Origin of the sequence: Rufibacter sediminis, assembly GCF_014269285.1 — a bacterium.
In the GTDB taxonomy this organism is placed as follows: Bacteria; Bacteroidota; Bacteroidia; order Cytophagales; family Hymenobacteraceae; genus Nibribacter; species Nibribacter sediminis.
The window spans coordinates 288,358-344,333 of sequence record NZ_JACOAF010000030.1; the positions used below are offsets into that span (position 1 = coordinate 288,358).

The 55,976-nt window shown below is 50.4% G+C and carries 65 protein-coding genes, 1 tRNA gene and 1 pseudogene (2 of these 67 only partly in view); 52 read left to right on the plus strand and 15 right to left on the minus strand.

Going from position 1 to position 55,976, the window contains the following annotated elements; genetic code table 11:
• A protein-coding gene (locus H7U12_RS13180; protein WP_186638660.1) for a toprim domain-containing protein crosses the window boundary here: on the minus strand, positions 1-520 show its beginning. Its footprint begins 1,724 nt before the window's first position; only the first 520 of its 2,244 coding nucleotides appear in the window; the start codon lies at positions 518-520; its stop codon lies off the left edge, out of view.
• Between the two features lie 383 nt (positions 521-903).
• On the opposite strand from H7U12_RS13180, the gene dut reads away from it, so the two are divergent.
• From dut to H7U12_RS13345, 33 genes are all read left to right on the plus strand, one after another.
• Positions 904-1,353, plus strand: a complete 450-nt coding sequence (dut, locus tag H7U12_RS13185; protein ID WP_186638662.1) for a dUTP diphosphatase — start codon at positions 904-906, stop codon at positions 1,351-1,353.
• A gap of 231 nt (positions 1,354-1,584) precedes the next feature.
• A complete protein-coding gene (locus H7U12_RS13190) occupies positions 1,585-2,298 on the plus strand; it encodes a hypothetical protein (protein ID WP_186638664.1) in 714 nt (237 codons plus the stop codon).
• 244 nt (positions 2,299-2,542) lie between these two features.
• Entirely contained in the window at positions 2,543-2,839 is a 297-nt protein-coding gene (locus H7U12_RS13195) for a hypothetical protein (RefSeq protein ID WP_186638666.1), read from the plus strand.
• Positions 2,840-2,931: 92 nt separating this feature from the next.
• Positions 2,932-4,455 (plus strand): hypothetical protein, encoded by a 1,524-nt coding sequence (locus tag H7U12_RS13200; RefSeq protein WP_206683925.1) that lies wholly within the window; start codon positions 2,932-2,934, stop codon positions 4,453-4,455.
• Between the two features lie 3 nt (positions 4,456-4,458).
• Positions 4,459-5,802 carry a DUF1073 domain-containing protein gene (locus tag H7U12_RS13205; protein ID WP_186638670.1) on the plus strand — a complete coding sequence of 448 codons (1,344 nt, stop codon included), beginning with the start codon at positions 4,459-4,461 and terminating at the stop codon, positions 5,800-5,802.
• Positions 5,789-6,676, plus strand: coding sequence for a phage head morphogenesis protein (locus H7U12_RS13210; RefSeq protein WP_186638672.1), 888 nt, complete (start codon positions 5,789-5,791; stop codon positions 6,674-6,676). The genes H7U12_RS13205 and H7U12_RS13210 overlap by 14 nt, the downstream gene beginning before the upstream one ends.
• Before the next feature lie 228 nt (positions 6,677-6,904).
• The gene (locus H7U12_RS13215) at positions 6,905-7,096 is read left to right on the plus strand and encodes a hypothetical protein (protein ID WP_186638674.1); all 192 of its coding nucleotides are present in this window, start codon (positions 6,905-6,907) and stop codon (positions 7,094-7,096) included.
• A gap of 102 nt (positions 7,097-7,198) precedes the next feature.
• The gene (locus tag H7U12_RS13220) at positions 7,199-8,308 is read left to right on the plus strand and encodes a DUF2213 domain-containing protein (RefSeq protein WP_186638676.1); all 1,110 of its coding nucleotides are present in this window, start codon (positions 7,199-7,201) and stop codon (positions 8,306-8,308) included.
• Positions 8,308-8,757 carry a structural cement protein Gp24 gene (locus H7U12_RS13225; protein ID WP_186638678.1) on the plus strand — a complete coding sequence of 150 codons (450 nt, stop codon included), beginning with the start codon at positions 8,308-8,310 and terminating at the stop codon, positions 8,755-8,757. Before H7U12_RS13220 ends, H7U12_RS13225 begins: the two co-directional genes overlap by 1 nt.
• A 13-nt stretch (positions 8,758-8,770) precedes the next feature.
• Positions 8,771-9,712, plus strand: a complete 942-nt coding sequence (locus H7U12_RS13230) for a DUF2184 domain-containing protein (RefSeq protein ID WP_186638680.1) — start codon at positions 8,771-8,773, stop codon at positions 9,710-9,712.
• Between the two features lie 10 nt (positions 9,713-9,722).
• Positions 9,723-10,112 carry a hypothetical protein gene (locus H7U12_RS13235; protein WP_186638682.1) on the plus strand — a complete coding sequence of 130 codons (390 nt, stop codon included), beginning with the start codon at positions 9,723-9,725 and terminating at the stop codon, positions 10,110-10,112.
• A gap of 2 nt (positions 10,113-10,114) precedes the next feature.
• Positions 10,115-10,447 carry a DUF4054 domain-containing protein gene (locus H7U12_RS13240; protein ID WP_186638684.1) on the plus strand — a complete coding sequence of 111 codons (333 nt, stop codon included), beginning with the start codon at positions 10,115-10,117 and terminating at the stop codon, positions 10,445-10,447.
• Positions 10,444-10,887: a hypothetical protein gene (locus H7U12_RS13245; protein WP_186638686.1), complete on the plus strand. Its 444-nt coding sequence runs from the start codon at positions 10,444-10,446 to the stop codon at positions 10,885-10,887. Before H7U12_RS13240 ends, H7U12_RS13245 begins: the two co-directional genes overlap by 4 nt.
• A gap of 26 nt (positions 10,888-10,913) precedes the next feature.
• Positions 10,914-11,228, plus strand: a complete 315-nt coding sequence (locus H7U12_RS13250) for a hypothetical protein (protein ID WP_186638688.1) — start codon at positions 10,914-10,916, stop codon at positions 11,226-11,228.
• Positions 11,225-11,752 (plus strand): phage neck terminator protein, encoded by a 528-nt coding sequence (locus H7U12_RS13255; RefSeq protein ID WP_186638690.1) that lies wholly within the window; start codon positions 11,225-11,227, stop codon positions 11,750-11,752. The genes H7U12_RS13250 and H7U12_RS13255 overlap by 4 nt, the downstream gene beginning before the upstream one ends.
• 3 nt (positions 11,753-11,755) lie before the next feature.
• The gene (locus H7U12_RS13260) at positions 11,756-12,781 is read left to right on the plus strand and encodes a DUF3383 family protein (protein WP_186638692.1); all 1,026 of its coding nucleotides are present in this window, start codon (positions 11,756-11,758) and stop codon (positions 12,779-12,781) included.
• A gap of 16 nt (positions 12,782-12,797) precedes the next feature.
• Positions 12,798-13,247, plus strand: a complete 450-nt coding sequence (locus H7U12_RS13265) for a phage structural protein (protein ID WP_186638693.1) — start codon at positions 12,798-12,800, stop codon at positions 13,245-13,247.
• On the plus strand, positions 13,247-13,663 hold the full coding sequence (locus H7U12_RS13270) for a phage tail assembly chaperone (protein ID WP_186638695.1): 417 nt from the start codon (positions 13,247-13,249) through the stop codon (positions 13,661-13,663). Before H7U12_RS13265 ends, H7U12_RS13270 begins: the two co-directional genes overlap by 1 nt.
• 174 nt (positions 13,664-13,837) lie before the next feature.
• Positions 13,838-15,415: a tape measure protein gene (locus tag H7U12_RS13275; protein WP_186638697.1), complete on the plus strand. Its 1,578-nt coding sequence runs from the start codon at positions 13,838-13,840 to the stop codon at positions 15,413-15,415.
• Positions 15,415-16,005, plus strand: coding sequence for a phage baseplate protein (locus tag H7U12_RS13280; protein ID WP_186638699.1), 591 nt, complete (start codon positions 15,415-15,417; stop codon positions 16,003-16,005). Before H7U12_RS13275 ends, H7U12_RS13280 begins: the two co-directional genes overlap by 1 nt.
• Positions 16,002-16,310 (plus strand): phage baseplate plug family protein, encoded by a 309-nt coding sequence (locus H7U12_RS13285; protein WP_186638701.1) that lies wholly within the window; start codon positions 16,002-16,004, stop codon positions 16,308-16,310. The genes H7U12_RS13280 and H7U12_RS13285 overlap by 4 nt, the downstream gene beginning before the upstream one ends.
• Entirely contained in the window at positions 16,307-17,143 is an 837-nt protein-coding gene (locus H7U12_RS13290) for a phage protein (protein WP_186638703.1), read from the plus strand. The genes H7U12_RS13285 and H7U12_RS13290 overlap by 4 nt, the downstream gene beginning before the upstream one ends.
• Positions 17,140-17,826, plus strand: coding sequence for a Gp138 family membrane-puncturing spike protein (locus H7U12_RS13295; protein WP_186638705.1), 687 nt, complete (start codon positions 17,140-17,142; stop codon positions 17,824-17,826). Before H7U12_RS13290 ends, H7U12_RS13295 begins: the two co-directional genes overlap by 4 nt.
• 8 nt (positions 17,827-17,834) lie before the next feature.
• On the plus strand, positions 17,835-18,179 hold the full coding sequence (locus H7U12_RS13300; RefSeq protein WP_186638707.1) for a hypothetical protein: 345 nt from the start codon (positions 17,835-17,837) through the stop codon (positions 18,177-18,179).
• Positions 18,179-19,579 (plus strand): baseplate J/gp47 family protein, encoded by a 1,401-nt coding sequence (locus H7U12_RS13305; protein ID WP_186638709.1) that lies wholly within the window; start codon positions 18,179-18,181, stop codon positions 19,577-19,579. The genes H7U12_RS13300 and H7U12_RS13305 overlap by 1 nt, the downstream gene beginning before the upstream one ends.
• On the plus strand, positions 19,579-20,268 hold the full coding sequence (locus H7U12_RS13310) for a DUF2612 domain-containing protein (protein WP_186638711.1): 690 nt from the start codon (positions 19,579-19,581) through the stop codon (positions 20,266-20,268). Before H7U12_RS13305 ends, H7U12_RS13310 begins: the two co-directional genes overlap by 1 nt.
• Before the next feature lie 54 nt (positions 20,269-20,322).
• The gene (locus tag H7U12_RS13315; RefSeq protein WP_186638713.1) at positions 20,323-21,357 is read left to right on the plus strand and encodes a hypothetical protein; all 1,035 of its coding nucleotides are present in this window, start codon (positions 20,323-20,325) and stop codon (positions 21,355-21,357) included.
• The gene (locus H7U12_RS13320; protein WP_186638715.1) at positions 21,354-22,319 is read left to right on the plus strand and encodes a hypothetical protein; all 966 of its coding nucleotides are present in this window, start codon (positions 21,354-21,356) and stop codon (positions 22,317-22,319) included. The genes H7U12_RS13315 and H7U12_RS13320 overlap by 4 nt, the downstream gene beginning before the upstream one ends.
• Entirely contained in the window at positions 22,316-22,579 is a 264-nt protein-coding gene (locus H7U12_RS13325; protein WP_186638718.1) for a hypothetical protein, read from the plus strand. Before H7U12_RS13320 ends, H7U12_RS13325 begins: the two co-directional genes overlap by 4 nt.
• Before the next feature lie 11 nt (positions 22,580-22,590).
• Positions 22,591-22,848, plus strand: coding sequence for a hypothetical protein (locus H7U12_RS13330; protein ID WP_186638720.1), 258 nt, complete (start codon positions 22,591-22,593; stop codon positions 22,846-22,848).
• The gene (locus H7U12_RS13335; protein WP_186638722.1) at positions 22,845-23,273 is read left to right on the plus strand and encodes a M15 family metallopeptidase; all 429 of its coding nucleotides are present in this window, start codon (positions 22,845-22,847) and stop codon (positions 23,271-23,273) included. The genes H7U12_RS13330 and H7U12_RS13335 overlap by 4 nt, the downstream gene beginning before the upstream one ends.
• Positions 23,273-23,587, plus strand: a complete 315-nt coding sequence (locus H7U12_RS13340) for a hypothetical protein (protein WP_186638724.1) — start codon at positions 23,273-23,275, stop codon at positions 23,585-23,587. The genes H7U12_RS13335 and H7U12_RS13340 overlap by 1 nt, the downstream gene beginning before the upstream one ends.
• Positions 23,574-23,882 (plus strand): hypothetical protein, encoded by a 309-nt coding sequence (locus H7U12_RS13345; RefSeq protein WP_186638726.1) that lies wholly within the window; start codon positions 23,574-23,576, stop codon positions 23,880-23,882. Before H7U12_RS13340 ends, H7U12_RS13345 begins: the two co-directional genes overlap by 14 nt.
• 412 nt (positions 23,883-24,294) lie before the next feature.
• On the opposite strand, the gene H7U12_RS13350 is transcribed toward H7U12_RS13345, so the two are convergent.
• The 7 genes from H7U12_RS13350 to H7U12_RS13380 all read right to left on the minus strand — a co-directional run bounded on the left by H7U12_RS13350 (position 24,295) and on the right by H7U12_RS13380 (position 30,863).
• On the minus strand, positions 24,295-24,516 hold the full coding sequence (locus tag H7U12_RS13350; RefSeq protein WP_186638728.1) for a hypothetical protein: 222 nt from the start codon (positions 24,514-24,516) through the stop codon (positions 24,295-24,297).
• Positions 24,516-24,788 carry a helix-turn-helix domain-containing protein gene (locus tag H7U12_RS13355; RefSeq protein ID WP_186638730.1) on the minus strand — a complete coding sequence of 91 codons (273 nt, stop codon included), beginning with the start codon at positions 24,786-24,788 and terminating at the stop codon, positions 24,516-24,518. Before H7U12_RS13355 ends, H7U12_RS13350 begins: the two co-directional genes overlap by 1 nt.
• Positions 24,785-26,809 (minus strand): ATP-dependent helicase, encoded by a 2,025-nt coding sequence (locus H7U12_RS13360; protein WP_186638732.1) that lies wholly within the window; start codon positions 26,807-26,809, stop codon positions 24,785-24,787. Before H7U12_RS13360 ends, H7U12_RS13355 begins: the two co-directional genes overlap by 4 nt.
• Before the next feature lie 198 nt (positions 26,810-27,007).
• Complete coding sequence (locus tag H7U12_RS13365; RefSeq protein ID WP_206683926.1) at positions 27,008-27,889, minus strand: DNA adenine methylase; 882 nt, start codon at positions 27,887-27,889, stop codon at positions 27,008-27,010.
• A gap of 9 nt (positions 27,890-27,898) precedes the next feature.
• Positions 27,899-28,795 carry a NotI family restriction endonuclease gene (locus tag H7U12_RS13370; protein ID WP_186638734.1) on the minus strand — a complete coding sequence of 299 codons (897 nt, stop codon included), beginning with the start codon at positions 28,793-28,795 and terminating at the stop codon, positions 27,899-27,901.
• A 136-nt stretch (positions 28,796-28,931) separates the two neighbouring features.
• Positions 28,932-29,004: transfer RNA gene (locus H7U12_RS13375), tRNA-Met, on the minus strand.
• 62 nt (positions 29,005-29,066) lie between these two features.
• Complete coding sequence (locus H7U12_RS13380; RefSeq protein WP_186638736.1) at positions 29,067-30,863, minus strand: BamA/TamA family outer membrane protein; 1,797 nt, start codon at positions 30,861-30,863, stop codon at positions 29,067-29,069.
• An 86-nt stretch (positions 30,864-30,949) separates the two neighbouring features.
• Between H7U12_RS13380 and hemW the strand changes: the two genes are divergently transcribed.
• The 11 genes and pseudogenes from hemW to H7U12_RS13435 all read left to right on the plus strand — a co-directional run bounded on the left by hemW (position 30,950) and on the right by H7U12_RS13435 (position 41,712).
• Entirely contained in the window at positions 30,950-32,089 is a 1,140-nt protein-coding gene (gene hemW, locus H7U12_RS13385) for a radical SAM family heme chaperone HemW (RefSeq protein WP_186638743.1), read from the plus strand.
• Positions 32,090-32,305: 216 nt separating this feature from the next.
• A complete protein-coding gene (locus tag H7U12_RS13390; RefSeq protein ID WP_186638744.1) occupies positions 32,306-32,962 on the plus strand; it encodes a hypothetical protein in 657 nt (218 codons plus the stop codon).
• 263 nt (positions 32,963-33,225) lie between these two features.
• Positions 33,226-34,350, plus strand: a complete 1,125-nt coding sequence (locus H7U12_RS13395; RefSeq protein WP_186638745.1) for an MBL fold metallo-hydrolase — start codon at positions 33,226-33,228, stop codon at positions 34,348-34,350.
• 325 nt (positions 34,351-34,675) lie between these two features.
• Entirely contained in the window at positions 34,676-35,077 is a 402-nt protein-coding gene (locus tag H7U12_RS13400) for a hypothetical protein (protein ID WP_186638746.1), read from the plus strand.
• Positions 35,078-35,194: 117 nt separating this feature from the next.
• Complete coding sequence (locus H7U12_RS13405; protein ID WP_186638747.1) at positions 35,195-36,289, plus strand: SGNH/GDSL hydrolase family protein; 1,095 nt, start codon at positions 35,195-35,197, stop codon at positions 36,287-36,289.
• Between the two features lie 34 nt (positions 36,290-36,323).
• Positions 36,324-37,043 (plus strand): annotated as a pseudogene (locus H7U12_RS22670) (SIMPL domain-containing protein).
• 10 nt (positions 37,044-37,053) lie between these two features.
• Positions 37,054-37,626: a pentapeptide repeat-containing protein gene (locus H7U12_RS13415; protein ID WP_186638751.1), complete on the plus strand. Its 573-nt coding sequence runs from the start codon at positions 37,054-37,056 to the stop codon at positions 37,624-37,626.
• 93 nt (positions 37,627-37,719) lie between these two features.
• Entirely contained in the window at positions 37,720-38,583 is an 864-nt protein-coding gene (locus H7U12_RS13420) for a LytR/AlgR family response regulator transcription factor (RefSeq protein WP_186638753.1), read from the plus strand.
• Between the two features lie 132 nt (positions 38,584-38,715).
• Positions 38,716-40,044 (plus strand): TraB/GumN family protein, encoded by a 1,329-nt coding sequence (locus tag H7U12_RS13425; protein ID WP_186638755.1) that lies wholly within the window; start codon positions 38,716-38,718, stop codon positions 40,042-40,044.
• Positions 40,045-40,151: 107 nt separating this feature from the next.
• Positions 40,152-40,835 carry a 2'-5' RNA ligase family protein gene (locus tag H7U12_RS13430; RefSeq protein WP_186638757.1) on the plus strand — a complete coding sequence of 228 codons (684 nt, stop codon included), beginning with the start codon at positions 40,152-40,154 and terminating at the stop codon, positions 40,833-40,835.
• A gap of 64 nt (positions 40,836-40,899) precedes the next feature.
• Entirely contained in the window at positions 40,900-41,712 is an 813-nt protein-coding gene (locus H7U12_RS13435; protein ID WP_186638759.1) for a cyclase family protein, read from the plus strand.
• A 570-nt stretch (positions 41,713-42,282) separates the two neighbouring features.
• On the opposite strand, the gene rpmA is transcribed toward H7U12_RS13435, so the two are convergent.
• Positions 42,283-42,579, minus strand: a complete 297-nt coding sequence (gene rpmA, locus H7U12_RS13440) for a 50S ribosomal protein L27 (RefSeq protein WP_186638760.1) — start codon at positions 42,577-42,579, stop codon at positions 42,283-42,285.
• A gap of 71 nt (positions 42,580-42,650) precedes the next feature.
• On the minus strand, positions 42,651-42,959 hold the full coding sequence (gene rplU / locus H7U12_RS13445; protein WP_186638763.1) for a 50S ribosomal protein L21: 309 nt from the start codon (positions 42,957-42,959) through the stop codon (positions 42,651-42,653).
• A gap of 1,111 nt (positions 42,960-44,070) precedes the next feature.
• On the opposite strand from rplU, the gene H7U12_RS13450 reads away from it, so the two are divergent.
• From H7U12_RS13450 to H7U12_RS13470, 5 genes are all read left to right on the plus strand, one after another.
• Entirely contained in the window at positions 44,071-45,030 is a 960-nt protein-coding gene (locus H7U12_RS13450; protein WP_186638765.1) for a ribonucleoside-diphosphate reductase small subunit, read from the plus strand.
• 196 nt (positions 45,031-45,226) lie between these two features.
• Entirely contained in the window at positions 45,227-47,608 is a 2,382-nt protein-coding gene (locus tag H7U12_RS13455) for a ribonucleoside-diphosphate reductase subunit alpha (RefSeq protein WP_186638767.1), read from the plus strand.
• A 166-nt stretch (positions 47,609-47,774) separates the two neighbouring features.
• Positions 47,775-48,773, plus strand: coding sequence for a hypothetical protein (locus H7U12_RS13460; RefSeq protein ID WP_186638769.1), 999 nt, complete (start codon positions 47,775-47,777; stop codon positions 48,771-48,773).
• Between the two features lie 347 nt (positions 48,774-49,120).
• Positions 49,121-49,267, plus strand: coding sequence for a hypothetical protein (locus H7U12_RS13465; protein ID WP_186638770.1), 147 nt, complete (start codon positions 49,121-49,123; stop codon positions 49,265-49,267).
• Positions 49,268-49,595: 328 nt separating this feature from the next.
• Entirely contained in the window at positions 49,596-50,438 is an 843-nt protein-coding gene (locus tag H7U12_RS13470; protein ID WP_186638772.1) for a DUF3298 and DUF4163 domain-containing protein, read from the plus strand.
• 124 nt (positions 50,439-50,562) lie between these two features.
• Here the strand turns inward: H7U12_RS13470 and H7U12_RS13475 are convergent, their stop codons facing one another.
• The 4 genes from H7U12_RS13475 to H7U12_RS13490 form a co-directional block, all read right to left on the minus strand.
• Positions 50,563-51,363 (minus strand): hypothetical protein, encoded by an 801-nt coding sequence (locus tag H7U12_RS13475; protein ID WP_186638774.1) that lies wholly within the window; start codon positions 51,361-51,363, stop codon positions 50,563-50,565.
• A 464-nt stretch (positions 51,364-51,827) separates the two neighbouring features.
• Positions 51,828-52,334 (minus strand): DUF421 domain-containing protein, encoded by a 507-nt coding sequence (locus tag H7U12_RS13480; protein WP_241749352.1) that lies wholly within the window; start codon positions 52,332-52,334, stop codon positions 51,828-51,830.
• Between the two features lie 234 nt (positions 52,335-52,568).
• Positions 52,569-52,985 carry a SpoIIAA family protein gene (locus H7U12_RS13485; RefSeq protein WP_186638776.1) on the minus strand — a complete coding sequence of 139 codons (417 nt, stop codon included), beginning with the start codon at positions 52,983-52,985 and terminating at the stop codon, positions 52,569-52,571.
• Positions 52,986-53,276: 291 nt separating this feature from the next.
• The gene (locus H7U12_RS13490; RefSeq protein WP_186638778.1) at positions 53,277-53,657 is read right to left on the minus strand and encodes a hypothetical protein; all 381 of its coding nucleotides are present in this window, start codon (positions 53,655-53,657) and stop codon (positions 53,277-53,279) included.
• Positions 53,658-54,247: 590 nt separating this feature from the next.
• On the opposite strand from H7U12_RS13490, the gene H7U12_RS13495 reads away from it, so the two are divergent.
• Both H7U12_RS13495 and H7U12_RS13500 read left to right on the plus strand, forming a co-directional pair.
• Positions 54,248-54,628: an Hsp20/alpha crystallin family protein gene (locus tag H7U12_RS13495; protein WP_186638780.1), complete on the plus strand. Its 381-nt coding sequence runs from the start codon at positions 54,248-54,250 to the stop codon at positions 54,626-54,628.
• A 135-nt stretch (positions 54,629-54,763) separates the two neighbouring features.
• Entirely contained in the window at positions 54,764-55,321 is a 558-nt protein-coding gene (locus H7U12_RS13500; protein WP_186638782.1) for an Hsp20/alpha crystallin family protein, read from the plus strand.
• Positions 55,322-55,403: 82 nt separating this feature from the next.
• On the opposite strand, the gene H7U12_RS13505 is transcribed toward H7U12_RS13500, so the two are convergent.
• The gene (locus H7U12_RS13505; RefSeq protein ID WP_186638784.1) at positions 55,404-55,637 is read right to left on the minus strand and encodes a hypothetical protein; all 234 of its coding nucleotides are present in this window, start codon (positions 55,635-55,637) and stop codon (positions 55,404-55,406) included.
• A gap of 158 nt (positions 55,638-55,795) precedes the next feature.
• Here H7U12_RS13505 and H7U12_RS13510 point away from each other — a divergent pair, with 158 nt between their 5' ends.
• On the plus strand, positions 55,796-55,976 hold the beginning of the coding sequence (locus H7U12_RS13510; protein WP_186638912.1) for a hypothetical protein. 584 nt of this gene lie beyond the right edge of the window; 181 of the gene's 765 nt are visible here — the first part of the coding sequence; it begins with the start codon at positions 55,796-55,798; the stop codon falls past the right edge of the window.

Below are 55,976 nucleotides of genomic sequence, written 5' to 3' on the forward strand. Positions count from 1 at the left end.
GGCGGGTGATTGGAATGATCAGGGTGCTGCCGTTCTGACGGACATGCTTATAGGGAATGACCTGCTTGCGCTCAAGATAGGGGTTGTTGTCGGCGTACCCGGCCGCTTTCCAGATCAGGCTGGCCTTTGCCGCTGCCTTCTCCTGCCGCTTGCGCGTTTCTTCTTCGTGGGCAAGCCTGCTGGCTTCCAGGTGCGCTGTGAATTGCTGGCGCTCTTCCAAGGTCATGGTGCTGGAGTCTTTACTGCACCATGTTACTTTTTCCGGGCCATAGGCAGGATTGAAAGAACCGTATGCGCCAAAGCCGATTTCCTGGCTCTCATTGTACCATGCCCAGCCGATAAGGTTCTTTTTCGGGCTTTGGGCAAGCGGGAAACGCATCACCTTTCCCGGAACCAGTTCCTTGATGTTGACCGCACCGAACTGGCGCAAAAGGTCAAGAAATGTTTTTTCGGCTGATTCGGCGGTGGGCCGGGATGATTCGTACTGGATACGATTGGTATAGAGTGACAGATTTGCCATCAGATTTCCTTACACGAAAAGGACACGGGGGCGGAGAAATCGGAGTGGCAGGCTATCCGTGTAAATAACCACCCTTGCAATGGGCTTGCCACTCCTTAAGCGCCATTCTGCATTTATAGGGATTTTGGGTCAATACATTTTTTTTTACAACTCCATAAAATTTTATCAATCTTCATAATCCCCCATAATCCCCTATAATTATTTGGTGTCAAGTCATTGAAAAAATCTCTCTTTTTAATTAATACAATTAAATACTATATATATACCCCTATTTAGAATTTAGCCCTTTTTAGCCTTATTTTCGGAATGTGTGTACGCGTGCGCGCGCGTGAGGCAGATTTTTCCGCTTGCCCTGCCTTGGCTCCCTGGGTTAGGGTTGACCCATGACACGCACCCCGATTCTCCTGACCGCCCTTCCGCATTACGATGGCCTGCCATTGCCGACCTACGCCACGCCTGGCAGCGCCGGACTGGATTTGCTTGCCGCCATACCCGAACGCGTAATCATCTACCCAGGCGAACGTCTGCTGGTTCCCTGTGGTATCGCCATTGGCCTGCCTGATGGCATGGAAGCGCAGATCCGCCCCCGATCAGGATTGGCGAACAAGCACGGCGTTACTGTCCTGAACAGCCCCGGTACCGTGGATGCCGATTACCGCGGCGAAATTCACGCCCTGCTGATCAATCATGGATCAACGCACTTCGTCATCAGTCGCGGTGACCGCATTGCCCAGATGGTCATTGCCCAGGTGGCACAGGTCGAATGGGATCATGTCGAAGCGTTGCCGGAAACCGTGCGCGGTGCTGGCGGCTTTGGCTCTACCGGCCGATGACGCTTTGTTCATCCTGCGGAAGCCCTCACAACCGCAAGAGCCAGCGAACCTGTGGCCCTTGCCATACCGAATACATGCGCAATTACCGTAAGAAGCAGAAACGTGCAGTTCACAAATACCGCGCCCTTGCCGCGCTGGTTCCGCCTCTGCTCAAGCACGTTACTTCACGTGGAACCTAAATATATTTGGTAATTATAAGTCTAAGAACGATGAAGTTTTTAATTTTATCGCATGGGAAGACTTGGATTAGATATTAGAAAAGATGTTTTGGCTCATGCACTCATAGTAGAAAGCATGACTTCATTGTTTTTGGCAAAGCTGATTGGCATTGATGATGTAGCAAACTCAAAAGTATTGGGCAATAAAGGAGGCGGCTTATCCTTCAATCAAAAGGTAGATATGCTAATCGAAATCCGTGCCCTGTCAGCAGCAGACAAAAAGAAGTTCCAAGCATTCATGGAAATACGAAACCAATTTATGCATAATATGGAAGCTAGCACTTATGAGAAGTGCTTTTCATATTTGGATGGAAAAGAAGCTTTCCTAGTAAAGCTGTATCCTCAATATGCTGGACAAACCAGAGAGCAAAAGCTGAAATCGATTACTGATGCGTTAAGTAAAGATGTTGTTGATTTGACAATGGCCTTAACAGAAAGGTTTAAGGACAAAATAAGAAAAGACGTCGAAAACGACATGGCAGCCAAGTCTCAACAAGCTTTTATTAACGCCATAGAGGAAATGAAAACCGTTCTTGATACGGTGTTTAACAAAGAAATAGAAAAGAGCGATAAATTCAGTTCAAAACGCCTTAAAGATTTAGGCACACAGGTGAGTAAAATAATATACCGTCTCTGGAAAAAGCATTTTGCTGAACTGAACAATTTAAATAAAACTCTCCCTGAAGTTAGCGAACCAGACAAGAGCCCTTCGCCTGCCGCTGAATAACCAACGCTAAGCCCCACCTTCCTAGTGGGGCTTTTTTATTGACCGTCCCCCTATTTCTGTTAAGCTATCCATATGCCATGCCGCCGTTCCAGGGTGGTGCGCTTATCATCGCGGCAAACAAAGTTTCCATCGGGTGCGGCCTCTGGCGGAGTTCATTGCGAGTAATGGGAACGAATAAGCAATATATCTTGACTGGCTCTGCCTCATTGGCATATTATTCTAAAGTAGAGGTTTTTAGATAATTATGGCAAAGGGTAAAAAAACAGGCGGACGCAAGGCTGGCACGGTCAATAAAACGACTGCATCTGTCAAGCAGGCGCTTTCCGAGGCATTTGAAAAACTGGGCGGCATCACTAGTCTGGTACAATGGGGCAAAGAAGAGCCCGGAGAATTTTACAAACTGTGGGTAAAAACATTGCCGACCGAAGTTAAGGCGGAGGTCAGTGGCCCCAACGGTCAGGCTATTCAAACCCAAACAGTACCGGCTACCGTGGAAGAGGCGCAACGCGCTTACCAAGAATTGCTGAATAGAACCAAGTGACCTCGTGGCCTCCTGATTACAAAGCCGAGATCCAACGCCGTACCCGGTTATTGACCGAGCTTACGAATGATCCAACATTGCGCGCCGGCGTCATGGAATTTTACCGTGAAAATCCCGTGCAATGGATCAATGACTGGGCCATCACCTATAACCCTCGAAATAAAAAACCATTGCCCAAAATCATGCCGTTCCTGCTTTTCAAGCGGCAGGAAGAATTCGTGCAATTCCTGATGGAATGCCTGCATGAAGGCGAAAACGGACTGGTTGAGAAATGCCGCGATATTGGCGCAACCTGGTTATGCGCCGCCATAAGCGCCTGGCTCTGGCTATTTATTCCCGGCGCAAGCATCGGCTGGGGTAGCCGCAAGGAGCAGCTGGTGGACCGTAGCGGTGACCCTGATAGCATTTTTCAGAAAATCCGCATGATTATAAATAATCTACCCGGATGGATGCTGCCTGCTGGCTTCAATGACCAGAAGAACATGACGCACATGAAAATCATCAATCCTACGGGTGCGACGATTACGGGCGAAGCAGGTGACAATATTGGGCGTGGCGGCCGTAAGCTGATTTATTTCAAGGATGAATCCGCGCACTATGAACGGCCTGAACTGATTGAAGCGGCACTTGGCGACAATACCGATGTGCAGATTGATATTTCTTCCGTCTATGGTACCGGGAACGTTTTTTACAGGCGCCGCATGGCCGGTGAGGTGTGGCTGCCAGGCAAGAAAATAGCCAAAGGCAAAACCCGTGTGTTCGTTTTTGACTGGCGGGACCATCCGGGAAAAAATCAGGAATGGTATGACCAGCGCCGCGCCAAGGCCGAAAGCGAGGGCCTGCTTCACCTGTTCGCCCAAGAGGTTGACCGGGACTATTCCGCTTCTCTGGAAGGTGTCATTATCCCGGCCAAATGGGTCGAAGCTGCCGTTGATGCCCATATCAAGCTTAAGTTTGTGGCAACCGGTGAGAAGGTCGCAGCCCTCGATGTTGCTGATGAAGGCGGGGACAAGAACGCTTTGGCCATGCGCTATGGGGTAGTGTTGCAATATGGTGAGCATTGGGGTGAAGGTGATGCCGGTGAATCCGCCCGCCGCGCCGTGATGGAAAGCCTGAATGCGGGTATGGGCGAGCTTTATTATGATGCCGTCGGTGTTGGCGCAGCTGTGAAGTCAGAGACAAACCGCATGAAAAAAGATGGTCAGATCCCGCGAACACTGAGTATCCTGCCTTGGCTGGCTGGCGCATCCCCCTTAAATCCGGAAGGGCGAATGATACCGGATGACCTCAATACGCCCATGAACAAGGACTTCTTTGCCAATCTCAAGGCGCAGGCATGGTGGAATTTACGCACTCGATTTGAAAAAACATACAAGGCCGTTACCCAGGGCGTCACCTATAATCCCGATGAATTGATCAGCTTGCCTTCAAACCTGCCAAACCTTCATGAGATAAAAATGGAGCTTAGCCAGGCACAGAAAAAAGCCACGGATGTCGGGAAATTCTCGGTTGACAAGAAGCCGGACGGCACCCGTTCACCGAACTTGGCAGATGCCATAGTGATGTGCTACACTCCTGTTCGAACAGGTGTTGATTATTCTAAACTGGTATGGTGATAAATGACGGTAGCAAGGCGGCGCAGGGCAAGAGCGGATAGTTCCGTTCGATCGGATGGTTACCTGAATGTGCTGGCCGGCATGGGTGGCGGTCTGGATAAACGCAGCCGCACCAAGTTTGTCGGCGGTACCGAACTGGACCATATTACGCTTGAAAGCATGTACCGCTTTTCCGGGTTTGCCCGCAAGGTTATCGACATCCCGGCCCATGAAATGACCCGTGAATGGATATGGATTGAAAACGACAAAAACAGTATCGGGCTGAATAAACTTGCGGCTCTGGATGCCAAGAACATGTTCCGTGATGTGCTGAAATGGGGCAACCTGTTCGGCGGTGCGATTATGGTCATGGGCATTGACGATAACGGAACCCTTGATATGCCCCTGGATGAAAAGAACATCCGGGATATTGCCTTTCTGCGCGTGTATGACCGCCATCAGATAAGCTGGATGCCGAGCGACATCAACGACAATCCCAATTCCCCCAATTTCGGCCAGCCCGAATGGTACACCATTAGTTCCTACACCACTGTCAACACCTTCCGCGTCCATGCCAGCCGGGTTCTGCGGTTTAATGGGGCCGATGCTTCCGAGCGTACCAAGGCCAGCAATCAGGGATGGGGCGATAGTGCCTTGCAAGCGGTTTATGAGGAATTGCGCGATTACGGTATTATCAAGGCTTCCTCTGTCAGTATCGTACAGGATTTCGTGCAGGTCATCTTGAAGATTCAGGGCCTGATGGCATTGATTGCCGCTGGCCGCGAAGAAGAAGTAAAAACCAGAATGGCCATGCTGGACCTTACACGCTCGGTCAACAATACGATCCTGCTGGATGGCGGCGCGGATGGCAAGGGCGAGGACTACGAAAAGAAAAGCTCGTCTGTTACCGGCTTGCCGGATCTGATCGACCGCTTCGCCCTGGCATTATCCGGCGTAACGGGCATTCCGGTAACAAAGCTGTTCGGTCAGTCGCCTGCCGGATTGAGCGCGACCGGTGAAAGCGACATCCGAAATTTTTACGATGACATCAAATCCAAGCAGGAAGATATTCTGTTGCCGATGCTGCACCGCCTGGCCCGGTTGATGATGCTTTCCAAGAACGGGCCCTACAAGGGCAGGGAGCCGGCCAACTGGAACATTCAGTTTAACCCGCTCTGGCAGATGACGGATCTTGAGGAAGTTGATTGGAAATATAAAATTGGCCAGACTGACGCCCTCTACGTCAGCAATGGTATTTTAAGCCCGGATGAAGTGGCAATCTCCCGCTTTGGAAACGGCTTCAATACCGACACCATCATAGACCCGAAAACAGTACGCGGCCAGACTGAGCCGGATGATGAAGAATAGATTTACCGCGATGGTCGCTGCCAGGCGCGCCTTCATGGGGCGAAAAGGTTTGCGGCGCCGCGCACCACGCTGGCTGCATCCGTCAGGCATTGAGCGCGATTATGTCCGAGCGATTACGGCGATGGTCGGGCTGCTGGAACAGGAGATTAAAAACCGGCTTATTTCCCGCCTTCCCCATTTCAAGAAACAATCGGATTTATACCGGGGCGATGACTTTCTGGATGATATTCGGGAATTGATGAACGCCCTCGGCATTGCAGCTGGCGTTATTTTCAAAGATGTGGAGGCTATGGCCTTCCTGTTCGCTGACAAAATATCGAATTTCAACCGGGGGCAGTACAGGCGGATTATCAATGCTACTCTGGGTGTCGATCCCATTTCAAACGATGATTGGCTGCGTGCTCAACTGAAGCTGTTTGCCCAGGAAAATGCCACCCTGATCAAGTCCATTCCGGAAACTATGCTCAAGGATGTCGAAGGCGTGGTTTACCGTGGCTTGCAGGGTGGGGCTACGATCCGCGACATGGAAAAGGATATTTCCGATAAGTTTGGCGTTTCCCGGCGCAAGGCCAGGCTAATTGCCCGTGACCAGACCGGCAAGTTGAATTCCGCCCTTACCGAGATCAGACAGAAGCGGGTCGGCATCGAGGAATATATCTGGAATGATGCCAGTGATGAACGTGTCAGGGATAGCCACAAAGCACTTGACGGAAAAATCTGCCGATGGGATGATCCAACAGTCTACCGCAATCCAGGCGAGGCCGAATGGCGCAAGAGGTCATCGATCGGCGGGGTTGAAAAACATCCCGGAGCGGAAATCCAATGCCGCTGCTGGGCAGAGCCGATCATGGAGGACTTGATAAATGCTCAATAAATTCAAAAACCCGCATAATGATTATGTTGAAACTGCCACAACCCCATTGGGCATACTGGCCTGTTTCCTGTTCGGCCCGTTATATTTTCTTTTCAAGGGAAACATAAAGCATTTTGCCCTGAGTATCCTTCTTGCCATTTGCACAGTCGGCATGTCCTTTTTCATCTATCCGTTTTTTGTCTATGCCATCAACGCCAAACATTATCTTAGAAAAGGGTGGATTCCTGCTTGAAACCGACAAACGATAAAGACCTGCAACACATGGCCTGGGCTGCATCCTTGATACAGGATGCCCAAATCAAACGCGAGTATTGCCAGATTACAGTCAATATTGAGAACGGCCGGATTACCCGTGCTGTTAAAACCACCTCCATTCACCCTCCGGAAGCCGGGGCGACACCTCGGCAAACAGGCTATTGACACCGCGTTAAATTGCCGCCATAATCAATTCATAATTTCTCGGGTACTCAAAAAATGGGGCCGCTTTGCTTATCGCAGGGCGGCTTTTTTGCATTGGAAAACATGATTTACAGATACGACAAAGGCGAGATCAAAGGCGAGGCAACCCGAACTGACGAGGGCTATGTTCGCGCTGATTCCATTGTGACCCGTACCGGCGTTTTCCTGTACCAGAATGCCGATGGTTCAATTCGCCGGGAATTGCGGCATCCGGACGATGTTTTTGAAGCCGTGTCACTGGACACGCTCAAGATGATCCCGATTACCAACGGCCACCCGGAACAGAAGCTGGTTAATTCCGCTAATGCCAAAGAATTGCAGATCGGTACGACCGGAGAAAATATCAAAGTCGACGGCCGGTTTATTCGTGCGCCCCTCGTCCTGACCCATGCTGATGGTGTCGAGGCGCTTGATGCCGGGCGCAAGGAATTATCCCTTGGTTACACGGTCGACCTGGAAAAGGTTGACGGGGAATATAACGGCGAGCGGTACGATCACCGCCAGCGCAATATCCGGTACAACCATTTAGCCATTGTGGACAGAGGCCGCGCCGGTCCGTCTGCCCGCATTCATCTTGATTCCGGCGATGCAAAACAAACCGAAGGAGTTGGTATGACCGACAATCTAAAAACAGTTACTCTGGATGGGCTGGATTATAAAGCCTCTCCCGAAGTAGCGAAAGCCTATGAGAAAGCCGTCAAGCGCGATGATGATCTGCAAACCAAGCTCGATGCGGCTGAACAGGCTGCTGCTGATGCAAAGGCCGAGACAGAAAAAGTCAAAGCCGCTTTAGATGCCGCCAAAGAGCAGGCCGAAACCAAAAACGATGCTCAGGAAATTCAGAAAGCGGTAAAAGCCCGCCTGGATTTGGAGCGCACCGCCACCAAGGTTCTCAAAGCTGATGCACAGATTTCCGAGATGTCGGATGCCGACATCAAGAAAGCCGTCATCCTGGCCAAGCATCCTTCCGCTAATCTGGACGGCCAGACGGACATTTACATTCAGGCCCGTTTCGATGCAGTTGCCGAGATTGTGGCAAACGAAAAAGGTGTTGCCGATCAGCGCCAGCAAATGAACGAGCGCAATGACGGTTCCAATCCGAATGATACCGTCAAGGCCCGTAACGACATGGCCGATGCAATCAAAAACCAGTACAAAGGGAGTGCTAAATAATGCAAACCACCTCTGCATCCTATAACCCATACATGACCCCCGGCGTCGCTGGCGGCAAGTATGACATTCGCCCTGATACGGTGTCGACCCGTTCTGCCGAGGAAGTAATTCCTTTTGGCCGTGCCGTGACCTATGGCACCAAGCCTGACAAGCAATGCACGATCATCAACAACGCGGCCGACAAGTTTATGGGTGTTGCCCTAAAAACGCACACTATCGCTGTTGAAGCTGATGCCGTTCCTGGCTACGCCATTTCCGATGCCGTCTCCATTCTAGAAAAAGGCGCGGTTTGGGTGGAAGTCACCAGCGATGTTGTGGCAGGGGCAGCAGCCTATGTTGACATTGCCAACGGTAAGTTCACCGATGTATCAACCAATAACCTTGCTGTTCCAGGAGGCACTTTTGAAACAAGCGCTTCTTCTGGTGGCCTGGCCGTTTTGAAATTTTAGGGAGTAACAATTAATGCCTCAATACACAAACCTTGATGCTGGCGAAACGATCTTCTTCAATCGTCAGCTTGAGTATATCAAGCCCCGCACCTATGATGTGGTCAAATCCCCGCTAAAGGCATTTGAGCTTATTCCGGTGTCCAGTGAAGTAAATCCTGGTGCCGAAAGCATCGTTTACTATCAATATGACCAGTCCGGCTTCGCCAAGATTATCGCCAACTATGCCGATGATCTGCCGCGCGTCGACGTTCATGGTAAGGAATTCGTTTCCCGCATCAAATCGGTTGGCGACTCCTACGGCTACAACCTGCAAGAGATCCGTGCTGCCCAATATGCCGGCACGAACCTGACCCAGCGTAAAGCCAATGCCGCCGCCGAAGCCCAGCGCCAGTTGTGGAACAAAATCGCCTTTTATGGTGACAAAGAATACAACCTGCCAGGTCTTTTGACCAGTCCGAACATCCCAAGCGCATCGGTCGCCGCGGATGGTACGGGTTCAACCACCACCTGGTCAACCAAGACCCCTGCCCAGATTGTCCGGGATGTGAGCGCCTTGATCAATAGCGTCATCACCCTGACAGGCGGTGCGGAGCAGGTAAATACGGTTGTCCTGCCACTGGCAAACTACACCCTGATTGCCACAACCAAAAACTCGGAATCAAGCGATATCACCATTCTTGAGTTCTTGCAAAAGGTTCATCCTGGCGTATCCTTTGAATGGGCGAACGAAATCACGGCCGCTTCTCTAGCTGCTGCTGGCGTGACCGACTTCACCGGGAATATCATGTTGGCCTACAATCGCAGCCCTGATAAGCTGGTGCTTGAAATGCCGCAGATGTTCGAGCAGTTGCCCGTTCAGGAGCGCGGCCTTGAATACATCGTGCCATGCCACAGCCGTATCGCTGGTGTGCTGGTTTATTATCCACTGTCGATGGCAATCGGCGAAGGCATTTAAGGAGATTAAAATGCAAATCAAGTACAACAAAGCAAATACCTATTCGGCCAATGGCGTAACCCTTTTGCCAGGCGTCAACACGGTTGCTGATGCGGATGCGAAAGCCTTTCTGGAACACCCCCACGTCAAGATTAAAATCAAGCGTGGTTTTATTCAGGTAATGGCCGAAAAAACTGTGCGTTCTGAGAAACCAGTTGGCGTACAGGGCAATGGCAATCCTGTTGGCAATACGAATGGTCAGACAAATCTTGATGAGATGAAAGCTGGTGAAATTGTGGCATTAGTTGAGAAAAGCGAGGATAAAGCTTTTCTTGAGAGCCTGAAAGACCATCAGTTTAAAACCGTTCACGATGCCGCCGAAAAGCGTCTGAAAGAACTGGAAGAAAGCACCTCTGAATAACCATGAGCGTGGATGCGACACTCCTTGTAATTGCGCCAGAAATGATGGCCGTTGACGAAACCCGTCGGCTGGCTGTCATTGACCTGGCTGCAAAGAGTGTCGGTCCTGCTTATGGCGACAATCGAGAACTGGCTACGGCTTACCTTGCCGCGCACATGCTGACCACCAGCGGCCGTGGCGGTAATACCGGATCAGTCAAGAGCATCAGAGAAGGTGATTTAAGTATTACGTATGGCGGTGGTGAAGGTACAGGGTATCAATCCACCGCCTACGGCATTGAATATGTACGCTTGACGGGTCTTATTGGCTTTGCTGCCAGAACGAGGATGATGTGATTAAAGACATCGACAAAGGCTGGAACCGCATCAAGGGCGAAGTGCAGAAAATGAAAAACGCACATGCCCGGATCGGAATTTTGCAGGGCGCGCCAGCTTATCCTGACGGCACAACACAGGCAGAGGCAGCTTTCTGGAATGAATTCGGCACCGAAGATATTCCTGAACGCTCTTTCGTTCGGTCGACTGCTGATGAAAAACGGGCGACCTATGGCCAAGTCATGAAAAAGGAAACCGACAAGATTATGCTGGGCACATCCAACGTGAAAACCTCCCTTGAGAGAGCCGGTATGCTGGCTCAGGGTCATGTGCGCAAGAAAATTAAAACGCTTAAATCTCCCCCTAACGCCCCATCCACCATTGCAAAGAAAAGTTCTTCCAATCCGCTTATTGACACTGGCACCATGCTTCGTGCCGTGGATTATGAGGTGAAGATGTGAACGCCTTTAGCGCCTTCCGCAAACCCATGACCCTGAAAAGAAAACCGCTTGGCTCTTATGTCGACGGTGTTTGGATTGAGGGCAATCCGGTGGCAACGACCATCCTGGCTTCTGTCCAGCCTGCCAAGCCGGAGGATTTACAATCCCTCCCGGAAAACCGCCGTGCCCTGGCTACCTACAAGGTTTATACTGACGCTGAATTGTTTGGCGTGTTAGAAGGTGTCCGCAATCCCGATATTCTGGTGATTTACGGGGAGGACTATGAGATCGCCCAAGTCGGTATCTGGCAGAATGGCCTCGTCAATCATTACAAGGCCCTGGCCGTACGGGTGCAGCCATGAGAGATGCCCAGATCAAACCGATACTTCAGAAATGGATCATTGCCGCTACAGGATTGCCGGACAATAAAGTGGTTTACGCCAATCAGAACGGGCCTCGTCCCGCCTTCCCTTATGTTACAGTTCATGTCACGGCAAAATCGGATATGGGATGGGCTGATATTTCAGTGCCCGACACTGACGGGGTGGCCGAAATCAACAATGACCGCATGGTATCGATCAGCCTTCAGGCGCTTGGGTCAGGCGCCATGAGCCTGATGGAAACGCTGAGGGATGACCTGGAACGTCCTACTTCGCTGCAACAATTCCGGGGGGCTGGCTTACCCTTTATCCGTGTGCTAAATGATGTGAACGATCTGACTACCGTGGTAGGAACCAAATACGAAGAACGTGCCGGCATGGATCTGGAATTTCGGACAGCCGTTCAGCTGACGGATGAAGTCGGCCTGATTGAAGCCGTGACAGGTGAAAGCCAGATCAACAGCGAAATCAAAGAAGTTATTCTAACTTATGAAACAGGAGTTTAAGAAATGGCAACATTAGACGATATCGTAAATGTCCAGATCACGCGGGAGACGAATACGGTCGACCGAGAATCGTTTGGTATTCCTCTTTTTGCTGTAACGGCTTTGAGTGCAACCAATCGGGTAACCGCCTATTCCAGTATGGATGGTGTGGCAGCCGATTACGCCCCAACCACAACGGCCTATAAAATGGCTCTGGCTGCATTCTCCCAGGAAATCCGGCCGCGTCGCATCAAAATTGGTCTGAAAACGGCTGAGGAAACCTGGACCCAAGCCCTGCAAGCGATGGTCAATTACGACAATGACTGGTATGGACTAGCAACAGAAAGCATCGATGCCGCCGACATCGTGGAAATCGCCACTTTTGTGGAAGCTCGAACCAAGCTTTATATCGCCCGTTCTTCTGATGCCGACATTCGCACGACTGATGACGATGATGTGGCTTCTGATTTGCAGCTGGCAGAGCATGACCGCACGGCAATTTTAAGCCATAGTCTTGCCGCTTCGCAATATGCCGATGCTGCTTGGTTGGGTAATTGCCTGGTGCGTGATCCTGGCTCCCAGACATGGAAGTTTAAAACCCTGAATACCATTACACCCGATGCCTTGACCGCAACGGCCAAGGATAACGCCTTGGGCAAGAGTGCAAATGTTTATGAACGCGTGGCCGGGGTCAACATCACCCAGGATGGTACGGTTGCATCCGGTGAGTATATCGACATTATGCGCGGTATCGACTGGCTGACTGCCCGTATCAAGGAGCGCATTTTTACCCGGATGGTCAATTCCCCTAAAATCCCTTACACTAATGCCGGTATTGCCGTCATTGAAACTGCGGTGCGTGAGCAGTTGGATATTGCGGTTGCTCAAGGGCTGATTGCACCTGAACCGCCTTACACAGTGACCGTGCCGGATGTGCTTGACACCGATGACATTGATCGAGCACACCGTATCCTGCGCAACGTGAATTTCAAAGCGCGACTGGCGGGGGCAATCCACTATGCTGAAATTCGCGGGACTGTTTCCGCTTAACCTACAGGAGTAAATAATGGCCGGTGTAAAAACGTATGATCCAAAAAATGTGCAGGTTATCCTGGGCGGCACTCCTGCCTCCGGTTTTACCGATGGAACATTTATTTCCGTGGCGCCTGATGAGGATCTGTATACCAAAACGATTGGCGCTGACGGGGAGGCAAGCCGGGCCCGTTCCAATAACAAGTCGGCAACCGTAACGCTGACGCTCAAGCAGACATCCAGTACGAATGATGTTTTGAGCACCTTCGTAGCCGCTGATCAAGTCAGTGATTCCGGCGTGTTCCCTCTGATGATTAAAGAAATCGGCTCTGGGCGTACCCTTGTATTTGCCCAGGCAGCTTGGGTGCAACGCTTCCCTGACCTTGCCTATTCCAAAGAAGTCGAGGACCGGGAATGGGTAATCGCTGTGGGGCAAATGGATATCTTCATTGGTGGTAATTCTTTTAGTGGAGCGGCCTCGTAATGTTGGAAACCAAAGAAAAAACCATTGATGGGCACGAATACCAGGTGACACAATTCCCTGCTCTAAAAGGAATGCGTCTCGCGGTGAAAATCGGCAAACTCTTGGGCGACGGCATCGGCCATGCAGCTACTACTGGCAGCGTCATGGATATGGATGTTTCCAAAGTCGTGGCCGGCATTGTCGAAAATCTCGACGAAGAAGCCACGCCAAATCTGTTGCTGCAATTGTTTTCCAGTACGCACCGGGACCGCAAGGAAATGAACGAAAGCGGCTTTAACATGGCCTATGCCGGGAATTACATGGAAATGGGCAAGGCTTTACTGTTCATTCTTGAGGTAAATTACGGGGGTTTTATGGGGGCGCTGGAACAAGCAAGAAGTATTGGAAGCCAAGCCGAAGCCAGCGCCGCCAAGTAAAGTTACCGGGTACGCTTGACCCTGAACTGGATGCTGAATTTCCAGCCTGGCGATTGGTTTTGGAAGGCGTGGCAACACTTCACGAACTGGAAACAAACTGGTCGCTGGATGATGTGGCACGGGCTAATGCTCTTTTGGATATGCGGGCTGATATAGAGGAAGCGGGTAGAAAAAATGCTGGTGCGTGAACTCATATTCAAGCTTGGTTTCAATTCCACTGAGGCCGATAGAAAGGCCAAAAATTTTGATCGCACCGTGAGCGGCATCAAAACTGGCCTTGTTGCTATGGGGAAAGCCGCACTTGCATCCGCTGTAGTATTGACAGGTGTTGGTTCAAAAATCGTGGATGAGTATACCGCGCTGGAAAGCCGTTTAGGTCTTGTCACTAATGGCATGAACGAGCTGAGAACGGCGCAAGAGGGCGTTTATAATATTGCTCAGAAAACAGGTACAGCCTATAACGCGGGTGCTGACTTGTTTATTCGGCTGACAAGATCGACACGGCGATTTGGTTACGTTCAAGCGCAAAATTTAAAAGTAACCGAGGCCATTCAAAAGGCACTGGTCGTATCAGGTGATGCTTCCAGCCCCGGCGCACAGGCTGCATTATTCCAGTTGGGCCAAGGCTTGCAATCCGGCGTATTGCGCGGTGAAGAATTAAATTCTGTTCTGGAACAAGCGCCGCGTTTGATGGAGGCCATTCTGGCCGGGCTGAACGTTGCGCCGGAAAAGATGAAAGGACTTGCCGAAAAGGGCTTTTTTACGACACAAAAAATTATGGATGCCTTGCTTGGCCAGGCATCCGAGATCGACAAAGAATATGCAAAGCTCGCTAACCGGCAGGCACAAAGCCGGATGCGTTTAGTCAATGCCTTCAAAAAGGTCATCTATCAGGTTTCCAAAGAAGAAAACGCAATGGATGGCCTGGTTGATGTGTACGACGCCTTGCGGGAAATTGTGGAATCGCGAGATTTTAAAGAATCCTTCAAAACGCTCATAACGGGTCTTTCTGAAATTTTGAAATTGGTAGTTTGGGTCATTAAGCACCTTACAAAATTGATCCGCTTGATAAATGACACGGCTAAAAGCATGGGCGGATGGGAAAGAATTATCGGGGTTCTTGGTTCGGCTTTAGGGGCATTTGCCCTTGTTAAAATAGGAGCCATGATTGCCGGATTTATTTCGCTTATAAGGTATCTTGGGTTAGCATTTACGGCGAGTTACGCCTTGGCTGAATTGATGCCTATCCTTCGGGCTGCTATGTTGTCTTTGCCCATCATAGCAATCGCGGCTTTGCTTGCATTGTTGATTGAGGATTTGTGGAACTTCTATCGTGGAAATGAATCCGTGGTCGGCAAGTTGGTTAGTAAGTGGGATGAATTCAGACGGTTCTTTGCCGATGTACTGACATGGCCGCTTAAAAATCTGGAAGATAATTTGAACAAGCTTATCAGGCTGGCACGCAAGCTGGGTGCAGATTTAGATTATGTCGATTTTGCCCAGGGTTTTCACAATGCGATAAGCGGCGCGGCGAATGCTGGGAATTTTGGCGGAATTAGTTATTCTGGGGCTTCAATGGGACGCAGCATCAATAATTCACCCGTTTTCAATCAGCAAATTTCTCTTACGGTTCCACCCGGAACAAACAAGGAGCAGGCTGACTACATTTCCGGCCTGATCACCCGCAAAACAAAGGAAGCCTTTCAATCAGAATACCGCTCTGCCCTGAACAACTTCCCGGAGGTTGAATAATGGCTGATCCGCTTTCCATCCTCTTTTCGCAAGTACCGGGGCGCAGGGCGTCGATCGGTGCCGTTACTCTGGATGCCACGGTTAATGAGAGCCATCAATATTTGGCCAATGTGACGACGCACCCGATTGAATCCGGTGGTTTTGTCACCGATCATGTTTATGAGGAACCGCGGGAAGTCACTATCGAAGGGGAAATTACATCATCCCCGGTCATATTTTTCGGCAATTTGGGAGGTTTGTCGGACCGCCGTATCGAGGCTTATGATCAGCTGGTAAGCCTGTATAAAACACGGGATATTGTTACGCTGGTGACGGGATTGAAGATCTATACCGACATGGTTATCCAGTCCTTGTCTTTTCCGCGTGACCAGAAAACAGGCGGCAGGCTGCAATTTTCAGCATCCTTTAAAGAGGCCCGAAAAGTTTCTTCTCAGGTCATTGGGGTTGCCTCCGAAAAAGCCGCAGCTGACAAAAAAGATAAGGTTGCCGGCAATAAGGATTTGGGTAGGCAGGAAGCAACGAATGCCACCCCCGCCCAGGAAGAAAAAGCCAAAGTCAAGCGGTCACTTTTACTGGATATTATTCAATGACGCAAATTATTCCCTGGCGCGATCTGGCCGACTTTACTCAGGATATACGTTTATCCGGTGAGATTTTCAGCATCCGAGGGAGATGGAACAGTGAACGCGGCTTCTGGACTATGGATATTCACGACAAAAACGATGCACCCCTGCTTATTGGGCAAAAAATCGTTTTAAACACTGATATTTTGATGCGCTATCGTGATCCGCGGCTTCCGCCAGGAAGCATCTTTGCAGTTGAAGCCGCGCCCGGCATCACGAAGATCGGCCGTAATGACATCGGCACAAATGTATTTCTGGTTTATGAAGCATGACGTTTTATAATCGCGCAGCCTCTGTCGATATAGAGCTTAAAACGGGCGAGGTTTTACGCGTCCGTGACCTTCGCATCGAATTTCAGATTGAGCAAACCAATAACAGCACCCCCAATAAGGCAGAAATCAAGATAACCAACCTTTCGGATGTCACCCGGTCTAAAATGCGGGAGAAGGATGCATTGGTCCGCCTTTTTGCTGGATATGAGGGAGATTTGGGCTCGGTGCTTCTTTTCGTAGGCAATTCTCAGCGCATTATCAATTCATGGGATACGCCGGACATCGTGACGCAAATTGAGGCGCAGGATGGCCAGCGTTCTTTGCGGGAAACGCGAACAAGTTTTTCCTATGGGAATAACACCCCAGCCAATGTCATTGTCACACGCCTTGCGAATGAACTTGGTTTTCCCCTTCGCCTGAACTTTGATATTAAGGGCAGCTATCAAGGGTACAGTTTTAACGGCAGGGCAAAAGACGCGCTGGATGAATTAACCCGGCGATTTGGCTACAAGTGGTCGGTGGTGAATGGTGAAATTCAGATTATCCCCAAAGATGGGAATACTGGCCGAGCCGCTGTGCTGCTATCCCCGGAAACAGGGCTTGTCAACACGCCGGAACGATTGATTGATCAAGAAGGCGAGTTTGATGAAGCGCTCCAAAATCCGCTGGAATGGAAAATCACCAGTTTGTTGAATCCACGCCTTACACCGGGTTCATTGGTTGATCTTGTGTCCAAACAGGCGAAAGGGCTGTTTAAAATCGAAAAAGTAAGGCATTATGGGGATACACGCGGCAACGATTGGTTCAGTGAGATTGAGGTAAAAAGCGTATGAGCGATAAAGACAACCTATCGGATCTATTACGCCAGGCCATGACCAGCAGGCTTGCCGATGTACGCGTTGCCATGCCGGCCGCAATTGTTGAGTATGACTTCAAAACCCAGAAAGCCTCTGTCAAGCCGCTTATCAACCGCAGGTATGCCGATGGCAGAATTTCCGAATTCCCGGTCATTAATAACGTACCCGTGGTTTTTCCGCGCTCTGGCGGGGCAAGCCTGACTTTCCCGGTTGTGAGTGGCGACACGGTATTGCTCTTGTTCTGTGACCGTTCGATCGATGCCTGGACCAATTCCGGGGGCACAGTCAATCAGGACGACAACCGAATGCACAGCCTCAATGACGCGGTGGCAATTCCGGGTTTAATTCCGTTTGCATTGGGTACTAAAGCGAAAAATAACGAAGATGTCCTGCTGACATATGCTGGCGCCGAAATCGAGATAACATCAGACGGCCAGATTAACATGAAAAGCCCGGTTAAGGTCACGGTTGATTCCCCGGAGGTGCGCATGACCGGAAATTTGCGCGTCAAGGGTGACATTTACGATCTGGATGACGAATACGGCACGTTCAACCATATCCGTCAGATTTACAATATCCACACGCACCCGGAAAATGACGAGGGTGGTCCTACTGATGTGCCTATTCAGCAGCTTGGCGTGTTGGGAGATACTGAATAATGGACCTTATGCTTGACCCTGTAAGCCATGACCTGGTTGTGACCCATTACGATTTGTCGCTGGCGGATGGCATCCCGCTTATGCAGCAAAGGCTCAAGCAGTCACTTTTATTTTTCATGGGTGAATGGTATCTGGATGTAACGGATGGCGTTCCCTATTACCAGTACATTCTGAAAAAGGCACCTGACCGCAACACGGTGGAGAGTATGTTTAAGGCAACTATTCTTGAAACGCCTGGGGTGACCGAACTTGTGGCGTTCAATTTATCCTATGACAATCCTATCAGAAGCCTTTATATTGATTTCAAGGTAAAGACCATCTATGGGATGGTGAGCATGAGTGAGGAAATATAATGGCTGGGTTGACACGATACGGCTTTAAAAGAAAAAGCTTCACCGACATAAAACTTGAAATCGAAAACGCATTAAAAACCGTTCTGGGCAACGAAATTGACCTTCGTGCCGAAAGTGTTCTTGGTCAAATTGTGGGGGTGCTGACCCTGCCGATTTCCGATCTTTGGGAGGAACTGGAAAACGTTTACCTGTCATTTGACCCAGATTATGCCGAAGGCGTATCGCTGGATAGCCTAGCGGCGCTTACGGGTGTTACCCGAATTCCGGCCACCTCCACGGAGGTGGATGCGGTACTTTATGGTGCTGTTGGCACTGTCATTCCTATTAATTCCGAAGCGCGCAATACACAGACAGAAGATATTTATTTGCTGGCAAGCCCGGTTACTATCAGCCTTAATAATCTTGCCAGAGCGTTGGTTACGGTCAATACGGTTTCGAACACCACGGATTACACTATTACCGTCAACGGAACAGATTACACGGTTACCAGTGGGGCGGTGGCGACAAAAGACGATATTCTGCTTGCACTGGCTGCTGAATTGGCCGACGAGCCTGTATTCTCGCAAGTCAATGTCCAGCAACAGGTGGTATTGGCCGGGGAGCCGTTTACGTTGAGCGTCTCAGCCAATCTGACGATTTCCAATACCGGAAGCATGGGGGTATTTGTCGCAAAAGAGCCGGGCGCCAAGTTCGTGCCTGCTGGAACATTAAGCGTCATTCAAACCCCTGTGGCCGGCTGGACAAGCGTAATGAACCCAGGCGATGGGGTAACAGGCCGGAACATCGAAACTGATCCTGAATTGCGATTGAGACGCCGCCAATCCGTTTCCTATCCGGCGACCGGAACCGTTGACGCGATACGGTCAAAACTCCTGCAAGTAAGCAATATCCAGTCCGCGGTTGTAATTGAGAATGATAGCGGGAGCGTGGATGAACACGGTGTGCCGCCCCAGCATATATGGGCTATTGTCCAAGGGGGTGACGACGATGTGATTGCCGATATTCTTTATCGGACGAAGGCCGGGGGCATCGGTACTTATGGCGATACTCTGGTGGAATATGAAGCCGTAAACGGTCAGACGTATGATGTAAGATTTGAGCGTCCGCAAGAAATCGACCTTTATATCGACATGACCATCAAACCCTTGGAGGGCTACCCTCTGGATGCGGTTGACCAGATAAAAGCTGCGATTACCGCGTGGGCATCATCCAATATGAGCATTGGGGAAGGGCTGCGATACTCGCGGCTGTTCACTCCTATCAATAGTGTTCCCGGATTTGAAGTCACGGAACTTTTAATTGGTACTGAACCAAACCCTGCCAGTGAGGCTTCCATATCCGTGGACGTTGACGAAATCATTATTTCAGATACCGCAAACATAAATATCACGGTGATTTAATGGCAGACCGGGTGAAACAAGCCAAAGACTTGCTGATCGAGCAATATAAAGGCTCGACCAACCTGAATGGCTTTATTTCCAGTTTCGCGGCCGAACTTCAAGCCGTGGATAATGAAACGGTAAATCTTTTGAATGAACGGGGACTGGACACAGCCAAGGGTGTAAATCTGGATATTATAGGTAAAATCGTCGTTTTGGACCGCCCTTATACTGACCCTGATCCAGAAGATGTTTTTACCTACGAAAACCCTGATGATCTCGGAAAAGGGTTCACTGATATTCAGAAAACAGAAATTGGCGGATATTTTATCGGGCTTGAGCCGTTAAACAATCAACGCTATTCGGATGAGCAATACCGCTTTATTTTACGGGCAAAAATCATTTCCAATACGACCCACGCCACCCTGGAGGATATGCACCGTTACGCAGAATTTGTTTTCGGTGCGGATTCCAGCATTATTGAGGGTATTGGATACATCGACATAAGCATTGCCCGGCCGCTTGGCAAGCAGGAGAGGCAGATTATCAACGCCACTTTTCCTTTAGCGGCCGGTGTCCGTATGGGTGATTTATCCTATTCAAATGACCCTAATACCTTTGGGTTTACCGGCGATAACAGAAATGGCGGTTTTGGTGACTTGAATGACCCGGACGTAGGCGGGGTGTTTGCAACTCTGGTTATTGACTAAATCCCGGCATTGATACATACTGCCAAAATATAGGTATTGGAAAACCCAAGCCGCTTGACCGTAACTGGTTGGGCGGCTTTTTTCATGGAGAAAATCTTGACAAAAGAAATCGGCACAAGTGACCTGCTCGACACATGGGCCGCAGAAGGCACAATAGTTGAGCCGAGCCTTGCCAAGAAAAACAATGGTTGGGATTTAGGGGAGCAACCGCCTCATGAATATATGAACTGGGTTCAGAACATCATGGGCCGGGCAATCAATCATATCCTGCAAAACGGCATCCCTGCATGGAATGCAAACACTGAATACCTGCTTAACAACATCACGCAGCGAAACGGCATTATTTACCGCGCCAAACAGGGCAATATAAATAGCCAGCCTCCCAATAATAATTGGCAAGCCATTGGGCCAGTCACCCCTAAAAATTCCATTGAAATTAATGACGGGGCTTATCAGCTTGTCGGTGATATTGCTGAACCCGGTCCTAATAAAATTTACGGAACAGACGAAACCGGTGCGCGCGGTTTCCGCTCACTCGTTCAATCCACCGGATTTTCTACAGGTGACCTGAAGTGGCGTTATAGCGTCGGTGAACACGAAGGATGGGTTCGCTTTAACGGCAAGACAATTGGGGCACCTGGCTCTGGCGCGACTGAGCGCGAGGATGATGATACAGAGGCGCTTTATATCCACTTGTGGAATGAAGATCCCAACTTGGTTATTTCTGGCGGTCGCGGCACGAGTGCTGAGAATGATTATGCCGCATTAAAACGGCTGACCCTGCCTGATTCTAAAAACCGAGCTTTCTTTGCAGTTGATGGTATGGGCGGTACTAACAGCGGCAGGATTTCCAATGGGAATGTGCTGGGAGCCACAGGCGGTGCAGAAAAACACGTCCTGACGATCGAGGAAATGCCTCCGCACGATCACGAGATTGACGGCAAATTCGGTGGCAATAGGGCTACATCCGGGTTTGGAAGTACGCCGGACGCTCCGGGTACACTTACCACCGGAGAAACCGGAGGTGGTGAGGCCCATAACAACATGCCTCCATATATTATCGGCGGAACGGTGTATATCAAGCTATGACAATTGAAATCGGCAACAGTAAGTTTTTAGACGCATGGGCAGCCTCCGGGGCAAAATCAGAACCGAATACTGCAAAAAAAGACCTTGGCTGGCAATCGGGTGAACGTCCTTCCTTCCAGGTAATGAATTGGCTGCAAAATACTGTTATGCAGAAAATCAATCACATCCTGCAAAACGGCATCGCCTTATGGGATGAAGATAATGCGTACCTGACCAATAACATTGTCAGCCATAATGGTGTAGTTTATATTGCTTTGGCCGATAATACGGGAAGCGAACCACCTGGCGCCGACTGGAAAGATATTACATCCTCGGATGCCTTGAGTGTGCTTTATGATAACAATTCAAGCGGATTAGCCGCCGGAACCGTTCAGGCGGCTCTGGATGAAATCGTTGAGCTAATCGACCTGCTTTCTGATGCAATTGATGATTTCGGCAATCCATCAGATTATGCCACGTCCGCGCAGGGCGCTAAGGCTGATACGGCATTGCAGCCGGGCCAAGGTGGGAAACTGGTTGATCTCGCCTATGCGGAATACTCTACATACGGCACTACTTTGGCGCAGATTCCGCTTGATAACAGTAAACCGCAGATCACTGAAGGCGTGGAAATCCTCAGCGCAACTATCACACCCAAAAAGACAACAAATAAAATTCGCGCTACTGTTAGCGGCATGTTTTCAACTGATGTTGGTGGCGTGTCAACAGTTATCGCTTTGTTTGACGGCGGGTCGGATGCCTTGAAAACAACGGCAATCACGGCTCCGGCAGCGGGGTACATAATGTCAGTAGCCTTTGATTTGGTCTATACGCCAGGCGTAACCACCGCAAAAACCTTTAGTGTTCGTGTAGGCCGGGGCCAACCAACATTTACAGTTCATCTTAACGGGGTAAATGGGGTGGGGATGTTCTTTAACGGCTCTTCAAAATGGACCCTAACTCTTGAGGAAATTGCAGCATGACCTTGACCTTTATTTCAGCCCGATATGCAAACCCTGACCATACAGCCGTGGAAGCAGTAACGGAAGAGGTCGGCGCTGTTCTTTTGAGCAAGGCAGATAAACCAGAAGAATGGGCCTCTCTGAAAAAGTCGAAAGTTAAAATTTCGGAATACCCTGAAATCCCGGCCGCAACGCCTCTTTCAAAAGAAGAAATTATTGCCCAGCTGGATCAATTGAAAGCCCAGCTTGAAAATATGCCTTCCGAAGAAACTGCAACCTAAAGGAATTTCCTATGAGCATTATGGAGAACCTTTGGGAGTGGGTGCTTACTGCCTTTCTTGGCCTCATCGGGGTTCTGTATAATCAACAGGAAAAAAAGATTGAAAGGCTTGAGGTAAGGGTAAAAGAAGGGGAATCCCTTTTTTCAGCCTATCGGGAAAATGCAGCGGGAAAGTATGTGTCCCGCGAGGAAATTAAAGAGGACTTCGCGGAGATCAAGGAAATGCTTCACCGCTTAGGGGAAAAACTTGACAGAAAGGCCGATAAATGACCCACATATTTAGCCCAAAATCCATCGACCGTTTAAAAGGCGTACACCCTGACATGGTGCTTGTCGTGGAATACGCCCTTAAGCGTTCATCAACCGATTTTTCCGTTAATGAAGGATTGCGCAGCCTGGAACGGCAAACCGAATTATTCAAGGGTGGTTTTTCCAAAACGATGGCCAGCAAGCACCTGAAGCAATCCGATGGCTACGGCCATGCGGTTGACCTTTATCCTTATCCAGTCGACATGGCAAGGGTGAATAAGGGCGACTGGCGCGAGTGCATCCGTTTTGGGATGATCGCCGGCGCAATGTTCTCGGCCGCAAAAGAACTGGGGATTCCTATTCGCTGGGGCATGGATTGGGATGGCGACGGTCAAACGCTGGATCATACCTTTTTCGATGCTCCGCATTTTGAGTTGGTGAAATAATGGGCGAATTTGATTTTCCCACTGTCCGGCGCGGATCTTATATCCTCATTTGCTTTGTTGGAATCATCATTATTCGTGTGCTGACAAATGGTGCTGATAGCTTCATCGTCAATATCATTGAGGCTCTTTTAGCGGCTGTGGGTGGAACTCACGCCATGCTCGTTCTGGGCGGAGCCTTCAATAATTCAAGTTTTGCGCGCCCCCGTTCTAGTGTGGTTGAGGAAACTACGGTAACGAAAAAGACATCTCCGGTTACCCCGGAGATTAAGGACGTCAATATCAAGGCAGAGGGTGACATCAATGTTTCTTCTTAAATACTGGCAACCAATAGCGGCCGCAACGCTGGCTGTGCTGCTTACCGCGCCGGTGGCCTATAAGCTCGGCACATGGCACGGCGCCAGGCAGGAAAAAAACGAAGCCCAAGCCCGGCAACTGCTGGCCGATGCCAAGAATGATGTTAAAACCGTTTCAGAATTGGCTTTGGTTCGTAAAATGTACGAGCCGATTTATGTGGAGATTGAAAAATATGTGGAAGCCCCTGCATGTGCTGTTCCTGCTGTTATCCGCGACACTATTAACCGGTTGCCAGGTCCTAAAGCCGCACATTAACCCAGAATTGGCCGCACAGTGCGATCACCCCGCAAAGCCTGACCTTACTGGCCCACGATGGGACAAGGCCCTTGCTGCGTATTCTGCGCGGCAATCAGAGGTCATTGCCGTGTGCAAGAAGGTGATCAATCCGAATAAATAGAAATTATGCCCTGTATACCCCGGTTTACGGTGGGTGCAACGATAAGCCGGATTATCTTCTGCCGTTGCCCTTGGGAGGTAAACAACAGCAAAGCGCAGGGCCGCGCTTAAATTCTAACCTACTAAAACTGCATAAGCGATAATAAATGGCGAAAGGGCTATGATTAATAGCGCAATGGCTGGAAAAATGTATTTCATGGAAAACTCCCAAATTGTTATCGTTGCACAATGGGGAGCCTAAACATACCGGGGAAGCATGTCAACAGGTATTTTATTTCTTGGGGTCGCGCTTTTTAATCCTGGCGTCCGGCTCTTCCTTTTGGCGCTCTTTTTCGGCTTCCCGCCATCCAGACCATACGCCTTTATAAGTGGCCGTTTTCTTGTCGGTAAGGGTGCGCTGGAATTCCATGAATTGGTCCATGTCATCCTTGGCCAGCCAATAGCCGACATTGAACGCCTTTACAAAAACAGGATCAACTTTTTCCTCGTCCATCAGAATGGTTCTCTAACGTGTTTTTCAATATACGCATCAATGCTGTCAGAGTCATAAAGGATCACCTTGGGCATCGGCTGGCTATACCGGATGGCCCCGGTGTCGCGCAATTTCTGCAATGTCGTCTTGCTGGTGATCCGCAATTGCCGCATGGCTTCCTCGCCGTCAATCCATTTGTCCCGCTGCTTGGCTCCAAAGCGCTTTTGTATCTCGGTGACCGTCTTGGCCACCAGTTGATAAAAGGCTTCTTCTTCAAGCGTTATGACGTTCATAGGTTCGCAATCGAAGTCAAAATTGTTTGTACCTCAGGCTGACTAATACCCGCAGAACTCGCTCTTTGGAAGGGCACCCCAAAAGACTGGCAAAACCTTGATGCAGGCAGCCTGACAGTTGAGCCATGGATTTGCCTGGACTCAGCACGGGAAACTATGCATGCTGCCTTTGCTCTTGTAATGGCCACATAAAGCAATCTTGCCGATTCTAAAATTAAGCCGGGCGACTGAATAGCAGGTCTGCTGGGGAACAAGGTTTCTTCTAAACCTGGGATAAAAACAACCTTAGCACTTAAGCCTTTTGATGAATGAAATGACATTATCTTAACTTTGCCCTGAACTTGTTGCGCCTGCTGGCTCGCACCATTCACTCTTTCGTTTACAGCATTTAAAATATTATCTTTTTCCTCTTGGGAATCTGTTTGTAAGTAATTTTTTAATTCTTCTAGGGTAATTCCTGATGGTAATAAATTATAGAAGCTTCTCCAGTCATTTATTTCTGTTTGAGAAAAATTACTTTGCAGAAGCGTATCAATGTCCGCCAATCTCTGATTAACAGTATCCGTCAGAGCCCAACTTGAAGTTGCCTGTATATTTTGTTTTGCCTTATTAATAGTTTTAGTTTCTCTTGTTGAGAAAACGGAAGGTGGCAATGGGTTTATGAACAAGTCTTTGTAATTCATTAAATTGTTGATAACCTTGTCCGTTATTCCGCAAGATGTACTTATTCCAATTCCATTTGGCGCGCATAAAATTATCCGGTAAGCCAAGTAGTCGTCCTGATTTTCTTTAAGCCTTAATAAGGATAAGATAAATCTCCCATGAAAACTGTCTTTAAATTCATCTTTTTTATTGGCGTCATAGTCAATATTTAGCAAATCGAATTCAGCCTTGATCGTAGGTAATTGCTCCCTCTTATTATTAATAAGGACCATAATATCATTGGGGGAAACACCGGCATTGATCAGAGCTAGACATGAATTGGCAATGAATTTAGCTTCATCTCGGGCCCTGGTAAAAGTATTTGCCGCAAAAAAACCATTATTTACTGGATTTGAAGCTGAATAGACGGAAGTTAAATTTTTTGGTATTCTATTGGGTGATGGATAAGTCGATATTAAATTATTAGCAGCACTTAAAACTGAAGTTGTACATCTAAAGCAGTCAACAAGTACATGGCTTGTCGATCTGGGATATACCGTCGTAAAATTCTGAATACCTTGCGGGAAAGCAAACCTGAAAGAATAAATGCTTTGATCATCATCGCCGGAAATGAAAACTTTCACCCCTCTTTGAATTAGCAAGTCAATAAATTCGAAATCGCATGGATTCAAATCCTGCACTTCATCCACAATTAAATGCTCAACGCCAAGCTCAGCAACGGGATCAATTAAATTAGCATTAATTTTATCAACGCAAGAACGAATAACTTCTCCAGGCAGCACGCATGCATAAGCCTGGGTTCTTAAGTCGTAAAATGATTGAAAGACCTGCCGTTCATGAGCCGTTACCGGATTAGGAATGGCGGGTAAGCTAGGTGGGTTCCAGTTACCAGTACTCCAAAATGCCTCATGATCATGCCTGATTTCAGAGCATCTTGTCTTAGTGCTACTATTGAGGCAAGAGTATTCAGCATCAAAGATTTCTGTAAGTTCCCAATTATCCATGATCACTGGTTCCGTAGGGTAAAGGGCCATATTCCCTGTTTTCCTAAGGATATGCAGAGCAAGAGAGTGAAGTGTGCTTACCCTGATATCAGTTACATTGGCTTGATTCTTTTTTATACAATGTGAGTAAATCCTGTCCTTTAAATCCTTAGCGGCGGCTCTAGTAAAAGAGATGGCTATGATACTTTTAGGGTCTACGTTTTGAATGCTTAATAAATGAAGGACTTTACCTTCGATAACGAAAGATTTTCCAGAGCCTGGGCCAGCTACTAATCTTACTGTTTGGTTTGCATCTTGAGCTGCTGCATTTTGAATTAATTGGGCATTTTGTATTTGCTGCGGTGTAACGGCCATAAGTAGGAAATTAGAAAATTTTGTATTTATTTTTTTAAGCTGGGATAACCAGAAGGCAAATTATGATTATTTTAAATATTCTATATTAATTATAGTTATTAAAATTTGACTGGAGGTCCAATGATAGACTTCTAACAATACAAAAAGCCCCTTAATGGGGGCTGATTATTTAGTAAACATGAAGTACTCGATATCTGCTTACCAGTCTAAATTATCTGAAACTAAGATTTCATTCTTTTCCAGGTGGTGTGTCGTTTTCATGGGTATGATCTTATAAGGCAACCCGAAACGATCTGCCAAGCCACGAATTTCCGGGGTATCATCATACGTCAACATGAATTTCCCTCTTAACAGCGAGACATATTCAAATAAACGTGCATGGTCGATGTCAAAGAATGTGTACAGCCTTTTTCCTGCCTTGGTGTAAGGCGGATCAATGAAAAAGTAAAAATCTTCTCGGTCCCGGTACTGGGTCAAAACATCGAAAGCGTCCTCCTGGTTAAAGGTGATCTTTCCTCTGACTTGCTGAATAGCCGTGATGCGGTCAAACAATGTTTTTGCATACCAACGGGAGGCAATGCCTTTGCCATTTTCGCCATTCTTTAAAGGGCCGGAACCTTTGGCAATTATACCGCCGTGGTAAATCCTGTTTTTCAGAACGGTGCTAAAGGCATGGTCGCGGGTCTGCTTATCTTCCATGTTGATGGCGGCGTTGACATTATCAATATTCAATTCAAATTGAAGTATTCTCTCTGCCAGCCATTGGTTGTCATCGCTGATAATAGTTTGCCAAACAGCCGCAATTTCAGGGTCAAGCTCGGCCATTATCACCTGGTTTGCCAAGTTCTCAAAAGCGGCCGTTAAGCTAACGATACCGCCTCCCGCAAAAGGCTCCACAAGGGTCGAAACAGCCCTGCCATCCTGCTTGAGCCATTGCCGCACCGTGGGAATCAGCCATGTCTTGCCACCCGGATAACGGAACGGGCTACGCTGCGGAACCGAGGCAACGTTGACAATTTTATTTTTACCCGGTTTAGCCGGCGTTATTTCTGTTTCAAACATATCCAATTGTGTAGCCATATTCTTCCTTCATGTAAAGTCGTCCTTCGCTTCCGAAAATCCCTCAAAATCGAGGGTTGCGGATGGCCTTCCGTTTAGCTTTGCATCTACTGTCTTTTGCAGGCCAACCATGAATTCTGCCATGTCTCCGGCTTCGGGCGATGTAAATTTAAATAATGATGTATCGTATTTTGTATAAACGGTGCGATTGAGCGTCAGTTTATATAGCTGGGTAGATTCTTCCGGCAGCAAGTCATAGAGAAGCCATGCCAAATCAGCTTCAGCGGGATCAACCTCCACTAAATTGGGCAGAGTATCAAAGAACCTTGTCTGCACCGCAACAGCTTGCTTTTTCCCCCATTGGCGGAATATCCCGCCCTTGGTCAGCATTTGTGGTATTAGCCTTTTGTTTGATGACGAAAGATAATCGGGTCGTGGATAATTTACGCCACGCCATTCAAAATCAGGATTTTGATCCTCCATGAATGTTTCAAATGCCCCTCTGATCGTGCCACTGATATAAACGGCCTGAACTTCCAATGAAGCAAAATCGATTATCCGGCCCCGGTCATCGTGCAAAATTAGTACATAATCAATGTTACCAGCTTTACGCCCGTTTTTATCAAACAGGCGAACTTCGGAAAGGGATAAATAGGATGATGTTGAGCCAAAGAAAAACTTGGCGGCATCGGCAATCATGGTCCAATTTTCTCGAAAGCGTACCGGGCAGGTAATAACCGGCTCCCCCTTGTGATACATGCTGCATACGCCTAGTGGATGCAGTTTATCATCCTTTGTGCATTTAGGGGTGCCGTTATGGAAGGGGCAAAACTTATTATCCCGGTTTGTTCTGGCTGTTTCAGTGTCGTTATGGATTGGGAAGCCAAATATTTCAGCAAGTGGGTTCCGGGGGTTAATGCTTTCCATCAAATGGAGTAGTGGTATAAATTTATGTCGATTTATTTTGAGGCTAAATATATTAAGAAAAGGGCGGGAAATTGACCTATATTGTACCAAATAAAAAAAGGCAGCTACAAATTAATGTAACTGCCTGATTATTAGGTAGCGGGAACAGGACTCGAACCTGTGACCTTTGGGTTATGAGCCCAACGAGCTACCAACTGCTCCATCCCGCACTGTTTGTAATACAAATGTAGGGGCTTTTTCTATTCGCTCCAAATACTTTGTGAAAGTTTTTCTAAAAACGGCCCGTGATCCCGAAGTGAATCTTGCCTCTGGAGAGACTAAAACCCTCTTGCGAAGTCCTGCCAACAGAGTAAACTAGCTGAAACACACCGGCTCCCGTGGAAAAGCTGATGCCGCCGCCTACCCCGCTGGCCCACTGAATATTTTTTTCATTTTTCAGGTCGCGGCGCAGATATCCCTGGTCATACAGCAGGAAAACGTACGAATCCTGCCCCGTGTACTGCCGGTACTCCAGCGTGCTGATCCCGTAAGAAGACGCATAAAACGTGTAATCATCAAAGCCCCGCAGTGAAGCCAGCCCTCCTAACCGGAACAATTCATTCAGATACAGCCGCTGGTTAACCAATCCCTCCGCCCGGAGGCGAGTCAGTAGCACCCCGTTCTTGAAGAGGGGCCAATACCGCTCCAGCCGGGCGGCCAGGGAAAACTGGGTTGTTTTCAGCGGAATGGTGTCATAGTAACTGACCTCCACCTTGGCATTGCGCAAGACGCGCTTATTCCCCACCGCTCCCTGGAGGTACGCCTGTGCTCCCCGCCTCGGGAAGTACAGGTCATCCAAGTTGCCCCAGGCGTAGGCCAACCCGTACGAAGTGAAGTTGGCGTCAATGGCTGAAGAATCGGAGCGGCGCTGCCGCAAGGCTTCTGGCGAGAGCAGCTGCGAACTGACCACCTCGGCAAAGAACGTAACCCGGCTGGTGGTGGAGAGCGGATAGGCAATCTCCAGGCGCGGCCGCAGGTTCAGAAAGGACGTGTCCTGTTTGTACAGGTGAAACAAACCCGCTACCTCTAGGGGCGAGTTGAAAAAGTGTGGGTGCCGGTATTCCAGGTCCAGAATCTGGGAATTGCGTTCCACTTTGCGCCAGTGCAGCCCTATCTGCTTGCCGCTGCCCCGCAGGTTCCTGATCTGCAGGTTCACCTCACCGGTGATCAGCAGTTTGGCCGAGGAGGAGGAATTATCCGGCAGAAACCCGATGATGCCGTCAAACTGGTTCGCTTTTTTCTCGTCCAGGAAGAAATACACGCGGGCCTGGTTTTTGGCGAACAAGACCTGCGGCTCGGCCATGACGCGCACGAACGGCAACTGCCGGAGCGCGCGCATGGCGGCTTCTATCCGTTGCAGAGAATAGGGTTGGCCCGGGGCAATCTGGGCATAGCGATACAGAGTGCGCAACTGCATGCGGCTGGAGCCCACAATCTGTACCGAGTCAATCAGCATCAAGGGGCCCCGCACCACGCGCAGCACGCCACTCAATGAATCATTGTACAGGCGCAAAGAGTCAAGATGAACGGCCGCGTACGGAAACCCGCTGTTCTCGGCTTCGCGCAGCAAAGCCTGCTGCAGTTGGGCAAACTCCGCGGGCCTAAAAGGTCGGTTGTTGTAGAGTTTCTCCCGGAAGCCCACCTTCTCCAGCAATCCTTCGCCTACGTTGCCGTTCCGGAGCGATGCCCAGGTATAGGGCCGGCCCACGTACACCTGCACCCACAAAGAATCTTGCCGCTGGCGCACACTGTCCAGCGAGGCTGTAAGGTAGCCTTCTTTCTGCACGCGCGCCAGCCAGCCGCGCAGGTCCTGCCGGACACCCAGTGAATCGCGGACCAGGAGCTTGGGTTGCAGGCGCTGCCAGATCGCCACGGCCTCGGTGTCTGGGGACTGTACCTGAACCACCATTTTGCGGTCCTGCGCCTGCCCGGCGCCGCACCAAAGCAGCAAGGCCAGGAGTAGCCCCAGAAATGCGTACCTTTGCCGGACATTCTTTTGGTACAGACGGGAACTAGACCTCCTCTTCATTGTTTCTAAAGGTACGGCGCACGCTGCAAAGTTAACGCACCGCCGGTTTCATTTACATCTAACGCTTTCCCTAGCCCTATCCTATTTTGGCCGGAATTTATCTTCATATCCCTTTCTGCAAACAGGCCTGCCACTACTGCGATTTCCATTTCAGTACGTCCATGGGCCTGAAGGAGCAGGTCTTGCAAGCCATGCACCAGGAACTGGCCCTGCAACAGCAGTACCTGAGCGGAGAGGTCATCAACACCATTTACTTCGGGGGCGGCACGCCTTCCATCTTATCCGTAGCCGAGCTGAACGGCCTTTTGGAGGCGATTTACGCGAAACATACGGTAAACTCCAACGCCGAGATCACGCTGGAAGCCAACCCCGACGACCTTACCCTGGAGAAACTGCAGGCGCTGCGCCAAACCCGCATCAACCGCCTGAGCATTGGCGTGCAGTCGTTCCATGACCCGCATCTGCAACTCATGAACCGGCCGCATACCGCCACGGAGGCCGCCGCCTGCATTGGAATGGCGCAGGAACTGGGCTTTGACAACATCTCGCTGGACCTCATCTACGGCATCCCGGCCGAGGACCCGGCGCTCTGGGAGCAGGACCTGGCCAAAGCCTTCGCTTTAAACGTGCAGCACCTTTCCTGTTACGCGCTCACCATTGAACCCAACACCGTGTTTGGGAGCCGCGTGCGCAAGGGCAAGTTCTCCCCCGCCGATGAGGAGCGCGTGGCCCACCAGTTTGAGCTGCTCATGACCCAGGCCGCTGACCATGGTTTCCTGCATTATGAGATCTCCAACTTCTGCCAGCCGGGCTTTGAGAGCAAACACAACAGCAGCTACTGGAAACAGGTGCCGTACCTGGGCATCGGGCCTAGCGCGCACTCGTTCAACGGCGTGAGTCGCCAGTTCAACATCGCCCACAACCCCAAATACGTGCAGGCGCTGGAGGCCGGGCAATTGCCGTGTACCGTAGAGGAGCTTTCCGTGGAAGACCGGGTGAACGAGTACGTCATGACCACGCTGCGCACCAGCTGGGGCTGTGACACGGCTTTCATCCGGCAGAAATGGGGCATTGATCTGGTGGCGCTTCACGCGGTCTACCTGCAGAAGATTGCAGCCCAGGGCCTGTTGCGCCAGGAAGGCGACGTTCTCCTCTTAACCGAAGCGGGCAAACTCCTCGCCGACGAGATAGCGCTGGATTTGTTTCTCTTGGAAGAAGAGGCGTAAACGATGCGCCGGTGTTTCGGGCCTGTTTTCCAGAAAACAGGCCCGAAACACCGGTTTCTTTCCAAGGCAATCCACCTCAGGAAAACTCTTCGCGCCGATCACCGTTGAAATAATGTCCATCTTTGCCTGAATGAAAGCACACTCCTCCTGAAATCCATTATCCACGAAAACCATCTCCTTCCTTCCCTGAAAAAATCTCTTCTTTCCTATAAGCTATTGATTCTGCTCTTCTGCGGTTTTCTAACGGCCTCCTGCGGCGATGACGATGAAGAATCCCTGCCTTCTTTGTCCAACCAGCTGGAGTATTATGACATGATGTATGACCTGACGCTTGGGGCAACATTTGACGGAGGCCCTACTGGATTTTCCTCAAACGATACCCACTTTGGCCGGGTATTCCTGGTGACGGATGCAGATAACATAGGAGAGCGGGTGAACCTTGTTTTTGACACCTATTCCTTAGGCACCTCGGGTTTCAAAGCCGGCAGGTTTGACTACGGAAGCATTGCCGGCCTGACCAGCGCTCAGCGAAGCGCCGCCTACGGGAACAGGAGCTTCTTCGTTAATTCCTACCTGGTGGTTGATTTGAACGATGACGAGGAACTGGATAACAGCGAAGTAGTAATGATTACCGGAGGCACGGTTACCATCTCCGGCACGGCTCCCGAGTATACCTTGGAGTGCGACGTGGTACTGGAAAACGGACAAACCGTAAGAGCCCAGTACACCGGAGATTTCATTGACATCACCGATGACATCATTGATGAAGACGGCGTCAAGATGGACGAAGGTGATGCCAAAGCCAATAGAAGGGCAAAATCTGGCATTTCGCCTTTCCTCTTGAAAGCACCAAAATCACTTAAAGACGAATAAGTCCCGGCGGCGGCTCTCATCGCTTTGGGCGTAAAAGGCAAACTCCTGTTTTAGGGCTGTTTTCTGGAAAACAGCCCTAAAACAGGAGTTTGCCTTTTAGTTCCTATCTTTCGGCACCTCAGGCTGGCCTCTTTGTTTTAGCGGTTCTTTTGAGAAAACAGCCCTAAAACAGAAGGTTTTCGTTGACCGATCTTTTTTGGTGGGCTCCGTTTCCAAAACATTTCCCGGCGCAGGAGGTATTGGTCATAATCGCTTAATAGCCAATGAAAAAGTTTATGTATATCCTGCTCTCACTCATTGCCACCCTTGCGGTAGGCGGTATGTTGTTCATGGCATTTGCACCGCAGTTTGGGGCCGCCGCCCACGGGCAAAGCCTGGAGCGCATCCAGAAAGCCAAGAATTACAAAGACGGGAAGTTTCAGAACCTATCTCCCACGCCCATGATGGACGAGTCGCCCTTTCTGGACAAGGTGAAGATCTTCGCCAAATTCATTGGTGGCACGGAGGGAGCCACTCCGGCGGAGGAGCTGCCCATGGCGCCTCTAAAGAAAGAGGATTTCGCGGGCACGCCGGGCGCCGGGGTGAAGGTCACGTGGTTCGGGCACTCGGCGGTACTGCTGGAAGTGAACGGCAAACGCATCTTCGCGGACCCGATGCTGGGCCAAAGGGCCTCGCCGGTTTCTTTCATTGGGAGCAAACGGTTCAACGAGAAATTGCCCCTCGCCATTGAAGACCTGCCGCCGCTGGATGTGGTGCTTCTGTCGCACGACCACTATGACCACCTGGACCACGGCACCATCCTGAAACTGAAAGCCAAAACCCGCCATTTCATCGTACCGCTAGGCGTGGCCGCGCACCTGCAACGCTGGGGCGTGGACAGTAGCAAAATCACCGAGCTGAACTGGTGGGAAACCACCGATTTCGAGGGGCTATTCCTGGCGTCTACGCCCGCCCGCCACTTCTCGGGCCGGGGCCTCCGGGACCGTGACAAGACGCTGTGGTGCTCCTGGGTCCTGAAAAGCGGAAACCAGTCCATTTACTTCGGCGGCGACTCCGGTTATGACATACACTTCAAGCAGATTGGCGAGAAATACGGTCCCTTTGATCTCACCCTGCTGGAGTGCGGGCAGTACAACGAGGCCTGGAAGTTCATCCACATGATGCCGGAGCAAACCGCCCAGGCCCACCTGGACCTGAAAGGAAAAGTTTTGATGGCCACGCACTGGGGCGCTTTTTCGCTGGCCCTGCACCACTGGAAAGAACCTATTCAACGCCTGTCAAAAGCAGCACAGCAACAGAACATCCAACTGGTCACTCCCCTGATCGGGCAACGCTGGAGTCTGCAATCTAACCTGCCGCAAACCCAGTGGTGGCAGGGCGTGGAGTAGAAAGCCAGCCAGAAGGTAATTACATACGGGCAGTTGTTTACAAACTGATTTTTTCCCCGGAGAAGAGAACATTCTGTAGGGGCAATCCCTTGTGGTTGCCCTTTGCAGTTCCCAAACGTGTAAGGGCAACCACAAGGGATTGCCCCTACAAACACGACATTGCTTTTTATACTCGATCATCCCCTTGAAATCAGCTTGGGAAATGCTGCTGTAGTGTGGTGATGAATCGGCGAATTTCCTCAGAAGAGAGTAAGTTCTGTTTTGGGCCTGGTTTATGAAAATCGGCTGAAAAACGCATCTTCTTAGAAACTAATCTTCTAAGACTATGGAAACTCTCAGCAACCACCGCCCCAGCTTTCCCCACGCCTTCCGGCCCAGAAAATTCCAGGTTCCTTTTGCCTTCGGTTATGCTTTTCTGCTCCTGTGCTTCTTCTGCGGCGTTTTCTATCTTTCCAGACCTTCTATTCTGGCTGATCAGGCTCTAGGGGTAATCTCCCAGGAAGCTGCTTCTCCTGATTACTCAGCTTCCGCTCCCGCCATGAATGCAGAAGTCGTGTATCTGCGTGAGACAGAGGAGGCCCGCGGGGCGGATTCTTCCAATAGCCACCCAGTTGCTCGCACTACTGCTGATCTGGAACATCACCCTATGTTTGCTCCGCTGCAACAGCAGCTCCCAGATTCTATGCCGCTCATTTTCCGGCCAGAGGCGTGGCAGAATCGGAAATAAAACGCGTTTGGAGACAAAGGTGGAAACAGGTTTTTCTTTGCCGGCAGGCTTTGAAACGCAACGAGTTCTCAGCATCTTTGCCAGCACCTGTTTCTACCCTTCAACTCCTTTGACTTCATGCGTTCCAACGTTTTCCTCCGGCTGTCGGCGTTTCTTTTTGTAGTGCTTTGGTCTGGCTGCGTGAGCCAGAAAACCGTTTCTGTTACCCCAGTAGATGAACACGTGGCCTACATGGGCCGGGTGGGAAAACCATCGCCGGAAGCGGCGGAACTGTACTGGTCGGGCACGTCGGTGAAGATGAATTTTGAGGGCACTTCCGTGAAAGCACGCCTAAAAGATAACACGGGCAAGAGCTACTACAACGTGATCCTTGACGGAGACAGCATCTCCATGATCCAGCCAGACACGGCGGCGAAGTTTTACACGCTGGCGGCCCAGTTGCCGGCCGGCAAGCACACGGTAGAGCTGTTTAAACGCACCGAGTGGGACAAAGGCACCACTACTTTTTACGGCTTTGAAGTGGAAGGCAAAGGGAAACTCCTGCCGGTGGCGCCGCCGAAAACCCGCACCATTGAGTTCTACGGCAACTCCATCACGGCCGGGTACGCCGTGGAAGATTACTCGGGCAAAGACAACCCGGCAGGCCCCAACACGAACCACTACCTGAGCTACGCGGCCTTGACCTCGCGCTTCTTTGACGCCGAGCACACCTGCATCTGCAAAAGCGGCATCGGGATCACCGTGAGCTGGGAGGCCAACATCATGCCCGATATCTATGACCGCCTGAACCCGTCTGACCCAAGCAGCAAGTGGGATTTCTCGCAAAAGCAACCCGATGTGGTGGTGATCAACCTCTTCCAAAACGACTCCTGGATTGTGAACTTGCCCAACAATGACCAGTACAAACGCCGGTTCGGGAACACGAAACCTACCGAGGAGTTCCTGATCACGGCGTACCAGAACTTCGTGAAGAGCATCCGGGGCAAATACCCCAACGCGCACATCATTGCCATGCTGGGCAACATGGACATCACCCGCCCCGGATCGCCGTGGCCGGGCTACGTGGAGAAAGCCGTGGCCGGTCTGCAGGACGGGAAAATCTACACGCTGTTTGCGCCTTACAAAAACACACCCGGCCATCCGAGGGTAGAAGAGCAGCAGGCCATGGCTAATCAGCTTATCAAGTTCATGCAGGAGAAACTGAACTGGTAAGATTTAGCCTGTCACATTCTTTACCAACTTCCATATGAGAAACATTTTACTTGTCTTGTTTTTACTTCTTTCTTTTTCTGCAATTAGCCAGATAGATAAAAGGAACCCTACCATAGACGTGATCGGGAGTGCTAAAATCACGGTAAAACCAGATGTGGGCATCTTAATCATTGGGATAAGAGAAAACAACCTGAATTTCAGTGAGGCGATTACTGGCTTGAACAAGAAGACAAAAGATGTTACAAGCCAGATCGTCTCCATTGGCTTCAAAGAAGAGGACATTAAGACCACAAACTTTGAAATTGAGAAATATACCGTTTTTATAAAGGAGCAAGATATAGACAGTGGATATGTGGCTACCCAAAGCATCACCGTTGACTTCAAGAATAGTAAAGAAACCATTACCAGAATCCTGAACACATTTGCCAAAAGCAACACTGATTTCACCTTGAACTTTAATTTTAAGTTATCTGATGAATTAAGGGCATAGGTGCAGGATGAACTGATAAAACTCTCTATTGAAAACTCTAAGCATAAGGCGCACCTAATAGCCTCCTCCACAGGTGTGCGCTTAGGCAAAATCCTTGACATTGGGTACGGGAACAACTACTATGGCGGCATGCAGGAATTGGAAGATAAGGCGACGAGTAGGGTTATGGCGGGTGGAAATGCTATAGGAGAAGCCATGATTGGGTTTACACCTAATGATTTAGAGTTCATTGACCACGTGACAATCACTTGGTCAATAAAATAACGTAACCTCCATGCAAGAAACCCTGCACCAGAACAAGACCTTTGACCAGCTCAACTACACCGGCAAGGGTGTGGCCGGGCGTGAGTTTGAGAACTGCACCTTTACCAACTGCGATTTCTCCAATACCAACCTCTCCAACAACAGCTTCTCTGATTGCCGTTTTGAGGACTGTAACCTGGGCCTGGTGCAGTTCAGTTACACCAAGCTGCACGACGTGACCTTCACCAACTGCAAACTGGTGGGGGTGGACTTCAGCCAGTGCCATGATTTCCTGTTCATGGTGGCCTTCAACCGCTGCTCGCTGGATTACACCTACTTTGGCAAAAAGAGCCTCAAAAAGACCGTCTTCCAAAGCTGCAGCATCAAGGAAGCCAACTTCACCGATTCTGATTTAACCCAGGCCGCTTTCCTGGACTGCGACCTGACCCGCACCGTGTTCCAGCGCAGCAACCTGGAGAAAGCCGATTTTAGGACGGCTTACAACTATACCCTGGACCCGGAGGTGAACCGCATCAAAAAGGCGAAGTTCTCGGCGCAGGGCGCGCTGGGTTTGCTGGCCAAGTATGACATTGACGTGAAGTAAACAACCGGGTGGCGGGTTCAGCGGGAGAAGAAAATTTGAGTATATTTAGTACCCGCATTTTCACCAGGACAGATTCTTCCGCAGGCGAATTCTATGTTTTCTTTTTTACGGCAGCCGTACCCGCTGAGTGAGCTCACGCTTTCCAAATCCCTGCTCCACTCGGTGCTGTTTGGGGCCATCATCGCGTTCACGTTGATCGTGTTTCAGCCGTTTGGGTCCTATAACTGGCATCATCCGTCCAAGAACCCTATTCTGGCGGGCTATGGCGTAGTGGCGGCGGTCTCGGTTTTCCTCAATTTCTACGCTTTCCGGAGGATGCTGCCCTGGCTTTTCAGGGAACCAGCCTGGAGCGTGGGCAAGGAGATTGTCTGGAATTTGGCGCACTTCGGGACGGGAGGTTTTCTGTGCACCGTGTACGGCTCGCTGGCGGGCGTGATGCCGTTCAGCCTGGATCAGATCCTCTACATGTCATTTATAGCGTTCCTGATGGGGCTGGTGCCGGCTATCTTGCTGGTGATGATCAACTACGTGTATTTGTTGCAGAAGTACCGTCCGCTGGAACCCACCGGGAAAAAAGAAGCGCCCGCGCCGGAAGTTTCCCGCCCAGAAGAAAATGACCTGACGCTGCTAGCCGAAAATGGCAAAGATTCTCTCCGGCTCCTGGCCCGTGACCTGCTGTTCATTGAAGCCAGCGATAATTACTGCACCGTTTTCCACGTGGAAGACGGCAAGCTCCAGAAGGCGCTCCTCCGCAGCAGCCTGAGCCGGCTGGAAAATCAGATCACCCACCCCGCCATGTTGCGCTGCCACCGGTCGTACCTCGTGAACCTGAATCGGGTGCAGACGGTATCGGGCAACGCCCAGGGGTACAAGCTGCATTTCGAGGGCACCGATCAGCTGGTGCCGGTAGCCCGCTCGTATTCGGGACGGGTGCGCGAGACGTTTGTGGCCGTCTAATCGCCCCAAGCCCCCTTTCCATTCGCCCCAAAACCTGCTTGTAACCCCAAAGAAGCGGCATTTCGCCCCATGGTCCAGCGGCGTATTTTCCGGGCCTCTACTTTTGACGAAACAATACACACCTCCTTCGTCATGAAAAAGATCCTGAAAAGAATTGCCCTGTTCGTACTCCTCACCCCGGTGGTGTTACTGGTGTTGGCCTTTGTGGCGTATGGCATTTATGCGCTGCTGGCCGTGGGCGGCGAGAGCACTCCGCACCAGGCGTACCTGCAGAAACACAAGCAGGAAGTGAACCTGAACCAGCCCTCTCCCGCCTTCCCCATCTTTGACAGCGCCTTTTACCAGAAGCAGATTTTCTTTCTGGGCGAGGCCCACGGCACTGCCGCGCCCCAGGCGCTGGACTTCGCGTTACTGCAACACCTGAACCAGCGCGTGGGCCTGCGCCATTACTTAGCCGAGGTTGACTACAGCCAGGCATATTTCCTGAACGAGTACCTGCGCACCGGCGATGAGCGCCACCTGCAAACCGTCTTCCAGGTCTGGGCGAAACAGAATGCCCAATGGGGAAACCAGAACTTCTATGACAAACTCAAAAAGATTCGCGCCCTGAACCAGACCTTGCCCGAGGCGCGGCGCATCAGCATTCTGGGCGTGGACAAACTGCAGGACCTGAACACCACCCGCCTGTTCCTGAAAGCAGTTTTGGGGCGTTTTCCGGAAAACGGGCTGAAAGACTCCGCCTACGTGACACTGCAAAAAGTAGTATTCGCTGACACGCTGGACGAGGACGCCTTTACGGCCGCGGCCGGACAGTTCCTCTCCAGAGTATCGCCTGCTTCTTCCGGCACCAAGGGAGCGGCTGATCTTCACTTCGATTTACAGCACACCCTGGAGAACGTGGCCTACCTGAGTTCTAAAACCCGCCGGGACAGCGTGATGTACCTGAACCTGGTTTCGGTGACCAAGGCGCGGCATCTGGAGAAAGCCAAGCTGTACGGCATGTGGGGCTTGTTTCATACCTTACCCGTAGCGGTGGAGCGCGGCGTGCCGTTTGCCTATTATCTGCAGCAGGAAAACTCGCCGTATCGGGGCAAGACGGTTTCCATTGGCGTGTACACCCTTGACAGCGAGAATATGATGCCCGCCGCCGCGCTGCCTGCTTTCCTGAGTAAGGGCGAACGTTATGTGAACAGCGGCCTGGCCAACAACGACGGCCCAATGGTCTTTGTGCACGGCATCAAGGACCTGCGCGCCGCCAGCCGCGAGCACACGCTCACCTTGTTCAAAACCGATGCCCCGGATTCGCCTTACCGCACTTCTTCGCGGTTAGCCAGTTTCAAGGTGCTGTTCCCCAACCAGAGCATTGCGTTTGCCGGCGAGCACCCGCGCCTCACGCAGGTGTTCCGGTACGTGTGCCTCGTGCGCAACTCCCCGGCCCTCACTCCGCTGCCTCATTTGTAGCCTCCCCAGGGAGAAACGGCGAAAAGGAAACATATGCGCCGGTTGTTTCCTTTTTGCCGTTTTTGCCCTACTTTAGGCAAATAAGGGCCAAAACGGAGTTCCAGCTCATGAACTTACAAGACCACTATACCCAGTTATGGAAGCAATCCGAAAAGGAATTTGCCGCCGGAAACTATGAACTGGACCGGCTTCTCGGTTCTCCCCAGGACACCAGAAGAGGGCTGACGCTGGTGGCTCGCCCTACGCCGGCGGTCATCCAGGAAATCCAGAACCTGTTGCGTGATTTGGCTTCCCTGGAGCCGGAGCAGTACTACTACCCCGCCTCTGACCTTCACCTGACGGTGCTTTCCATCATCAACGGCTATCCTGGGTTCTCGCTGGACCTTATCCACTTGCCGTCTTACCTACTGCTTGTGCAGCAGGCGCTGGAGAACATCCCACCCTTGCAGATTTCCTTCTCCGGGATCACCGCTTCCACCTCGTGCGTGCTGGTGCAAGGCTTTCCTAAAAACGATTCTCTGGAACAGCTCCGGCAGAACCTGCGGGATATTTTCCGAAGATCTGGACTTCAGCAGACCATTGACCAGCGCTACACCATCGCTACGGCGCACAGCACCGTGGTGCGGTTCAGGAAGCCCTTGAAGAAGCCTGAGCGGTTTCTGCAGCAGCTCCGGGAATGCCGCAAGCGGGAATTCGGCACCTCGGTGATCTCCTCCCTGGAACTGACCTGCAATGACTGGTACCAGCGCCAGGGCGTTTCCCAGAAACTGGCCACCTTCCCGCTCACGTGATTTCCCTGCGGCATCTTCCCGTTTTTCGTGTATTTTCGGGAAAACAGGCCTAAAACCGCTGCGTATGCTTTCCTCTGCCACTCTCACCTTCTGGGACCGCGTTTACCGGTTCCATCCGCTTCAGCCGCTGGACATTTCCCTGCCGCTGGCCCCGGGTCCGGAGAACGTCAATTGCTTCTGGGCCGAGCCCGTGCAGGTAGAGACCATTACCGTAGGCGATTTTGTGGGCAGCGTGGCGCAGGGCGGCTCCACCAATTACCAGCGGGTGCACCTCACGCCGCACGGCAACGGCACCCATACCGAGTGCTACGGCCATATCTCGCCCGACCCCGCCGCTACCCTGGACCAGTGCCTGCCGCGTTTCCTGTTTGTGGCGCAGTTGATCTCAGTGGCTCCTCAGCAATTGGCCAACGGCGATTTTGTGGTGCTCGCCGAAGACGCCTTAGCCCAGTTGGATGTGGCAAACCTGCCCGAAGCCTTGGTGTTGCGCACCCTCCCTAACCCGGAAAGCAAACGCACCGCGCAGCACTCCGGCACCAATCCCACGTACCTAGAACCTGCCCTTGCTGAGTTTCTGGCCCAACACGGCGTAGAGCACCTGCTGCTGGATTTACCCTCGGTGGACCGCGAGGAAGACGGCGGGGCTTTGCTGGCGCACCGGGCGTTTTGGCAGTATCCGGAGCGTACCCGTACCCACGCCACCATCACAGAGTTGATTTTTGTGCCTGATGCGGTGGAAGACGGGTGGTATCTGCTGAATCTGCAAGTCACCAGCCTGGTGCTGGACGCGAGCCCGAGCAAGCCGGTGTTGTATTCGTTAACCCCGGTTGGTTCTTCTGCTGAAGGGAGCGTTTCTTTTGTAGAGGCGCCGCATTAACCTTTCTCCTTCTATTGCTGGTTGGTAGATGGTTATGCTGCTGGCGATGCGCTATCTTTCTGGTGACTTTTGCTGCACTTGTAGTCTGCTTGTTCTAGCGGAGGGCCGCTTCTTGGGTGGGTGCATGCGCTGAGTTGTTGCATGGTTTCCCTCCGTGCGCTCACGGCCGCGAGGCCCCGCCTTCCCGCCTCGCGCTGTGTTTTAGCCTTGGCCAGCAGGCCTGCCGCATGCGCGGCACCAGGTCTAAAACAAGGCGCTCCACGGAAAGGCTGGAAAAGGGAAAAGTCATCAGATATTGACCTCTGATACCGTAGAGACAAGGCATGCCTTGTCTCTACCACGCATTGCTTTCTTTTTCAGAAACGTATTCCCCTTCTCAAAGGCTGGGCGTTCCATTTCACACTCCAACACCGCCAACTCAAAAGACCTTGTAGTGTCTTCAGACCTACGAGTGTCTACGCCAGCCCTTCTAACTTTGGAAGAGTGCCCGAAGTAAGCCTTAAAACAAAGAAGGCTGCCTGGTAGGGCAGCCTTCTTGAAATCCTTGATCGGCGGAAGCCGAGGGTATGCTTAGGCAGTAGCTTCTTCAGAAGAAGTAGCGGCAACCGGAGCGTCTACTGGCAGAACAGAAACGAAAGAACGGTTCTTCACGCCTTTTTTGAAAGACACGACACCGTCTGTCAAAGCGAACAACGTGTGGTCTTTCCCGATACCTACGTTAGCACCTGGGTGGTGCGCAGTACCGCGCTGACGCACGATGATGTTACCAGCGTTGATGGCTTGGCCACCGAAGATTTTCACGCCTAAGCGCTTGGAATGTGATTCGCGGCCGTTGTTAGAACTACCGACACCTTTTTTGTGAGCCATTTCTAGTCTATTTTAATCTGAGGACAAATCCCCAGAATAGGTTCTACAATAATTTTCCTTTACCTCAAAAATTAACCAATGGTGTTGATCAACACTTTGGTGTACTGTTGGCGGTGACCGTTTTTCTTCTTGTAGCCTTTTCTTCTTTTCTTCTTGAAGACGATCACTTTGTCACCTTTGGCGTGTCCCTGGATGGTGCCAGTTACTTTTACTCCGTCTACAAAGGGAGCACCAACAGTTAAAGATCCGTTGTCATCAGTTAAAAGAACATTGGCGAACTCTACGGCGTCACCTTCATTGCCGGAAAGCTTGTTAGTGTAGAAGAACTTACCGCTCTCTACTTTCGTCTGGATACCAGCGATTTCTACAATTGCGTACATCAGCTTACGATATTTTTAAAAAAATTGAACCGCAAAAGTACGGACAGTCAAGCTAATATCCAAACAAGTCGCTTTTATTTTAGCCTGATTTCGGCCGGTAGTTTGCTGGTTTAAAGGAGGTTGTGAGTTATCCCCGGACATGTGGATAACTACCGTGGATAAACCAAACCCATACTGATGCTCAAGCAGTTACACGTGGATAAAGACAAAATAATAGACAGCCGCTCAGAAAAGGCGGCTACCGGAAGGCCAAGAAGAGAGACTTAAACCGGATCTTTTATCGGTAGAAAGACAGATGAAAGTACCTCGTGCCGCAGTTAAAGTCAAGAGAAACAACACATTTGTTTCCACACCCTCTCTCAACACCCGTTTCTGAACCTTGACTCACCAAACCGCCCTCTCAACCTACCCCAGCAAACCGAACCGTTCCAACTCCCTTAACCGGACTTTGCTCCAATCTCTCGATCACTGATTCAGTCACCCCGTTCAGATTGTTCTCACCAAGGTCGCACGGAGATGACACCAAGCTACCACTTGGCCTCTCATCCTCTTACATAACAGACCTGAACGCACATCCACCTGGGCAGCAGCTAAGGAACACACTTGCACTGCCTGGATTCTCTTTCCTCCAGAGCAGACCATCCCCTGATCAAAACCTTTACCACAAAGCGGGAATCGCACTTCTTCAAGGCAGCTTCCCGCTTGTTTTAAGCCTGTTTTAGCTAAAACATCCGTAAAGCAGACACCCGGTTCAAAGCACTTCTGCATCGTCTGCAAGACTGCCTCCCGTCCCTTTCCAAAGCCAGTTGCTATCCTTCAAGAAACCACCTGATCTGCTATAGAGCAAACACTATATTTCAGGTTTCTAATTTTGATAATATTTTATCTGATTGATTTACAGTTAGTTATAATGTGGATAACCGCTGTATAAGAAATGGAAAAGTTTGACTTCACGAATCGGGCAAACAACGTAATTGTCCCTATATTTGAAATCTCAAGCCGGGACAACTGACTCTAAACACAGACGTTCATACACTGCCCGGCCCAAGAAAATAGCGCCTTTCCGGTGTTATCACCTTTAATAAAGTAAGAGCAAGAAACCGTTTAGTCTATGGAGCCTTTATTGCAAGAAAACCCGAACCGCTTTGTCCTTTTCCCCATCCAGAACGATGCCGTTTGGCAGATGTACAAGAAAGCAGAGGCTAGCTTTTGGACGGCCGAGGAGATTGACCTCACCCCAGACCTGAAAGACTGGGAGAGGCTGAACGACGGCGAGCGCCACTTCATCTCGCACGTGCTGGCGTTCTTCGCGGCCTCAGACGGGATTGTGAACGAGAACCTGGCTATCAACTTCATGCAAGAGGTGCAGTTGCCAGAGGCCCGTTGCTTTTATGGGTTCCAGATCATGATGGAGAACATCCACTCAGAGACCTATTCTTTGCTGATTGACACTTATATTAAAGATCCGCAGGAGAAAGACCGTCTGTTCAACGCGCTGGAGACCGTAGACTGCGTGAAGAGAAAAGGCGAGTGGGCCCTGAAATGGATCAACTCTGAGAACTTCACTGAGCGCCTGATTGCGTTTGCCGCCGTAGAAGGCATTTTCTTCTCCGGTTCTTTCTGCTCTATCTTCTGGATGAAGAAACGCGGCCTGATGCCCGGCCTGACCTTCTCCAACGAGTTAATCTCCCGTGACGAAGGACTGCACTGCGACTTCGCCTGCTTGCTGTACTCCATGTTGCAGAACAAGTTACCCGAGGAGCGCGTACAAACCATCATCCGCGACGCGGTGAGCATTGAGCAGGAGTTTGTGACCGATGCGCTGCCCGTGGATCTCATAGGGATGAATGCAAAACTGATGAACCAATACATCGAGTTTGTGGCCGACCGCCTACTGGTTTCCTTAGGCTGCGGCAAAATCTACAATTCCACCAATCCATTTGACTTCATGGAGTTGATCTCCCTGCAAGGCAAAACCAACTTCTTTGAGAAACGTGTGGCTGAGTATCAGAAATCGGGCGTGATGAGCGACCGTGACTCCAACGTGTTCTCTCTGGACGAGGACTTTTAATCTATCTATCACCCCTAGACAGCCCTAAAGCGCTTTGGGGTTGTTTCTCTAAAAACAGGCCAAAAACGCCCGGCAACCGGCCGGTGAGGTTGAGCCATCACAAAATCCAATACAAGAAAATCCTCAGGTGCCCTAAGGCGCAGGGGAGAGAAATATCCGGGTGGTACTCCATCCATCACCTATTTAGTGTAAGCGTATGTTAGTTGTAAAAAGAGACGGCCGCAGGGAATCGGTCAAGTTTGATAAAATCACGGCCCGCATAGAGAAACTGTGCTATGGCCTGAACATGTCGTTTGTAAGCCCTATAGAGGTGGCCAAAAAGGTGATTGACGGTATTTACGATGGCGTGACCACCGTAGAACTGGACAACCTGGCGGCGGAGACCTCGGCTTCGATGACCACCAAGCACCCCGACTACGCCATTCTGGCGGCGCGTATTGCTATCTCCAGCTTGCACAAGGTGACGCAGAAATCGTTCTTCAACACCATGAAGCAGCTCTACACCTATGAAGATCCAAAAACGGGTGAGAACGCTTCTCTGATTGCGAAAGATGTTTTTGACATCGTGAAGAAACACGCGGCCCTGCTGGACTCCAGCATCATCTATGACCGTGACTACAACTATGACTACTTCGGGTACAAGACCCTGGAGCGCTCGTACCTGCTGCGCCTGCACGGCAAGGTAGTGGAGCGTCCGCAGCACATGCTCATGCGGGTAGCGGTGGGTATTCACAAAGAAGACATTGAATCAGCCATTGAGACCTACAACCTCATGTCTGAGAAGTGGTTCACGCACGCCACGCCTACCTTGTTCAACGCCGGTACGCCTAAGCCGCAGCTGTCCAGCTGCTTCCTGCTCACCATGAAAGAGGACAGTATACCAGGCATCTATGACACCCTGAAGAACTGCGCCCTGATTTCGCAGAGCGCGGGCGGTATTGGCCTGGCGGCGCACAACATCCGGGCTACCGGTTCTTACATCAAAGGCACCAACGGTACGTCTAACGGCCTGGTACCAATGCTGAAAGTGTTCAACGATACGGCCCGTTACGTAGACCAGGGCGGCGGAAAGCGTAAAGGCGCGTTCGCGATTTATCTGGAGCCGTGGCACGCCGATATCTTTGAATTCCTGGATCTGCGCAAGAACCACGGCAAGGAAGAGATGCGGACCCGCGACCTGTTCCTGGCCCTCTGGACCCCAGACTTGTTCATGAAGCGCGTAGAGGCGAACGGCGACTGGAGCCTGATGTGCCCTAACGAGTGCCCGGGCTTATCTGAGACCTGGGGCAAGGACTTTGAGCGTCTGTATGAGAAATACGAGAAAGAAGGCCGCGCCCGCAAGACCGTGAAAGCACAGGAACTGTGGTTCGCAATCTTAGAAGCGCAAACTGAGACCGGTACGCCGTACATGCTGTTCAAGGACCACGCCAACGGCAAGTCCAACCAGCAGAACCTGGGTACTATCAAGAGCTCCAACCTGTGTACTGAGATCATTGAGTACACTGATGCCGATGAGATTGCTGTGTGTAACCTGGCGTCTCTGGCCCTGCCGCGCTACATCAAAGAAGAGAAAGGCGTTAAAACCTTTGACCACCAGAAACTCTACGAGGTAACGTACACGGTGACCAAGAACCTGAACAAGGTAATTGACATCAACTATTACCCGGTACCAGAAGCGAAGAAGTCCAACATGCGTCACCGCCCTATCGGGTTGGGCGTACAGGGTCTGGCCGATGCGTTCCTGCAACTGCGCATGCCGTTTGAAAGCGCCGAAGCCGCCCGCCTGAACAAGGAGATTTTCGAGACCATTTACTTTGCGGCCATGACGGCTTCTAAGGATCTGGCCAAGAAGAACGGACCATATGAGACGTTTGAAGGCTCACCCATCAGCCGGGGTATCTTCCAGTTTGACATGTGGGGCGTTACGCCAGACAGCGGCCGTTGGGACTGGGAAGCGCTGAGACAAGAAGTAGTAGAGCACGGCGTACGCAACTCTTTGTTAGTAGCGCCTATGCCAACGGCTTCTACCTCGCAGATTCTGGGCAACAACGAAGGATTTGAGCCTTACACTTCTAACATCTATGTACGCCGCGTGTTGAGCGGGGAGTTCATGGTAGTGAACAAGCACCTCTTGAATGACCTGATCGCGCTGGGTCTGTGGAACGACCAAATGAAGAATGCCATCATCGCGGCCAACGGCTCGGTGCAGGGCATCACCAACATTCCGCAGAACATCAAAGACCTGTACAAGACGGTGTGGGAAATCAGCCAGCGGACCATCATTGACATGTCGGCCGACCGCGGTGCCTACATCTGCCAGAGCCAAAGCCTGAACCTGCACGTGTCTAACGTAAACTTCGGGAAGTTGACCTCTATGCACTTCCACAGCTGGAAGCGCGGCCTGAAAACCGGTATGTACTACCTGCGCACCAAAGCCGCCGCCGATGCCATTAAGTTCACCGTGGAGAAACAAGCCGCCGAAACCCTGGCGCCCATGTACACCGCCGTTGAGCAGAACCTAAGCGACATGGCCTGTAGCCTGGATAACCCAGACGCTTGCGAGGCTTGCGGTAGCTAAGAACTACTTTTGCTAATAAATAGAAAAAGGAGGCCCGAAACGGTCTCCTTTTTTGTTTGAACTGAAAAAAACATTAAATTCAAAAGAATTGATAGTCAGGCGAATGGGTTGAAGTTCAACCAAAAGCTATATTTAAATAAGACATAATAATTGTAATTTCAAGCCTATGGACTTTTCTACCAAATTAAAATATGGGTATAAGGAAATAGTTGCTTTGCCCAAGTTTGAAGAAGATATAATAAGACTTTGTTCAAACATGGCAAACAAAACAGTTGAGATTCATGGGAAAGATTCTGTTAAAAATGAATTAGATAGCGATGAGCTTATCAATGAAGATTTAAATAACTTAATTACTTACCAAATAGAAATCGGTGGGCTAAAGCTTTTGAAAGACTATGATTTAATCATTGACAATGAATACGTTTTATCCAAAAGAGCAGCAGCTATTGCATTTAGTATTGCATTCCATTTAGCCAATTGTTATAAAGAAATCGGCGCAAGGACAAGGCCTACACCTTGTATTTACAATAATGATGCATTGGAGATTCTTGCGGAAAGAATTGTGAAGCATTGTTACGATTTACATATAAATTATCGTGTAGAATTTTCTACACTCAGGTTTTCTGATATTGATGGCTTAGTGAGTTTTTATATTGGGGATATAGTTTATAATAATTCAGAAATGGGATTTAAAGATTTTTTTAAAAAAAAGAGTATCCAAGATAGGGCTAATGACATAGCACTTCAAATTGAAAAGAAGTTTAATACTAAGGTAATTAAATGCGGGGCTTTTGACAACACAAAAGAGCAATTCAATTCATTAGCATTTAATATGGTTAAACCTTCGAATGCGGAAAACCTATTCTTTTTCCTCTTGCCAGTAGATGATGAAAAGAATTTAATCACAAAAAATTACATTGAAAATTACAGACAACTAAATGATTCAAGCTTATTTAGCTTGAACGGCAAACTTGCTGCCTTTGAATTTCAAAAGAATTTAATTAAATCCACTCAAGTTAAAGCCTTTTTACAAGCAGAGACAGGAAAAACAGTCTATGATTCTGGCTCTATGGACATAAGTGCTTACAAAGGCAATGAAAATGAGTTGGTTGGAATTCATGATATTGAAGATGCCAAATATCTTTTCTTTAGGTTCTATAGTTGAGTTCTTTTCAAAAGTATTCAAGTCCTTCGATTTTTTGCCATTGTTGGTGTTTTCACCAACAATCTAAACTGCGGTTCTTATAACAGCCGTAATTCCGCTTGCTGGTGATAACACCAGCAAGGGCGAAGCAGAGATAGCTTCTGGCTTTCTGTTTTCTGCCTAAAATCGTAAAAACAGGCTAAAAGCAGCAAAGAGCTATATCTTTAGCGAACAGCAGAATAGCCACGAAACAATAGGAATAATCCTCAAGTAGAACCGCAATACCTTTTTATAAAGCTACGAGGGAATTAGAAAGTGTATCAGCATTTGCTGTAGTTTCTGCGCAAGGTCACTAAAGATGAGATAAGATGATGAAAGGAAATGACATCTTCGTCGATGCCCAAAAGGAGTTGAAGCAAGATTTGGCTCAACTGGAGAATGGCGAGGTAGAATTTATTGACATAAATCAATTAGATCAGGAGTTGGAGAACACCCTCTCCTCTCTGTCATCCTGAAAGGATCTTGGCGGCAAGCTGTAGAAGCGTAAGAACAAATGCATTCCTAGTTCGCACATAAGATCCTTTCAGGATGACAAAGTGGGGTGAAATCAGCGGATAAAATGTAAACAAAAGAACCTGCCCGGGTGCGCTTGAATCAGAGGCGTGGCAGGTATTATTGAGGCGAAAGAATCACTTGATCGGCTTAAGTACAAATTCGAGAGTAGTAATATTTCAATTATAGGCTCACAAGCTAAAGCCTTCCCAGCTTTGGCCTTCTTTCCCAAAAACAGGCTCTAAACGGGCCAGCATCCGTATAGATACGGCAGTACCAATTTCAATTTTCATGCATAAGTACACGTTTGCGCTACTCACGTTAGTAGGCAGCCTGTTGTTTTCCTGCCAATCTTCTACAGAAACGTCCACGCCCGCCGCAGAAGCAGACGCTCCCGCCGTCGCCGAGGCAGGGCCAGAGCTTCGTCTCCGGTCTGAGCGCATCCAGCGGCAATCAGACCTTTGCCAGGCAGACACCTGCGCCAAGGTAGACATCCAGTATCTCGTAGCCGAGGGTGGCCCAACGGCCCTGCGCGATTCCGTGAACCAGTACGTACGGCGGTACCTGCTTCGGCAGCAGCTCACCAACAACCCAGACGCCAACCTTACCCAACCCGGCAATCCCGCGGAGTTGACCGCGCAGGAGTTCCTGCTCCAATATGCGTCCAGCCGAAAGGAATTCCCGGAGGCGGCGACCAACATGGGGTGGCAACTGACCATCTCCTCTGAGGCACTGCACCAAACCCCTGCGCTGGTCTCCCTGAAGCTGACTTCCGTGGGTTACAGCGGCGGGGCGCATGGCTATGCCGTGACTACCCTGCAAAGCTTTGACAGCACCGGTCACGCGCTTCAGGTACAAGAGATGGTCACGGATACTGTGCAGCTCCGGAAACTGGTGGAGCAGGAATTCAGGGAAGTGCGGAAGCTAGGGAAGGAGTCTTTGGAGCAGCAGGGCTTTTACACCCAGGCCGGTCACCTGCCGTTCCCGCAGAACGCCGCCCTCACTCCTAAGGGCCTGCACCTGTACTACAACGCCTACGAGGTAAACGCCTACGCCTTCGGGCCGACGGACATTCTGCTGCCGTATGCGCAGATCAGCTCCCTGCTTAAACCTGTCTACCAACCTCAGCCTTAACAGCGGCCGCACGCATCCTTCTACTCAGTGATCAGCCACAAGAAAAAACCTTGTTTTAGGCCTACTTTCAGAAAAGCAGGCCCAAAACAAGGTGCTGGCACTAACTATATAGTTGGGGATATACTTACATTAGATAGGTGTACACCGTCTCAAAGGCGGTGCCATTGGCGGGTGTAGTGATCTTTTTCACGGGCAGGTTATGGGCGTTGTACTCGTAGGTGAAGGTGGTGACGCGCTGCTCGCCCGAGGCCAGCGTGGTGGTGACTTTGCCGGGGTTGTTCCGGTACAGGATGATGTTGGGCGTGAACAGGAACTCGGCGAGGTGCTGCACAGCTTTCTTGGTGTCATAGCCTTCGTACTTGCTTTTCTGCACCTGCTCCCAGGCCGCACCAGCGGTAGGGCGACGGTACATGGTGAGCTCAGTGAGATTGCTGTTGGTGTCATAGGTGTATGTGACCTTGTTGGTCTCGCGGGGCACGGTAGCGTCGGGGTCTTTGTAAAAGCTGTAGCGGGTGATTAGCCGGCCGTTCAGGTCGTATTCAAAGGTATGGTAACTCTCTACTTTGGCATTGATCAGTTCGTCTAGCCGGTAAAGCTGGTTAGAGGCAGTGTAGAAATAGGCGTTCTCGGTGTCCAGCAAAGGGCCATCGGTGCGCAGGTAGGCAATGCGGCCCATGTTGTCATACACCACCTCGCTGGTAGACTGCTCGTTTTCATTGAAGGCCAAAGAGCCCATGCCCACCATCTTGGTCAGCCATCCGGAGGCCGAGTACTGAAACTCGCGGCTGTCGCCTTGGTTCGTGGCTATCTTGGCGAGGAAGATGGGCGAGGAAGTGGCAGAAGGTTCCGGGTCTTCCAGATCGCACCCAGAGAGCAACAGACTGACAAAGAAGAGAAAGGTGAGTTTACTGACAAACGTTTTCATAAAAAAGCAAAAGTGAGTTCTGGTATTCTTTACTCAGAAGAGCCTTTAACCCACCGGAAGGTTGCACGGGCGCCGCAAGAACTGTCCTTTTTCATGATTTCTCCGGATACAAACAAAGGAATCCCCGTTTTCGGCCCGGAAACATAAAACAAGGCCCAAACCGCCGATGGCTGCTTTCGGCCTTGTTTCCCGATTTCGGCTTGAAAACAGAAAGGAAGCCCGCGTAGGCTTCCTTTCTGTTCTATATAGCATTTTCTATATACAAGATCCCTTCTTCCTGACGCGGGGAAGTTTAAAGCAGCGCTCCGGGCAAGCTTCCAACCCTTTCAGCAGCAGGTCCCCGGCAAGTTGCCTGACGTTTCCGCTCCCTTATCTTTGGTTCGCTAGGTGCATCGGTCTTCATTAGGATAGTGCATGACGATGCTTTTGGCGGCCAGCAGACGGAAACCTGCCGAGGCGGGGTTTTATTTGTCTTCCTTGTAAATGATGCTGATTTTGCCGCTACGTTCCAGGCAGGCAGTTTCTATTTTATTGATGTCCAGGGGACCGCCCTGGGCCCGCATGGTTTCCACAATATCGTTCTCGGTGATGCTGTGCGCCCGCATTTCCTCTTTCAACAGCTTGCCGTCCTTCACCAGCGCGGCTGTTTTGCCTTTGATGAAGTTACTCACCCCGTGCCCGTGCCCGAACCGGAACGCCACCGAGGCCAAGATCCGGTGCAGGAGCACCAGCACCAAACCGGCGGCCAGGGTAGGGAAGAAAGGAGAAGTTCCGGTAATGGCCCGGCTCATAATGGAACCGTACATGATGCCCAGCACAATGTCAAAAGCGCTCTGCTGCCCGAAAATGCGCTTGTTGGCAATGCGCACGTACGTGAGGGAGATAAAAAATACGAGCACCGACCTGAGAGACATTTGCCACCAGTTCAGGTCTTTCTGCCCCAGCCCTAAGATAAATTCCAGTGTTTCCATCCCAAACCAGAACGGTTTAGGAAAGAGAGGGTTGCGGTACGGGCAGAACTAAGATTCCCTGCGCAGGCCTAACATAGTAGAGCGTTTTTTCCGCTGTTCTGTTTTGGGGCTTAAATCCAGAAAACGGCTCCAAAACGCTTCTCTTTGATAGAGGCTTTCCGTCAGGGAAAAGAATTAGGTGGGCTTTGGTTTTTGAAGGCAGAAAACAGGACGCGCGGGTACTGAGGCGCTTTCCTAGAACTCCTGCATGAGCCAGCGAAGGGCTTCTTCCTCGTCCTGAAAACTTTTGAGGGTAAGATCGTCCAGGTCACCGGCGCGCTGGATGAGGTGTTCAATGGCTTCTACCTGCTTCTCATCTTCTGAGGGGAGAAACGCCATGCGGCGCAGCGGACCGGCCAGGTACGCAGGCACCACGTGCTCCTCTACCCAGTTTCTGTCTTCCTCAGAAAACGCCTTCATTTTCCGGTCATCGGCGAGCCAGCGGGTAAGCCGGTATTTGTCCATCACGTAGGCGCAAATCAGCAGCGCCTCCTGTAAATCAGCGCCGGTGAGTTTGCCTCGCCAGACGGCCATTCCCAGCGAGCGCTCCAGATCATACCGCACCGTGAAGGCATGGCTTTCGTAATAGACAGACGGTAAAAGTAGGGGCATGCCAGAGCAGTAGTACCGGAGGACACGTTGCGGGGGCTAGCAAACAGTGCTACAACTGTCCAGTGTTACTACAAAAATAGAAGTTTTCTACTAAAAACCGAGGCAAAAGAGCGGCATATTTATATTCAGGCAACATTACGCCGCAGCAAGCCCGCTTTCAGGCCTTAAACCGAAAACCACTGGAAAAAGAGCTAAGCACCCATGAACGACGACCCGCTCCTCTTGGGCCAGGGTCCAGTCACAGGACAAAGTTTCTGCCTGATTCACCCTTGGCCATACCGCACCCGAAGCTTACTTCAGGTCTTTGCTTTGAGGATTGGTGGAGACCGCCGAGGGAGCCATCAGCCAGAGCAGCGCCTCACTTTCATCTTTGAAATCACAGAACGCCAAGTGATCAATGCCGCCAGCCCGCTGTAGCATCTGCTCTACGGCCATCTTGTTGAACAGGTCTTCAGACACCAGGGTAGCCATGCGCCGCAGCGAACTATGCAACAGGCGGGGTATGATGGTCTCTACAAACCATTGCTGGTCGGCCTGCCGGATGGCTTTCATCTTCCGGTTATCCGCGAGCCAGCGGGTGGGGGCCTTCTCCTCTATCAGGGCTATACAGACCGAGGCCGCTTCCTGAAACTCCTGGCTATTCAGGAACCCATTCCACACGGCAAACGCCATAGAACGCTACTCGTCAAAAGATAGGGTAAGCACATGGTTTTGGTAAACTATTTTCCTCATCTGGTATCCACTTGCACAGCCTGGCTCCTCTTTACGTTTGCCTGAGGGGAGCACCTGCGTCTGGCTCTTTTTACATTATTTTCATCTCTCAACCAACCGCCTTTTAAGCGATGATTCACCTGGAAGGCAGCATTTCTGCCGGATAGGCGCCTCAGGGCACCTGGCTAGAAAGCATCACCAGCAAAAACGACGGTACTGTTTTTTCCGCTCCCGTTACAGCTCACGCACTGCCCTTCCGGCGCAGCAGCTGCTTTCCTGCTGGTATTTATACGGAGGAAGTGCAGGAAGGTACAGGCTCTCCCGTGAAAAATCGTCTCTAATTACTACCTCCTGGCAACCTTTCTCCTCCCTGCAATCTGCCTTCCTTGCCAGTTGTATTTTGCCTGTCAACTGCCTGACAAAATTTCACACGTCCCTTGTTTTTCGCTTGCCATTCTGTCTGAACCTTGCTTTAAAAAGGCCTTTTCTTGCATTGGTATGCGCTTTGCAATACGTCCTCTGAAAATATAGAAAGGACGAGGAGAAGCACCATGAAACTCATAAAAGATAAAAAGTTCTTAAAGAACATCGCTCAATATATAGATGTCACCAACACCATTGGGGGTGGGGTAGTCCAGCCGCAGGTGAACATGGTGAAACGGAAAAAGGAAGCCATTCTGCAGGTAGCGTTACCGGGCGTGTCTCCTGAGCAGTACCAGGTTCTCCTGGACAAAAACCAGCTCACCGTAATGGCGCTGCACCACAGTGCCCAACACCCCGAGATGCAGGCGCCCTTATTCCACCAGAACTTCCTGTTGCCGCCCCACGTGGATTTCAACAGCCTGAAGGTGGTACATGAAAACCAGGCGCTCCGGATTCATATTCCGTACCTGCCGCAAGGACCCCGGTTTCTGGAAATTGAGCAATGGTAAGCAACTAAGCAGGTGCCGGAGAGAGTCCATCACAAACTGTTTCCGGCCCCTTTTTCCATAAACGGCCTCAAAACGGCCCTCGTGTTACAGAGATAAACGACAACTTATGTTTCACACTTTAAAGAAGGTAAAATTATGGCCATTCAACGTTTAGGTAGCGGCTTTGATGACATGATGCCGCAGACGTTCAGCAGCATGCTGGACCGATTCTTTAACGATTCTGTGAACACCCGCGAACGACTGAACCGCTTCAGTCCGCAGGTAGACACCTGTGAAACCGAAACAGGGTATGAACTGGAGATGGCGCTTCCGGGCCTGAAGAAAGAAGACATCCACCTGGATTTCCAGCAAGGGCTTCTTACCGTCTCAGGAGAACGTCATTTCAAAAACGAGCAGAAAGACAAACGCTATCACTTAGTGGAAAGCCAGTACGGTTCTTTCAGCCGTTCTTTCCAGTTCCCTGACACCGTGAAACCCGACAGCATAGAAGCGGTGTATGAAAATGGTGTTCTGCACGTACGCATCCCGAAGGATGAGCAGAAAACCGCCAAACGCCGGATTGAGGTACGGGAAGGTGCTGCCCAGCCTATCCAACTGGAGAAAGACAACGCACCAGCGTCAGACAACCAGGCCAGCGCCTCTTCCTCTAAGAAGAAGCAGGTGTCACTCGCCCAGGAAAACGGCACCCACTAACGGCACGCTGCTGCAAAAGAAAAGGCACCGCGTTGGCGGTGCCTTTTCTTTTGCCCTTACAGGAGAGCGATATAAAGGCTGTTTAGCCTTGATGGCCAGAGCTCATAGCCGAATTACCGTTGCCAGCGCTGTCTGGGATGCTGCCAGGGTTATAGCTGCTTCTGGAAGTCTGGCCCGGCGTTGCTGGCTGGTTAGGTCCGCCGCCCGAGATACGCGTGGCGGTTCCTTCTGGGGTGGCGCTCGCCTTGTTGGCCCGCACATAGTAGACTGTGATGAACAACGCGATGATCAATAAAATACACAATGCTATAAACATGATACGTTCTGATTAAGTGAAACATAGGGGTTCTTTCTTTTACTCCGTTTTTAGCGTGCTGTTGCGCTTTGGGGTTTATATTCGGTTCTATTTGTGGGGTTTATCTTTTTTTCTTTAGCTTTATCATAGAAAACCCACTTTTTCGTTTAAATAATGCTATGCTAAAAAAATTATATTTCTTGGTTTTCTTTTGCTGGATGATGGCAGAATGTGGTTGGGCGCAGAACACCACCTCGGGGCAACCCTATTTCATAGAACTGCATAACGGCGAGCGCGTTTATGCCAGCCGGCTTCAATTCAAAAGCCCTGTCTTCAAACAGAATTTCTTCCTCTTGGATG

Coding starts and splice junctions, on each gene's coding strand:
- dut (WP_186638662.1), top strand. CDS start 904: ATGACACGCACCCCGATTCTCCTGACCGCCCTTCCGCATTACGATGGC.
- H7U12_RS13190 (WP_186638664.1), top strand. CDS start 1,585: ATGGGAAGACTTGGATTAGATATTAGAAAAGATGTTTTGGCTCATGCA.
- H7U12_RS13195 (WP_186638666.1), top strand. CDS start 2,543: ATGGCAAAGGGTAAAAAAACAGGCGGACGCAAGGCTGGCACGGTCAAT.
- H7U12_RS13200 (WP_206683925.1), top strand. CDS start 2,932: ATGGAATTTTACCGTGAAAATCCCGTGCAATGGATCAATGACTGGGCC.
- H7U12_RS13205 (WP_186638670.1), top strand. CDS start 4,459: ATGACGGTAGCAAGGCGGCGCAGGGCAAGAGCGGATAGTTCCGTTCGA.
- H7U12_RS13210 (WP_186638672.1), top strand. CDS start 5,789: ATGATGAAGAATAGATTTACCGCGATGGTCGCTGCCAGGCGCGCCTTC.
- H7U12_RS13220 (WP_186638676.1), top strand. CDS start 7,199: ATGATTTACAGATACGACAAAGGCGAGATCAAAGGCGAGGCAACCCGA.
- H7U12_RS13225 (WP_186638678.1), top strand. CDS start 8,308: ATGCAAACCACCTCTGCATCCTATAACCCATACATGACCCCCGGCGTC.
- H7U12_RS13230 (WP_186638680.1), top strand. CDS start 8,771: ATGCCTCAATACACAAACCTTGATGCTGGCGAAACGATCTTCTTCAAT.
- H7U12_RS13235 (WP_186638682.1), top strand. CDS start 9,723: ATGCAAATCAAGTACAACAAAGCAAATACCTATTCGGCCAATGGCGTA.
- H7U12_RS13240 (WP_186638684.1), top strand. CDS start 10,115: ATGAGCGTGGATGCGACACTCCTTGTAATTGCGCCAGAAATGATGGCC.
- H7U12_RS13250 (WP_186638688.1), top strand. CDS start 10,914: ATGACCCTGAAAAGAAAACCGCTTGGCTCTTATGTCGACGGTGTTTGG.
- H7U12_RS13255 (WP_186638690.1), top strand. CDS start 11,225: ATGAGAGATGCCCAGATCAAACCGATACTTCAGAAATGGATCATTGCC.
- H7U12_RS13260 (WP_186638692.1), top strand. CDS start 11,756: ATGGCAACATTAGACGATATCGTAAATGTCCAGATCACGCGGGAGACG.
- H7U12_RS13265 (WP_186638693.1), top strand. CDS start 12,798: ATGGCCGGTGTAAAAACGTATGATCCAAAAAATGTGCAGGTTATCCTG.
- H7U12_RS13270 (WP_186638695.1), top strand. CDS start 13,247: ATGTTGGAAACCAAAGAAAAAACCATTGATGGGCACGAATACCAGGTG.
- H7U12_RS13275 (WP_186638697.1), top strand. CDS start 13,838: ATGCTGGTGCGTGAACTCATATTCAAGCTTGGTTTCAATTCCACTGAG.
- H7U12_RS13280 (WP_186638699.1), top strand. CDS start 15,415: ATGGCTGATCCGCTTTCCATCCTCTTTTCGCAAGTACCGGGGCGCAGG.
- H7U12_RS13285 (WP_186638701.1), top strand. CDS start 16,002: ATGACGCAAATTATTCCCTGGCGCGATCTGGCCGACTTTACTCAGGAT.
- H7U12_RS13290 (WP_186638703.1), top strand. CDS start 16,307: ATGACGTTTTATAATCGCGCAGCCTCTGTCGATATAGAGCTTAAAACG.
- H7U12_RS13295 (WP_186638705.1), top strand. CDS start 17,140: ATGAGCGATAAAGACAACCTATCGGATCTATTACGCCAGGCCATGACC.
- H7U12_RS13300 (WP_186638707.1), top strand. CDS start 17,835: ATGCTTGACCCTGTAAGCCATGACCTGGTTGTGACCCATTACGATTTG.
- H7U12_RS13305 (WP_186638709.1), top strand. CDS start 18,179: ATGGCTGGGTTGACACGATACGGCTTTAAAAGAAAAAGCTTCACCGAC.
- H7U12_RS13310 (WP_186638711.1), top strand. CDS start 19,579: ATGGCAGACCGGGTGAAACAAGCCAAAGACTTGCTGATCGAGCAATAT.
- H7U12_RS13320 (WP_186638715.1), top strand. CDS start 21,354: ATGACAATTGAAATCGGCAACAGTAAGTTTTTAGACGCATGGGCAGCC.
- H7U12_RS13325 (WP_186638718.1), top strand. CDS start 22,316: ATGACCTTGACCTTTATTTCAGCCCGATATGCAAACCCTGACCATACA.
- H7U12_RS13330 (WP_186638720.1), top strand. CDS start 22,591: ATGAGCATTATGGAGAACCTTTGGGAGTGGGTGCTTACTGCCTTTCTT.
- H7U12_RS13335 (WP_186638722.1), top strand. CDS start 22,845: ATGACCCACATATTTAGCCCAAAATCCATCGACCGTTTAAAAGGCGTA.
- H7U12_RS13340 (WP_186638724.1), top strand. CDS start 23,273: ATGGGCGAATTTGATTTTCCCACTGTCCGGCGCGGATCTTATATCCTC.
- H7U12_RS13345 (WP_186638726.1), top strand. CDS start 23,574: ATGTTTCTTCTTAAATACTGGCAACCAATAGCGGCCGCAACGCTGGCT.
- H7U12_RS13350 (WP_186638728.1), bottom strand. CDS start 24,516: ATGGACGAGGAAAAAGTTGATCCTGTTTTTGTAAAGGCGTTCAATGTC.
- H7U12_RS13355 (WP_186638730.1), bottom strand. CDS start 24,788: ATGAACGTCATAACGCTTGAAGAAGAAGCCTTTTATCAACTGGTGGCC.
- H7U12_RS13360 (WP_186638732.1), bottom strand. CDS start 26,809: ATGGCCGTTACACCGCAGCAAATACAAAATGCCCAATTAATTCAAAAT.
- H7U12_RS13365 (WP_206683926.1), bottom strand. CDS start 27,889: ATGGCTACACAATTGGATATGTTTGAAACAGAAATAACGCCGGCTAAA.
- H7U12_RS13370 (WP_186638734.1), bottom strand. CDS start 28,795: ATGGAAAGCATTAACCCCCGGAACCCACTTGCTGAAATATTTGGCTTC.
- H7U12_RS13380 (WP_186638736.1), bottom strand. CDS start 30,863: ATGAAGAGGAGGTCTAGTTCCCGTCTGTACCAAAAGAATGTCCGGCAA.
- H7U12_RS13395 (WP_186638745.1), top strand. CDS start 33,226: ATGAAAAAGTTTATGTATATCCTGCTCTCACTCATTGCCACCCTTGCG.
- H7U12_RS13400 (WP_186638746.1), top strand. CDS start 34,676: ATGGAAACTCTCAGCAACCACCGCCCCAGCTTTCCCCACGCCTTCCGG.
- H7U12_RS13405 (WP_186638747.1), top strand. CDS start 35,195: ATGCGTTCCAACGTTTTCCTCCGGCTGTCGGCGTTTCTTTTTGTAGTG.
- H7U12_RS13415 (WP_186638751.1), top strand. CDS start 37,054: ATGCAAGAAACCCTGCACCAGAACAAGACCTTTGACCAGCTCAACTAC.
- H7U12_RS13420 (WP_186638753.1), top strand. CDS start 37,720: ATGTTTTCTTTTTTACGGCAGCCGTACCCGCTGAGTGAGCTCACGCTT.
- H7U12_RS13425 (WP_186638755.1), top strand. CDS start 38,716: ATGAAAAAGATCCTGAAAAGAATTGCCCTGTTCGTACTCCTCACCCCG.
- H7U12_RS13430 (WP_186638757.1), top strand. CDS start 40,152: ATGAACTTACAAGACCACTATACCCAGTTATGGAAGCAATCCGAAAAG.
- H7U12_RS13435 (WP_186638759.1), top strand. CDS start 40,900: ATGCTTTCCTCTGCCACTCTCACCTTCTGGGACCGCGTTTACCGGTTC.
- rpmA (WP_186638760.1), bottom strand. CDS start 42,579: ATGGCTCACAAAAAAGGTGTCGGTAGTTCTAACAACGGCCGCGAATCA.
- rplU (WP_186638763.1), bottom strand. CDS start 42,959: ATGTACGCAATTGTAGAAATCGCTGGTATCCAGACGAAAGTAGAGAGC.
- H7U12_RS13450 (WP_186638765.1), top strand. CDS start 44,071: ATGGAGCCTTTATTGCAAGAAAACCCGAACCGCTTTGTCCTTTTCCCC.
- H7U12_RS13455 (WP_186638767.1), top strand. CDS start 45,227: ATGTTAGTTGTAAAAAGAGACGGCCGCAGGGAATCGGTCAAGTTTGAT.
- H7U12_RS13460 (WP_186638769.1), top strand. CDS start 47,775: ATGGACTTTTCTACCAAATTAAAATATGGGTATAAGGAAATAGTTGCT.
- H7U12_RS13465 (WP_186638770.1), top strand. CDS start 49,121: ATGATGAAAGGAAATGACATCTTCGTCGATGCCCAAAAGGAGTTGAAG.
- H7U12_RS13470 (WP_186638772.1), top strand. CDS start 49,596: ATGCATAAGTACACGTTTGCGCTACTCACGTTAGTAGGCAGCCTGTTG.
- H7U12_RS13475 (WP_186638774.1), bottom strand. CDS start 51,363: ATGAAAACGTTTGTCAGTAAACTCACCTTTCTCTTCTTTGTCAGTCTG.
- H7U12_RS13480 (WP_241749352.1), bottom strand. CDS start 52,334: ATGGAAACACTGGAATTTATCTTAGGGCTGGGGCAGAAAGACCTGAAC.
- H7U12_RS13485 (WP_186638776.1), bottom strand. CDS start 52,985: ATGCCCCTACTTTTACCGTCTGTCTATTACGAAAGCCATGCCTTCACG.
- H7U12_RS13490 (WP_186638778.1), bottom strand. CDS start 53,657: ATGGCGTTTGCCGTGTGGAATGGGTTCCTGAATAGCCAGGAGTTTCAG.
- H7U12_RS13495 (WP_186638780.1), top strand. CDS start 54,248: ATGAAACTCATAAAAGATAAAAAGTTCTTAAAGAACATCGCTCAATAT.
- H7U12_RS13500 (WP_186638782.1), top strand. CDS start 54,764: ATGGCCATTCAACGTTTAGGTAGCGGCTTTGATGACATGATGCCGCAG.
- H7U12_RS13505 (WP_186638784.1), bottom strand. CDS start 55,637: ATGTTTATAGCATTGTGTATTTTATTGATCATCGCGTTGTTCATCACA.